The 57,671-nt window shown below is 61.4% G+C and carries 45 protein-coding genes, 3 tRNA genes and 4 pseudogenes (2 of these 52 only partly in view); 38 read left to right on the top strand and 14 right to left on the bottom strand.

Annotation, left to right across the window (positions count from 1 at the left end):
- From ACT2FV_RS16460 to ACT2FV_RS16495, 8 genes are all read left to right on the top strand, one after another.
- On the top strand, window positions 1-225 hold the final stretch of the coding sequence (locus ACT2FV_RS16460; RefSeq protein ID WP_444504393.1) for a metallophosphoesterase family protein. It extends 1,143 nt beyond the left edge of the window; only the last 225 of its 1,368 coding nucleotides appear in the window; the start codon falls outside the window, past its left edge; its stop codon occupies window positions 223-225.
- A 66-nt stretch (window positions 226-291) separates the two neighbouring features.
- Complete coding sequence (locus ACT2FV_RS16465; protein WP_444504394.1) at window positions 292-948, top strand: hypothetical protein; 657 nt, start codon at window positions 292-294, stop codon at window positions 946-948.
- Window positions 936-3,257, top strand: a complete 2,322-nt coding sequence (locus tag ACT2FV_RS16470) for an AAA family ATPase (RefSeq protein WP_444504395.1) — start codon at window positions 936-938, stop codon at window positions 3,255-3,257. Before ACT2FV_RS16465 ends, ACT2FV_RS16470 begins: the two co-directional genes overlap by 13 nt.
- Window positions 3,258-3,336: 79 nt before the next feature.
- Window positions 3,337-3,519, top strand: coding sequence for a hypothetical protein (locus ACT2FV_RS16475; RefSeq protein WP_226117899.1), 183 nt, complete (start codon window positions 3,337-3,339; stop codon window positions 3,517-3,519).
- A 15-nt stretch (window positions 3,520-3,534) separates the two neighbouring features.
- Window positions 3,535-3,732 carry a hypothetical protein gene (locus tag ACT2FV_RS16480; RefSeq protein WP_325090335.1) on the top strand — a complete coding sequence of 66 codons (198 nt, stop codon included), beginning with the start codon at window positions 3,535-3,537 and terminating at the stop codon, window positions 3,730-3,732.
- A gap of 72 nt (window positions 3,733-3,804) precedes the next feature.
- Window positions 3,805-4,365, top strand: a complete 561-nt coding sequence (locus tag ACT2FV_RS16485) for a phospholipase D family nuclease (protein WP_419762502.1) — start codon at window positions 3,805-3,807, stop codon at window positions 4,363-4,365.
- Window positions 4,366-4,437: 72 nt separating this feature from the next.
- Window positions 4,438-6,240, top strand: coding sequence for a phosphoadenosine phosphosulfate reductase domain-containing protein (locus tag ACT2FV_RS16490; RefSeq protein ID WP_444504396.1), 1,803 nt, complete (start codon window positions 4,438-4,440; stop codon window positions 6,238-6,240).
- 281 nt (window positions 6,241-6,521) lie between these two features.
- Window positions 6,522-7,463 (top strand): DMT family transporter, encoded by a 942-nt coding sequence (locus tag ACT2FV_RS16495; RefSeq protein WP_444504397.1) that lies wholly within the window; start codon window positions 6,522-6,524, stop codon window positions 7,461-7,463.
- A 410-nt stretch (window positions 7,464-7,873) separates the two neighbouring features.
- Here the strand turns inward: ACT2FV_RS16495 and ACT2FV_RS16500 are convergent, their stop codons facing one another.
- Window positions 7,874-8,920 (bottom strand): LacI family DNA-binding transcriptional regulator, encoded by a 1,047-nt coding sequence (locus tag ACT2FV_RS16500; RefSeq protein ID WP_444504502.1) that lies wholly within the window; start codon window positions 8,918-8,920, stop codon window positions 7,874-7,876.
- Between the two features lie 151 nt (window positions 8,921-9,071).
- Here ACT2FV_RS16500 and ACT2FV_RS16505 point away from each other — a divergent pair, with 151 nt between their 5' ends.
- Both ACT2FV_RS16505 and ACT2FV_RS16510 read left to right on the top strand, forming a co-directional pair.
- Window positions 9,072-9,611 carry a gluconokinase gene (locus ACT2FV_RS16505; RefSeq protein WP_444504398.1) on the top strand — a complete coding sequence of 180 codons (540 nt, stop codon included), beginning with the start codon at window positions 9,072-9,074 and terminating at the stop codon, window positions 9,609-9,611.
- A gap of 156 nt (window positions 9,612-9,767) precedes the next feature.
- On the top strand, window positions 9,768-11,090 hold the full coding sequence (locus ACT2FV_RS16510; RefSeq protein WP_444504399.1) for an MFS transporter: 1,323 nt from the start codon (window positions 9,768-9,770) through the stop codon (window positions 11,088-11,090).
- Between the two features lie 482 nt (window positions 11,091-11,572).
- On the opposite strand, the gene ACT2FV_RS16515 is transcribed toward ACT2FV_RS16510, so the two are convergent.
- From ACT2FV_RS16515 to ACT2FV_RS16545, 7 genes are all read right to left on the bottom strand, one after another.
- Window positions 11,573-12,577 (bottom strand): hypothetical protein, encoded by a 1,005-nt coding sequence (locus ACT2FV_RS16515; protein ID WP_444504400.1) that lies wholly within the window; start codon window positions 12,575-12,577, stop codon window positions 11,573-11,575.
- A gap of 499 nt (window positions 12,578-13,076) precedes the next feature.
- On the bottom strand, window positions 13,077-13,925 hold the full coding sequence (locus tag ACT2FV_RS16520; protein ID WP_444504401.1) for a hypothetical protein: 849 nt from the start codon (window positions 13,923-13,925) through the stop codon (window positions 13,077-13,079).
- A 580-nt stretch (window positions 13,926-14,505) separates the two neighbouring features.
- Window positions 14,506-14,670, bottom strand: coding sequence for a hypothetical protein (locus ACT2FV_RS16525; protein WP_325090321.1), 165 nt, complete (start codon window positions 14,668-14,670; stop codon window positions 14,506-14,508).
- Between the two features lie 217 nt (window positions 14,671-14,887).
- The gene (locus ACT2FV_RS16530; RefSeq protein WP_444504402.1) at window positions 14,888-15,367 is read right to left on the bottom strand and encodes a hypothetical protein; all 480 of its coding nucleotides are present in this window, start codon (window positions 15,365-15,367) and stop codon (window positions 14,888-14,890) included.
- A gap of 71 nt (window positions 15,368-15,438) precedes the next feature.
- Window positions 15,439-16,368 carry a tyrosine-type recombinase/integrase gene (locus ACT2FV_RS16535; RefSeq protein WP_325090319.1) on the bottom strand — a complete coding sequence of 310 codons (930 nt, stop codon included), beginning with the start codon at window positions 16,366-16,368 and terminating at the stop codon, window positions 15,439-15,441.
- Between the two features lie 173 nt (window positions 16,369-16,541).
- A complete protein-coding gene (locus tag ACT2FV_RS16540) occupies window positions 16,542-16,934 on the bottom strand; it encodes a DUF2471 family protein (RefSeq protein ID WP_325090318.1) in 393 nt (130 codons plus the stop codon).
- Between the two features lie 91 nt (window positions 16,935-17,025).
- Complete coding sequence (locus tag ACT2FV_RS16545) at window positions 17,026-17,325, bottom strand: H-NS histone family protein (protein WP_444504403.1); 300 nt, start codon at window positions 17,323-17,325, stop codon at window positions 17,026-17,028.
- A 511-nt stretch (window positions 17,326-17,836) separates the two neighbouring features.
- On the opposite strand from ACT2FV_RS16545, the gene ACT2FV_RS16550 reads away from it, so the two are divergent.
- The 14 genes and pseudogenes from ACT2FV_RS16550 to ACT2FV_RS16615 form a co-directional block, all read left to right on the top strand.
- On the top strand, window positions 17,837-26,260 hold the full coding sequence (locus tag ACT2FV_RS16550; protein ID WP_444504404.1) for a two-partner secretion domain-containing protein: 8,424 nt from the start codon (window positions 17,837-17,839) through the stop codon (window positions 26,258-26,260).
- 8 nt (window positions 26,261-26,268) lie between these two features.
- Window positions 26,269-27,087: a hypothetical protein gene (locus ACT2FV_RS16555; protein ID WP_444504405.1), complete on the top strand. Its 819-nt coding sequence runs from the start codon at window positions 26,269-26,271 to the stop codon at window positions 27,085-27,087.
- 5 nt (window positions 27,088-27,092) lie between these two features.
- Window positions 27,093-29,120 carry a two-partner secretion domain-containing protein gene (locus tag ACT2FV_RS16560; protein WP_444504406.1) on the top strand — a complete coding sequence of 676 codons (2,028 nt, stop codon included), beginning with the start codon at window positions 27,093-27,095 and terminating at the stop codon, window positions 29,118-29,120.
- Window positions 29,121-29,123: 3 nt separating this feature from the next.
- Window positions 29,124-29,264: a hypothetical protein gene (locus ACT2FV_RS16565; RefSeq protein ID WP_444504407.1), complete on the top strand. Its 141-nt coding sequence runs from the start codon at window positions 29,124-29,126 to the stop codon at window positions 29,262-29,264.
- A complete protein-coding gene (locus tag ACT2FV_RS16570; RefSeq protein WP_444504408.1) occupies window positions 29,261-31,060 on the top strand; it encodes a ShlB/FhaC/HecB family hemolysin secretion/activation protein in 1,800 nt (599 codons plus the stop codon). The genes ACT2FV_RS16565 and ACT2FV_RS16570 overlap by 4 nt, the downstream gene beginning before the upstream one ends.
- A gap of 91 nt (window positions 31,061-31,151) precedes the next feature.
- On the top strand, window positions 31,152-32,006 hold the full coding sequence (locus tag ACT2FV_RS16575) for a peptidyl-prolyl cis-trans isomerase (protein WP_444504409.1): 855 nt from the start codon (window positions 31,152-31,154) through the stop codon (window positions 32,004-32,006).
- 43 nt (window positions 32,007-32,049) lie between these two features.
- Window positions 32,050-33,267 (top strand): hypothetical protein, encoded by a 1,218-nt coding sequence (locus ACT2FV_RS16580; RefSeq protein WP_444504410.1) that lies wholly within the window; start codon window positions 32,050-32,052, stop codon window positions 33,265-33,267.
- The gene (locus ACT2FV_RS16585) at window positions 33,264-33,731 is read left to right on the top strand and encodes a hypothetical protein (RefSeq protein ID WP_444504411.1); all 468 of its coding nucleotides are present in this window, start codon (window positions 33,264-33,266) and stop codon (window positions 33,729-33,731) included. The genes ACT2FV_RS16580 and ACT2FV_RS16585 overlap by 4 nt, the downstream gene beginning before the upstream one ends.
- Before the next feature lie 44 nt (window positions 33,732-33,775).
- A complete protein-coding gene (locus tag ACT2FV_RS16590) occupies window positions 33,776-34,036 on the top strand; it encodes an energy transducer TonB (RefSeq protein ID WP_444504412.1) in 261 nt (86 codons plus the stop codon).
- A gap of 12 nt (window positions 34,037-34,048) precedes the next feature.
- On the top strand, window positions 34,049-34,270 hold the full coding sequence (locus ACT2FV_RS16595) for a hypothetical protein (RefSeq protein ID WP_444504413.1): 222 nt from the start codon (window positions 34,049-34,051) through the stop codon (window positions 34,268-34,270).
- Between the two features lie 191 nt (window positions 34,271-34,461).
- A tRNA-Gly gene (locus ACT2FV_RS16600) sits at window positions 34,462-34,535 on the top strand.
- Between the two features lie 4 nt (window positions 34,536-34,539).
- Window positions 34,540-34,627: transfer RNA gene (locus ACT2FV_RS16605), tRNA-Ser, on the top strand.
- 13 nt (window positions 34,628-34,640) lie between these two features.
- Window positions 34,641-34,717 (top strand) — tRNA-Ile (locus ACT2FV_RS16610).
- Between the two features lie 335 nt (window positions 34,718-35,052).
- Window positions 35,053-35,142, top strand: a pseudogene (locus ACT2FV_RS16615) (integrase core domain-containing protein); the annotation flags it as partial.
- Window positions 35,143-35,376: 234 nt separating this feature from the next.
- On the opposite strand, the gene ACT2FV_RS16620 reads toward ACT2FV_RS16615, so the two are convergent.
- Window positions 35,377-36,291 carry a LysR family transcriptional regulator gene (locus ACT2FV_RS16620; protein ID WP_444504503.1) on the bottom strand — a complete coding sequence of 305 codons (915 nt, stop codon included), beginning with the start codon at window positions 36,289-36,291 and terminating at the stop codon, window positions 35,377-35,379.
- 84 nt (window positions 36,292-36,375) lie between these two features.
- Between ACT2FV_RS16620 and ACT2FV_RS16625 the strand changes: the two genes are divergently transcribed.
- From ACT2FV_RS16625 to ACT2FV_RS16635, 3 genes are read left to right on the top strand one after another with little or no spacing between them, the layout of a single operon-like run.
- On the top strand, window positions 36,376-37,383 hold the full coding sequence (locus ACT2FV_RS16625) for a quinone oxidoreductase family protein (protein ID WP_444504414.1): 1,008 nt from the start codon (window positions 36,376-36,378) through the stop codon (window positions 37,381-37,383).
- 21 nt (window positions 37,384-37,404) lie between these two features.
- Complete coding sequence (locus ACT2FV_RS16630) at window positions 37,405-37,689, top strand: YciI family protein (protein WP_444504415.1); 285 nt, start codon at window positions 37,405-37,407, stop codon at window positions 37,687-37,689.
- Window positions 37,590-37,877, top strand: a complete 288-nt coding sequence (locus tag ACT2FV_RS16635) for an SDR family oxidoreductase (protein WP_444504416.1) — start codon at window positions 37,590-37,592, stop codon at window positions 37,875-37,877. The genes ACT2FV_RS16630 and ACT2FV_RS16635 overlap by 100 nt, the downstream gene beginning before the upstream one ends.
- A 208-nt stretch (window positions 37,878-38,085) precedes the next feature.
- Here ACT2FV_RS16635 and ACT2FV_RS16640 read toward each other — a convergent pair whose 3' ends face one another.
- Window positions 38,086-39,066 (bottom strand): FitA-like ribbon-helix-helix domain-containing protein, encoded by a 981-nt coding sequence (locus ACT2FV_RS16640; protein ID WP_444504417.1) that lies wholly within the window; start codon window positions 39,064-39,066, stop codon window positions 38,086-38,088.
- A gap of 167 nt (window positions 39,067-39,233) precedes the next feature.
- Here ACT2FV_RS16640 and ACT2FV_RS16645 point away from each other — a divergent pair, with 167 nt between their 5' ends.
- From ACT2FV_RS16645 to ACT2FV_RS16660, 4 genes are all read left to right on the top strand, one after another.
- Window positions 39,234-39,662 carry an antitoxin Xre/MbcA/ParS toxin-binding domain-containing protein gene (locus ACT2FV_RS16645; RefSeq protein WP_444504418.1) on the top strand — a complete coding sequence of 143 codons (429 nt, stop codon included), beginning with the start codon at window positions 39,234-39,236 and terminating at the stop codon, window positions 39,660-39,662.
- The gene (locus ACT2FV_RS16650) at window positions 39,659-40,132 is read left to right on the top strand and encodes an RES family NAD+ phosphorylase (protein WP_444504419.1); all 474 of its coding nucleotides are present in this window, start codon (window positions 39,659-39,661) and stop codon (window positions 40,130-40,132) included. The genes ACT2FV_RS16645 and ACT2FV_RS16650 overlap by 4 nt, the downstream gene beginning before the upstream one ends.
- Before the next feature lie 55 nt (window positions 40,133-40,187).
- Window positions 40,188-40,514 carry a hypothetical protein gene (locus ACT2FV_RS16655; RefSeq protein ID WP_444504420.1) on the top strand — a complete coding sequence of 109 codons (327 nt, stop codon included), beginning with the start codon at window positions 40,188-40,190 and terminating at the stop codon, window positions 40,512-40,514.
- A 256-nt stretch (window positions 40,515-40,770) separates the two neighbouring features.
- Window positions 40,771-41,508, top strand: a complete 738-nt coding sequence (locus ACT2FV_RS16660; protein WP_444504421.1) for a hypothetical protein — start codon at window positions 40,771-40,773, stop codon at window positions 41,506-41,508.
- Between the two features lie 20 nt (window positions 41,509-41,528).
- Here ACT2FV_RS16660 and ACT2FV_RS16665 read toward each other — a convergent pair.
- Window positions 41,529-43,493 (bottom strand): annotated as a pseudogene (locus ACT2FV_RS16665) (error-prone DNA polymerase); the annotation flags it as partial.
- Between the two features lie 575 nt (window positions 43,494-44,068).
- On the opposite strand from ACT2FV_RS16665, the gene ACT2FV_RS16670 reads away from it, so the two are divergent.
- The 5 genes from ACT2FV_RS16670 to ACT2FV_RS16690 all read left to right on the top strand — a co-directional run bounded on the left by ACT2FV_RS16670 (window position 44,069) and on the right by ACT2FV_RS16690 (window position 50,334).
- Window positions 44,069-44,746, top strand: coding sequence for a LuxR C-terminal-related transcriptional regulator (locus tag ACT2FV_RS16670; protein ID WP_444504422.1), 678 nt, complete (start codon window positions 44,069-44,071; stop codon window positions 44,744-44,746).
- A 263-nt stretch (window positions 44,747-45,009) separates the two neighbouring features.
- On the top strand, window positions 45,010-45,822 hold the full coding sequence (gene cblB / locus ACT2FV_RS16675) for a cable pilus chaperone CblB (RefSeq protein ID WP_444504423.1): 813 nt from the start codon (window positions 45,010-45,012) through the stop codon (window positions 45,820-45,822).
- 3 nt (window positions 45,823-45,825) lie between these two features.
- Window positions 45,826-46,326, top strand: coding sequence for a cable pilus major pilin CblA (gene cblA, locus ACT2FV_RS16680; protein WP_444504424.1), 501 nt, complete (start codon window positions 45,826-45,828; stop codon window positions 46,324-46,326).
- Between the two features lie 85 nt (window positions 46,327-46,411).
- Complete coding sequence (gene cblC, locus ACT2FV_RS16685) at window positions 46,412-49,096, top strand: cable pilus usher protein CblC (RefSeq protein WP_444504425.1); 2,685 nt, start codon at window positions 46,412-46,414, stop codon at window positions 49,094-49,096.
- 74 nt (window positions 49,097-49,170) lie between these two features.
- Window positions 49,171-50,334, top strand: coding sequence for a CfaE/CblD family pilus tip adhesin (locus ACT2FV_RS16690; protein WP_444504426.1), 1,164 nt, complete (start codon window positions 49,171-49,173; stop codon window positions 50,332-50,334).
- A gap of 47 nt (window positions 50,335-50,381) precedes the next feature.
- Here ACT2FV_RS16690 and ACT2FV_RS16695 read toward each other — a convergent pair.
- Window positions 50,382-50,642: pseudogene (locus ACT2FV_RS16695) on the bottom strand (IS3 family transposase); the annotation flags it as partial.
- A gap of 298 nt (window positions 50,643-50,940) precedes the next feature.
- Here ACT2FV_RS16695 and ACT2FV_RS16700 point away from each other — a divergent pair.
- Both ACT2FV_RS16700 and ACT2FV_RS16705 read left to right on the top strand, forming a co-directional pair.
- Window positions 50,941-51,603: a response regulator gene (locus tag ACT2FV_RS16700; protein WP_444504504.1), complete on the top strand. Its 663-nt coding sequence runs from the start codon at window positions 50,941-50,943 to the stop codon at window positions 51,601-51,603.
- Between the two features lie 56 nt (window positions 51,604-51,659).
- The gene (locus tag ACT2FV_RS16705) at window positions 51,660-54,629 is read left to right on the top strand and encodes an ATP-binding protein (protein ID WP_444504427.1); all 2,970 of its coding nucleotides are present in this window, start codon (window positions 51,660-51,662) and stop codon (window positions 54,627-54,629) included.
- On the opposite strand, the pseudogene ACT2FV_RS16710 reads toward ACT2FV_RS16705, so the two are convergent.
- A pseudogene (locus ACT2FV_RS16710) lies at window positions 54,580-55,097 on the bottom strand (DUF2345 domain-containing protein). The gene ACT2FV_RS16705 and the pseudogene ACT2FV_RS16710 overlap by 50 nt on opposite strands.
- 156 nt (window positions 55,098-55,253) lie before the next feature.
- A protein-coding gene (locus tag ACT2FV_RS16715) for an error-prone DNA polymerase (protein WP_444504428.1) crosses the window boundary here: on the bottom strand, window positions 55,254-57,671 show its 3' portion. 732 nt of this gene lie beyond the right edge of the window; the window shows 2,418 of its 3,150 coding nt (coding positions 733-3,150); the start codon falls outside the window, past its right edge; its stop codon occupies window positions 55,254-55,256.

Genomic DNA, 57,671 nt, shown 5'->3' on the forward strand with positions numbered 1-57,671 from the left:
CCGCTTCTCGAGCGGCTTCAGCTGCTCGAGGCGGGCGACGCAGAAGCGATCGCGGCGTCGGTGCTTGATCGAATTGCGCAGGTTGGCGATTCGATCGAGGTACCGGAGATTCCTGGCGGCACGGAGAACGTCGTTCCGCTGGTCGCCGCCAGTCTCGACGCTGCGCCGGGGCCTGAATCGAAGCCGTCTCTGTCATGGCTCAACGATGATCTGTTCGCAGCCTGAGCGCTGCCTGTCTCGACGGTCAGCACGACGCCGAGCATTGAACACAGCCGTGTTCCGATAGCCCACGTGGCTATCGAAATGAGGTTCACCCCGCGCCGTCAGGCGCATCGAACGCAGCACCGCTGCATCCATTTTCTTATCTACCCTGGCGGGGAGCGATCCCTACTGGGCGCACTCCGTCTATTTCACAGGAGTGTGTCTATGTTTGGCCTTTATCCCGCCGGTGCCCGTTGGGTCCAGCAGTTCTCCGCGTCGAACGACGCAAAGACGTTGCAGAAGAGTCTCGTTGACCACGGCGGATGCACGGCCGCGCTGTTTCATCAGCCCTTCGGCTCCGGTCGCGGCGTCACGATTGCGCAGCGCGACGGTTTCATCGTGCTCGTGCATGCGACCGACGTCGATTCCCCGGAAGTCGCTGTCGTGCCCGACGTCCAGATGCAGAACCTGCTGTGGTCGGTCAATTCGGGATACGCCAGTCAGTGGTCGGGGCGCGAGCTCCAGGTCCTGACCGGCTGTACCGACTGGGACGCGCTGATCAAGCAGGCGTCCGCGTCGTTCGCGCAACTTTGCGACACGGTTCGGCAAGCCGTGGCAGGCACGCTTGGCACCAAGGTCATCCGGCCGGAGCCAATGCTGCCGATCGACGACGAGGACATTCCGTTCCTGCCGTCGGAATACCTGCAGGAGATCTCTCTTTTGGAGGCGGAATCATGCGTCCGTTGAGATTGCTCCTCGAGGGGTTCTATGGGGTACGAGACGGGATGAAGCGCGACTGCGTCGAACTCGATCTCGAGTCCTTGCCTCGCGGGCTGATTGCGTTGACCGGCCCGAACGGTGCCGGGAAGACGACGATCATGGACAACCTACATCCGTTCCGGATCATGCCGTCGCGCGCATCGAAGCTGTCCGTCGATGCGTTTTCCTATTGGGATCACATCTGCGGTGTCCAGGCGCGCAAGGAGTTCGAGTGGGAGCAAGACGGTATCCGCTATCGCTCGACCTTCGCGTTTCGCAAACCGGGTAAAGCCGGTAAGGCGGACTACTTCCTGTTCTATCGCTCGATGGACGGGGAGTGGCGCCCGGTGACGTTGCCGGAGGGCACGGTGTCGGACGGCAAGGGCGAGACCTACGACCGTTGTGTCGAAGCGATCTGCGGCTCGCTGGAATCGTTCTTTACCAGCGTGTTTTCCGCGCAGAACCGGCGACCGCTCGCGTCCTACGGCGCGAACGAGATCAAGACGCTGCTCGCTGAGTTACTCAAGATCGACCATCTGCGTGCGTTGGCCGCGAAGGCGGCCGACGTCGCCAAAGTGCTGGCCAGGCGTCTGGATGCCGTGCAGCAAGACGTTGTGGCGTTTGCCGGCAAGCGTGAGCGCGCCGACGAGACGCGCAAGTCGATCGAAGCGGATGCCGTGGCAATTGTCTCGGCGCGCGCTGAACGGGAGTCGGTGCAAACCGTGCTCGCCGGCCTGATGCAGCAGCGGGCGACGCTCATGGCAAAGCAGGGCGAGAACGCGGGAGTCGAAGCACGACTGCGCGAACTCAACGTGCGGCGCAATGAAGTGGCCACGTCCCTGCAAGGCATCGAACGGGATACGGCGGCGGATCAGCAACGTTTCATGCAACGCCGCGCCGCGATCCGCACGACGATGACGGGCCACGAAGCGGTGGTGAAGCAACGCGACGCCATTCTTGGTGCGGCTGCCGCGAGGGACGAAGCACAGCTTCGCGTCTCACAACTGGAAGCGCAATTCGGGCCATTGCAGCAGGCCATCGCCGACATGGATGCGAAGCAGCTTCGGCTGGCGACGGTCCAGTCTGCGATGACCGGTCTCGAATCGGAAGGCGCGACCAAAGCCGAGTTGCTGAAGAACCTGCAGGGGCAAGCCGCTGTCGTTGAGTCGGTGCCGTGCGCCGGGATGGAGATTCACGCGACGTGCCCGTTGCTCGTGCAAGCGCGCAATGCAGCACAACAGGCGCACGTTCAGACCGTTTCCCTCAAGGATCTCCGCACCCGCTACAAGGCGCAGAGGGACGAGCGGGATGTTCTCGCGCCGGCAATCGCATCGCTGTCCGCGAAACGCGCTGACCTTCAGCAGGTGAGCGCCAGTATCACGGCGGCACGACAGGCATTGCAGCGTGCGACGGACCTGGCGGCTCGCAAGCCGTTGCTGGAAGCGGCAGATGCGGGGCTGGCGACGGCGCGCGCTGAGCTTGCCGCGCTCGACGTCGAAGACAGTGAAGCCCAGAAACGTCGTGAGACGGAAATGGGCCGGTTGGCTGCACTGTCGCGTGAGATCGAGACGGAAATTGCCCGTCTCGTCGCAGTCGACGTCACGCAGGCAATCGCAGATGTGGACCGGCAGATTGGATCGCACCGCGACGCAGGCACGGCGCTCGACGCGCGGATCGAAGCGCTGATCCGCAGTCAGGCAACGCGCGAAACCGAGCTTGGTTCGCTGGAACGTGAACTAGGCGGCCTGGCGGCAACGCAGTCGCTGGCGGCGCGCATCTCGGACGAGATCGCGCACTGGAAGCTGGTGGCGAAAGCCCTCGGCAACGACGGCGTAATTGCGTTGACGATCGACGATGCCGGTCCCGCCCTGACGAGGACGGTGAACGACCTGCTGTTTGCGTGCTACGGCATGCGATTCACGGTCGAGATCCAGACACAGCGTGCGCTCGCGAACGGCGAACTGCGTGAGGGCTTCGAAATCCTCGTGCACGACGCCGATAGCGATAGCAGCAAGTCGGTCGGGGTCATGTCCGGTGGGCAGAAAGTTTGGATCAACGAGTGCCTGACGCGCGGTATTGCGTTGTATATCGCTGGGAATGCGAGCCAGCCGTACCAGTCGCTGTTCAGCGACGAGTCGGACGGCCCGCTGGATCCACAGCGCAAGGTGCAGTTCATGCGTATGAAGCGGGAGGTGTTGAAGCAGGGCGGTTACGAGCGGGAGTTCTTCATCTCGCAGACGCCCGAGTTGATCGCCGAAGCTGATGCAGTGATCGATGTAGCAGCGCTTGCCCAGTAGGGCGGCGTCCATTTCTTTGAACCCTGGCGGGGAATGTCCCCGCAGGGGCGTTCCTCGCCTTTCTTTTTTGAGGAACGCAATGCAACTGAAATCGGTTCAATCGAACGTCGCAAACGGGATCACGGTGGCAATTCGCCCGGCGCGTCCGCGCGTGGGTGTCGAGCACGTCTACACGCTGAACGGCTCGGAGCTGCGCGACGTGCTGATCGATGGTCGCTGGGTCACGTTGTCGGCGACGGCGACCCCGTCGCAAGCGGTCTGAGCGAGGAGAGCGGAAATGTCGAATCTCGTCATGCTTCTGATCGCGGCCCATGGTCCGATTCCGGCGAGCCAGCCGGAGATTCAGCGGTCGGTCTGGCGGCCGACCATCACAGTGCAGCGCCGGATCGAGGAGGAAACGGACTTCGTCATCTGCAAGGATGGTCGAGTTCTTACCTTCCCGATCGGGCAGCCGAAGCGCTGCGATAACCCATAACCCTTGCATCGGCGGGCCCCCCTTTCGAAAGAGAGCGGGGCCTTTGCCCGTATACCTCCCTTGGAGGCCCGTATGAAGAAGCAGATCCTGTTTGCCACGACAGTGGCGTCGCTGTTTTGTTGCGCCGCGGTTGCATTCGCGGGGCGTGCACACGCGGAACCTGCGCCCGCGATCGATGTGGCGTTCTCGCCGAACGGCGGTGCCGAACAGTTGGTCATTCGGACGATCGATTCGGCGCAGCGTTCGATCCGCGTGATGGCGTATTCCTTTACCTCGCCGGCCATCGTCCGTGCGCTGATCGCGGCACAACGCCGCGGCGTCGCCGTCGCCGTGACGGTCGACTATCGTAACAATCTCGAGGAGGACCGCAGCGGCCGCGCACGTGCCGCACTCGGGAGTCTCGCGTATGCGGGCATCCCAGTGCGCGTCGTGAGCGTCTATCCCATCCAGCATTCGAAATATCTTGTCGTCGACGGGGCGACGGTCGAAACTGGGAGCTTTAATTATTCGCAACAGGCACGGTATAACGTCGAGAACGTCGTCGTGGTGCGTGGCGACACACGCGTCGCAGATACGTACCTGAAGAACTGGGATTCGGTGTCCGCGCACGGTGAAATCTTCCGAGCCCCTTGATTGTTCCTCCTGTCTCAACCCACACGGGAATAGCTCCCGGGTGGGGCTGTTCCCGCGTTTCTGGAGCAGCACATGTTTTCTGAAATTCTAGTAATGATGGAGTCGGCAATCGACGCGCTTGTCGCGTTGATTCGACAGGGGTACACCCTTTCGAACGCGATGAGCGGCGGCAAGGACTCGACCTGCACGGCGATCCTCATGCTGGAGGCGGTGCGCCGCGCCGGCGCAGACGTGTCGCGCGAGCACTTCGTGACGAGCGCGGACACGACGATCGAAAATCCGAGCATGCACTGGCACCTCCAGGCCATGCTCGACGAGATTCGGGACGCTTATGCGGATGCCGGCACGCCGGTATCGGTGCACGTCGCGAAGCCGTCCCTGTCGTCTCAGTTTGTTGTTGCGACGATTGGGCGCGGCACGCTTCCCCGCACCCCGGAGAACGGGGTGAAGAACGGAAAGCGGATACGTGCCTGTGCCGCGGACTGGAAGGTCGACCCTCAAAATCGCTTGCGAGTCGCGCTCGAACGTTCGGCGGCCGTAGGCGGACGCAACGAAGTCGTGACCGTACTCGGCAACAGGTTCGGGGAAAGCGGCAGTCGCGCAACGGCCATGGCCGCTCGCAACGAGAATGCGCTGAAACCCGTCCGAAACGCGGATGGATTTCTGACCTTCTCGCCGATTGCCGAATGGTCGACCGACTGCGTGTGGTCGATGCTTTCGCTCTTCGCGGAGAACTCTGCCAGGCCTTTCCCGTCGCCGGTGTCCTGCGAGTCGGTACGGCGCCTATCGGAGCTGTACCGCGCCGGAAACGAGGGGACGTGCGGTGTGATTCTCGGAGAAGGCGGCACGCGTGCAGCGTGCGGCAGTCGATTCGGTTGCGCATTTTGTTGCGTCACTGGCGAGCGCGATCGGTCGATGGAGTCGATGGTGAAGGAACCTGGCCACCAGCATCTTGAGGGCCTGAATCGCTTCAGGAACTACCTGGTCGCGGTGCAGTGGGATCTCGGCCGTCGAGAGCTCGTCGGTCGGAAGCTGAGCGACGCCGGGTACCTGGCAGTTAAGCCTGACGTCCTGTCGTATCCCGAACGGGTCCGATTGCTGCAGTACCTGCTGACGCTCGACGTGCTGGAGGTCGAACGGGCCGAGCGGCATGAGGGAATGTTGGCGGCGGGTGAGCTACCGGACACGCCAGAGAACCGCGCGCTTTGCGACGTGCAGTTCGAGATGATCACGCCGGCGCAGCTGGTGGCGATCGATTTCTACCTCTCGATGCACCATTATGCGCCGCACGCCTTTCCAGCGCTTTCGGTTTGGTTCGACGTGCGTCGGCTCGGGCGGCGATATCACGTTCCAGTCCTCGATCCACTGCCGAAGATCGACGTTCCGCACCACGGTTGGTTCTTCGTCGGCGCGTACGATGCAGAGGTGCCTGCGGATGGGCTTCGCGACTACACTGCGGAGCAGTGGAACCGCTATCGTCATCCGGATCGTGCAAGTCGGTACGCACGCACGAAGTCTGGCGAGCAGATTGTCTATTTCGAAGAGAGTGATCAATTCGAAGTCGACGTTGAGGCGGCCTGCGCTTTCGTAACCTGCAGCTTTGACGCGGCCTGGTCCGTGAAGGCTCAGCAACACACCGGGATGGACTCGGCCAGGTTCTGGCTGAACGAGGGCTACTTGCGGTTGCCAGATGGCATGGCCGGCCGGTATCAGGAGATGGCGAAGAGAGGCCAGTATTTCGCCAATCTCGCCGAAAGGTTGAACCTGACTCCGGCCGAGCTCGATCGGCATCTCATCGATCATGCGATCTCGAACACGGAACATCTCACGATGCTGAATTTTGCGCCTGTCGACCTGTTCTCGCAGGCGGCGTGACGTGAATCTTTCTGAACCAAGCCCGGCATCATGCCGGGCTTTTTTTTGGTTCATCGCGGAATTCCGGGGAACGCCGGGGAGGAACGTCGGTGTTCGGCCATCAAGAGTCGCTGACGTTTTCCGGTGAGCGGCCGCACCGCGGGCCGCTTATTACCGGGTTGGCGTCACAAAACTTGTCGTTCCGGGGTAAGAACAGGGCTGTTTTCGGAAGGTCGACGGCGCTGCACCCGCTAACCTGATTGCGTCGACTCCGGGAGCTGAGAATGCAGGCGCGGTCTCTGATGGGTGTGTTTGCTGCCGTTTTCGCGGCATTCTCCTGGTCGCTCAATTTTGTTGCGCCTTACGTGATCGGTCCGTACTCCATCTACGACCTGGCTGTTACGCGATTTCTGCTTTCGGGAATATTGGGCGCTGTTCTGTTCATCGCCGTGAAGGATCGCGGGTCGCACGCGACCTTAGTCGACTGGCTTGTCGCGGCATGGCTGGGCTTCGTCGGGTATGTAGGCTATTTCGTGACGATCATGTCAGCCGTACGCTTGGCCGGGCCGATTGTCCCGCCAGCGATTGTCGCGACTGTACCCGTGGTGCTTGCCATTGTTGGGAATCAGGGCGCACAGGCCACATCATGGAGAGTTCTGAGTATCCCTCTGGGCTTCATCACGTTGGGCTTGATGATGGTCAACTCGTCCGGGCTGATCGAGGCGCTTGATGGCCTGTCGACTCAAGTCATCGCTGGCATCGCAATCTCGTTTGGCGCAGTATCGCTGTGGACCGCCTTCGCCCTTTCCAATCGAAACGCGCTAAGAAAGCGCCCGGGGATGGACCCGAGGAAGTGGACGGCGATGATGATGATCGGTGGCGCGCTCGAGATTGCGCTCTTTATTCCAATCGCTGCACCACTGTCGCTGCTGAATATCACCAGACTCGGCATCCAGTGGTCGTCATTCGGACTTGTTCTGGCGAGTTCACTTGTTCTGGCCGCAGTAGGGTCGATTGGTGGTTCGTGGGCGTGGACGATAGCATCGAAGAAGCTGCCAATCGGGCTTGCAGGTCAGCTGATCGTGACCGAGACGGTATTCGCGACGTCGTTCGGGCTCGTGGCAAGTCATCGGTGGCCTACGTTCGACGAGGCATTCGGCATCGGCGCCATCGTTTGCGGAGTCGTTATAGCGTTAAAAGTCCTGCATTCACCGGCAGCACAGTCGAACCGGATTTCCGGGTAAGTCGCGCTGGCGAGCAGCATTGTTGAACGGCCGCTTCCGATCCGGAACCGGCCGCTCAAGGGCACATCGCTTGGCTGATCGCTTCGGGTCGTCCTGAGCCAGCCGCCGTCTGGCTCGGTGCGGCCAACTGCCGCAATTCATGGATCTTTCCGAGTTGTCATTCAAGCGGCCGCTTGACTCTGGAACCTTCCGTCCACGCTGCTCGTGCACGCCAGCCTGGCCTGTCGTGGCGTCATTTCGGGGAGGCCAGTCGGGGCGACGCGCTGTCAAGTTTCCCGATAGGGCTGCGCGTCAGTCCACAATGACAGGCAGATACCCATAGTCCAGCCGAGTGCCGCGTCGTCACCGAAAAGACTGCTCCTGAAGTCGCTCCGGTCTGACAAGGGCGGAGATTCGCGCGCGTGTCCCAATCACGATGTCCGGCTGCGCCGCGTGCTCTCCCTGACCACCAGTTCGAAACCGAGGTCGATCATCGGCGATGTCACGGGTTCATGGTTGACGATCGACAGCAGCAATTCGGCCGCCACGCGTCCCATTTCGGCCCGGGGAGTGCGCACAGTCGTGAGCCGCGGCACGCAATCCGCAGCACCGGCCAGATCGTTGAATCCGACGATCGCGACCTGCTCCGGCACGCGAATGCCGAGCCGGTGCGCCTCGAACAGTGCGCCCTGGGCCAGGTCGTCGTTGCCGAGGAAGATGCCGTCGACATCCGGCCGGCGCGTCATCAACTGACGGAACAGCTCGCAGCCGAGACCGATTGACGATGGGGCGCGCGTCAGGACATCCAGGTCGGCCTCGTGCAGTCCCGAGCGCTGCAGAACCCGACGAAAGCCCTCTCCGCGCTGCATCATCCGCTGGTCGAGTTGCGCGGCGACGAACGCATTGCGACGGCATCCCTGCGCGATCAGGTGCTCGGCGACGGCCATGCCCGCTTGCACCTGCGAAAATCCGACGCAGTGGATACCCGGTGCTTCGGCAAGTTCCATGATGTAGACGCACGGCACGCCGCTCGAATCGATGAGACGCCGCGCCGCTTCGGTGCGCTCGAATCCGGTGACGATCATGCCCGTCGGCGGCGACGCAAGGTAATGACGGATCAGATCCTCTTCCGCGTCGCGCGAGTAGTGCGAATTGCCGATCAGAATCTCGATGCCGCGCGGCCTGAGGACCGTGTGGATCGATTCGATGACGTCGGTGAACACGTTGTTTGACAGCGACGGGACGAGCACCGCGACCGAGTTGCTTTGCGCACTGGCGAGCGCCCGCGCGGCTGGATTGGCGACGTAGTTCAGTGCCCTGGCCGCTTCCTCGACTTTCTGCACGTACTCCGCCCCCACGGAGCTGAGGCCGCGCAGCGCGCGCGACGCAGTAATGGTACTCACGCCTGCACGGCGGGCGACTTGTTCGAGCGTCGGGCGGCCGGTGCCGCGGGTTTTCCTGAGTATTCGGGTTGTCATGGCGAAATTAAGATAGCGCTGTCTCATCGCGGTGGCAAGCACGGGTCCATATTATTCGAGCCGGATGGGAAAAAATCGCGAGGCGGCCGAGCGCCGCCTTTTTTAGACTTTTAGAGATAGCGCTATCTTTCGCGTGAGAGAAGGGGCGATGATGAACGATACAGCTTGGGCGATCGTGGTGATGGGTGTCGCAGGCTGCGGCAAGTCGACCGTGGCAAGCGGCATCGCGGCGCGGATCGGCGCCCGCTTTATCGAAGGCGACGCATTCCATCCGGTCGCGAACGTCGACAAGATGCGGCGCGGCGTCGGACTCGTCGATGCCGACCGCTGGGGCTGGCTGGACAATCTGGCGGCCGAGTTGCGCGGGGCTCGCTCGCGCGGCGAGCCGGTGGTACTCGCGTGTTCAGCGCTCAAGCGCCGCTATCGAGACCGTCTGCGCCATGGCGGCGCAATGGTGCATTTCGTCTATTTGGCATTGCCGGAAGACGAGGCGCTGAAGCGTGTAGGTGCCCGTCCCGGCCATTTCATGCCGACGACGCTGGTTGCCAGCCAGTTCGCCGATCTGGAGGCGCCGCTCGCCGAACTGTCGACGCTGACCGTCGACGCGACCCGCCCGCTCGACGCCGTCGTCGACGAGGCTGTCACGTGGCACCTGTGTGCGTGTGCCGACAACAGCAAGTTGGTCGCTTGAGATAGCGCTATCTCAAGCGACCGGCATGAAATCGGGATCAGCGAGTCCATTGGGACGCACGGCCCGTTCGACGGGCGAGCAGGCTTGAAGGCCGAGCCGGCCTCCATCCGTTTCACCGACGCTTGAAATCCGTCCAACAATCTTGCGGAGACGACCATGACATCAACGGCAGTGCAGAAGGTTCCGAACCGGCGGTGGGCGATTGGGCTACTGCTGGGCATCGGGGTGCTCATCAACTATTTCGATCGTATCAACCTGTCGGTTGCTGCACCTCAACTCAAGGAGGCGTTCAATCTGACGCCCGCCGAAATGGGGTTGCTGTTCAGCGCGTTTTTTTGGCCGTACGCGCTGCTTCAGGTGCCTGCCGGCATCCTTCTCGACCGCTTCGGTGTGACCCGCATCGGGCGCCTGGGCGCATTGCTCTGGGGGCTCGCGTCTGCCGTCACCGCCTTCGCGGGCGGATTCGGCGGCATCTTCGCAGCGCGCGCGATGCTGGGCATCGCCGAGGCACCGGGCTTTCCCGTCAGTGCCAAGGCGACCGGCTACTGGTTTCCGCGCGGGGAGCGGGCGCTCGCCACGGCGATCTTCGACGCGGCGGCGAAGTTCTCCAACGTCATCGGCGTGCCGCTGGTTGCCGTCGTCGTCGTCGGATTGGGCTGGCGGTGGGGATTTGGCGTGACCGCGCTGCTGAGCCTTGCCTATTTCGTCGCGTTCTATGTCGTGTATCGCGATCCCAGCAAGGATCCGAAGCTCAGCGAGGCCGAGCGTCACTACATCCAGGCGGGCGGCGCGACGCCCGAGGGCACGTCTGGCGGGAGCGTCTTCGCTATGCTCGGCTATCTGATGAGGAAGCCCAAAGTCTGGGGCCTCACGATCGGCTTCGCCGCGTACGGGTATTCCTTTTACCTGTTCCTCACCTGGCTGCCCGGCTATCTGGTGCAGACGATGCACATGAGCATTCTCAAGTCCGCCGGCTTTTCCGCGATTCCGTGGGCCGTTGCGACGCTGACGGACCTCGTGGTCGGCGGTTGGCTGATCGATCACCTGATCGCCCGCGGCAAGGATGAAACCCGCGTGCGCAAGGCGGTCCTCGTGATCGGCATGATGTTCGGACTGGCGGTCTTCGGTGCGACCCAGACGACCAATCCGGTGTGGGCGATCTTCTGGATTTCGGTCGCGCTGGGCGGGCTCGCCGCAGCGGCGCCCGTCGGCTGGTCGCTGCCGTCACTGATCGCGCCGAAGGGCGGTGTCGGGACGATCGGCGGCATCATGAATTTCGCCAACAACCTGATGGGTGTGGCGGCGCCCGTGGTGACCGGCTTCATCGTCGGCGCGACGAACTCCTTCACCAATGCGTTCCTGATCGCAGGCGTCATCCTCGTGGTCGGCATCGTGTCGTTCGTCTTCGTCATGGGCCGGATCGAGCCGATTGCCGAGCCGGACGAAACCATCCCGCAAGGCCACGCATCGGCGTCGTAAGCAAGGAGGGGCCGGCCGCGACGCGTCCGCCCGCCGTCCGCGGGCTTTGATTGCGTTCGCGCGCTTCGGTCCAACGTTGCCGCCGCGCTTTCGCTCATGCATGTCACCAACACGGCGCAATTCACTCGTTGCGCCGTCGTCGGAGCCTTGGCCATGATATCGAGCGTGCCGGTTTGCCATGATCGGATGACCGCATTGCCCTGCAAGTCGCCATTTGGACAACGGTCCGACAAACGGCAGTTCAGGGTCGATCTGCGTCGGTCGCGCGTTGCAGGGCGGCGGCCGGCCGCGTTCGGCCGAGGCTGTGTGAAAACTCGAAAGTATCCGGTTTTGGGGTGTCGCTTTACCCCTCCGGAACCGCTTCGAAGCCCGTACGCGGCGATCTGGCGAGCCGAGTTTGTCAGGCGGTGCGTTCGGCGGGAGTTTTCACACAGCCTCGGCCACAAGCGGTCGCTCGGAGCGCCCACTCCAATCATCTATAATCAATCCGGCAAGTGATAGGCCATGATAGCCAATTGAACACTCTGCCCCAGATCATCCAAGATCTTGAATTGATATATCAACCAGCCGCGATCCCGCTTCTCGACAAGCCGCAAGAAATTGGAATGTTTTGGTGTGTACTCTTCAATCTTCTCAAGTACATCAGAAAAATTCTTATTCTTAACAAACAATACGACTGCTGCATTTTTATCTCGACCGGTTAGATAACCGAAAAGTTGATCTATTGTTGACAGATAGGCAACCTCTCCACCCCAAAATTTGCACTCGCCAATAAATTCATTGACTCCTGCAATATTCACGAGAATGTCGGTCTTTCCCTTCCCATTGACCGCTTCACCGGGCACATAGCTACGCAACGTACCGTTGAGCCCTACCAAAATGAGGTCTCTTAAGCTTTCTTCATCTTTACCGCGACGAGTGGATGGCAACCGCTCAAATGTTCTTCCACTGTGATGAATGGAGGAAAGGATCTGTTCGTTCAGGTCAGTCTTATGTAAAAAAATACCACTTTCCTCGAGATATAAATTAGATTTCCTCAGTCTATCGAGCGTTGCCTCCACATCCTCGATAAATCTAATCTGCCGATCCATTAGAGGAATCATCTGCCCGATGGACCAGGGCGTATCCTTTCCCAACGCTGCCGCCACTTTCTTTGCCATCCCTGCAACTTCGATAAGCTTTCTTTTGCTAAAAACCGATTCATCTCCGAATGAAAATGAGTCAACGTAGGATTTTAATGTCGGATACCGCCCTATATCATTGAATGAATTTAATTTTTCTGCCAATCCACCAGCAAATTGACGACCTTCGGCATACAAGTCATCAAAGGGGCCTCGAATCTGCCAATTAAATTGCGCGATGGTCATGAAATCTTCTTCATGCTTATAATGTGACCAGTCACGAGAAAATTCATCAAAAGCCCTTGAGTAGCCAAGAAGGCGATGTAGTGGCTGACTGACTGATACGAAATCTTGGCGAATCGGCATGTTCGTTTTATCCCACTGGCTCTAATGTTCCCGGGTTCCACTTCCCCACTTTCATGTAAGTTTAGCGCCTTTTCTCGCTTGAAGGCACGACGCCAGTAGATCCGCCCGGTGAGGCAAAGATTCTTTGTCCGGCAAATCACCGTTCCCCTACCCGGGCGCCCCGGGTTGTGAAGCAGTCGCGCATGCCTAGCATCACCAAAGTACGTGCCCGGATCGTACGCAGACCCGAGATAACGTAGTTTCGCATTTCCCACTGACTCAGCGGATTACATTGAGCGGTGAGTTTGCCACTCAGATATGGTTTGGGGCTCATCGTTCTGCGCCAAGTAGAGTCGTATCTTCGGTCGCAAAGTAAGCGGCGCCGAAATACAGGGCAACCAGTCATCTGCTGAAGCTGAGCGGTTGCGCTTTCGAGATTCGAACGACCGCAAAAGCTACCGGAGGCTGCCTCACAGGACCGTGGTCGGCCAGAGACAGCCGATCGGGTTCGTCGTCCCAATTAAGCTCGCCGGAGGAATAGGAATCCAGTGGCGTCCCGAGCGACTACCTTGAAACGAGTTTCGGCGAATTTTTCAACATCGGTTTCTGGGTTGTCAGAAGCCTTGGTTATGTTTCGCAAAGCACTTACTGCTTTGAGCAAATCTTCCACGCTTTTTTCAAGATCTTCCGCCCCTCTGATACTACGAAGCACATCGCCAATTTTTTTGAAGACTGTTCTCGCTTCGATGTCGATTGCAACTCCGGACGAGCCGTCCCGAGAAATGATCCATAGTCGCTCGCCTACCAGAGTTTTGGTCCCTGTCCGTCTCGATTTCCACATGATTCGAACATACTGGTCTTTCGCTGCGCTGAGTAGAAGGAACGCCTGACGCGCCCGATCGGACTTCTTCGGCATCTGCCTCGCCGGGGCGTTGAACCATTGAGCGACGAGAGGAGCCCCAGTTGCCGGCAAATAAACGTAGGACAGAATGGGCTGTACCACGCAAGCAAACAGCAACTCGGCATTCAGCGATTGAGTTTTGAATATGAAAAAATCGCGGGGCTTGGCGTTCGAAAATTCGCTTGCATTGCCTTTTGCTTCGAGAAACCGGAAAGTCGCTACTTGGCCGTTAGCGGGACTTCCAAATTGGGCTACTAGGTGGTCCGGACCATTGCCCTTCCAGCGACGGGACACCATGCCGGGATATTTTCTGGTATACCGCTGGACGTCACACAAAAATCGATAACCGTCGGCCGCAGCTAAGGCGATAGTGACGGCACTTGCGATTTGTTCATCAACACCGGCACGAGCGCGAGACGTCAGATTGCCAATCTTGGACGAGGCACGAACCCCTCCTGGGGTATCCATCAAGTTCTCCTCGCAGTAACGCAGGCAAAAATCGAAGCTCCAGCCGTTTGTGAGTTCCAGATGCAGTGCGTGCGCAATTGAACGGATGCCAAGTGGGTAACTCCCGACCGCAGCTTTGTATCCTGGTGAGACATCGGCCCACCATGGGTCCCAGGCAGCAGTCACCTGAGCCAGAACAAGTGCATGGTTATTGAGTCCCTGTGGCCAAGTTGAAGGGACTGGAATATTAGTTCTCGTATCTGCAAGCGTCGGCAGCGGCCTAAAATTGATCAATGAATTTCTCCCAATTGTCGCTCGTTGTGAGCTTGTCTGTATTGTCGTGTGTGGGCCGGTAAAGAAATCGTTATCCGCGTGCTGCGGTAGAACCGCCGAACAGCATAGCAAATTGGTTCATGGCTGATTGCTTGACGTCTGCGGCGCGCACAGATCTGGCCAGGCGGGCGGCGATTTAGCCGGTAACGAACGGCGACCTTTGGGAAGCTAGACCGTCCGCTCCGGGTCGGCAAGCGACGCCCACGGAAATCCACGAAGAACCTTTTTTTTCTTCGACGCGGCGCAATGGCGGCGCCTGTCACTTCAATCAATGCATCTGCGCATACGCGAGTGCAATCGCGCAGATATGGCTCGCGGCGCCCATAGCGATACCCAATTTGCGTCGTCCATCGCTGGAACAGGGAACCGGCACATCGGTGTTGAATTTCATTGCGTTCAACACGACGCCTACAAATGTGAACAGAGACAACACGGACTTCTCCTTTCGGTACTATGGCGTCTCCCGGTACCGGCCTACCCGTGTATCGACGCGCCATAGTATGCGTATACGTCGCGACGGCTCAATGTTTCACCCCCTACGAAGAAACATTCTTTGAGCCGTCACGCGGACCGCGCTGACGCGGCCATGCGGTCCGATACGCGCTACACGTCCGTAATGCCCCGCCTTCAACTGTGGCGGGGCCGCCGCTTTATCCTGCGACAGGGTGGTCGAGTACGGACGTGAGATCCGCGGCCGCCGGCGTCGGTGTTGCGTGCGCGGTCTGGATGCGCGCGCGACCGATTACCAGGTTGCGCGAGTCAATCGAGATTCGCTCGATACGGCGGCCGCGTGCTGCACGTTCAGGCGAGCTCTCGTAGGGAAAGCCACGGTGCACGTAGTCTTCGAGATCGGGCTCGACGAAGAGGATGTGGTGTGTGCCCTCGTTGGTCAGTGCCACGCACAGCATATCGAACGGAATCCCCATGAGTTCGCGATCGGCGATCCGATTGAGGATCGTGTCGCGGGCTCGATAATCGGTGACCAGGACGTCTTTCGGGCCGTGGTGGTTGTCGATTTGGACGATCACCCGCTTGGGATCGGTGTTGACCAGGAACAACCTATATCGGCAGACCGCGAGGTCCCCGTTCACGAGGTAGACGAGGTCAGTGTAGTGCGTTGCGTAGTCCATATTGAATGCTCCAACAGCGAGAAAGCCAGCGCACGTGCTGGCTTTCTCAGGCTATCGGGGCGACCGGGAAGTCAAGTTTGGGGCGCGGCTTGGGGCCCGGGCGGGAGCGTCGCCCGAATGCGTATCACGGTCCGTTGACTTGTGAGGCCCAACAGTTGCATGACGTCGTCGTTGCTTCGGCCGGCAAGCAGCAGGCGCCTGGCGAACGTATTCCGCAGGGTGCGCGGGCTCATATCGGGGAGCCGAACGTCGATCGCGAGGAGCTCGTCCCGAACGATGCGGCCGAGCATCTCGTCGGTCATCGGCCCGCCCGCCCGGGGCGACGGGAACAGCAACGGGCTGCCGGCGGCGGCTGCGCAGTTCCGCCACCGCGCGAGTGCCGGTTGTGCGAACTCGTCTACGTTGACTCGGCGTGCCTCGCGCGGGCCGCGCTTCGGAATAAGGAGGTGCGGCCGCGCCGGCGACAGGTCGAGGTTATCGGCCAGCGCCTGTCGGATCTCCTGCGCGGTGATGCCTGTGGAAAGCAATAGGGCGACGATTGCTCGATTGCGGATCGCGCGTTCGTCGAGTCCATCGAGCGTGGCGACCGACTCCTGCAGGCGGCGATCGTCGGCCTCGAGCAAGTACACCGGGACGGGCTCATCCTCCGGCCACGTCTGCGTCAGCGTATAGGCGGCCGCTGGATTGGTCTTGCGCACGCCGACGTCGACGAGGTGTCGGCCGAGCCGGTCGAGGAGCTTCTGGTAGCGAAGCCGCGTCGTGGTGCCTGGTTTGCACCGGCGGTCCAGGTCAGCAAAGAACGATTCGAGGTGATCCGGGCCGAAGGTGGCCAGCGACCGCTGCGCGTCCGCGAGATGGCGCATGAAGCGCTCGAACATGGCTTCGTGCTGGACGATCGAACGGGGCGAGAACGCGCGCCGATCGGCGCCGGCGGCTTCGGTGCGCTGCCACTGCTGATAGGCCTCGGTGGGTGCCGACAGCCAGAGAGTCGGTTCATCCATTCGATCTTATATACTGGATATTGCTTACCTCAAGCATAACGCGAATCTACGATTCGCGCCTTTTGCCAGCAGAAGGGAGGGGCGTATCGCTCCCATCACTCGGGCGACGCTCGCGTGCACAACCTGGACTTCGGCCAGGTTTCCGCCCACCAACCAATGTGCCGACGGGCCGCTCATGCCGCTGCTTGGGCCCGGTCGAACTGATCGGCCCCCGACAACCGTTCTCGAACGCTCAGATAGACGATCGGAAGTGATGCGTCCGCCAACGTCCAGTCGATCAGGCCGCTCAGATCGACACCGGGAAAGGTCGCTGGGCCGATCCGCGGAAGGGCATCGACGACTGCCGCTTCGTTCCGGCTCTGGAACGCGAGATCCGAAAAGGCTTGCTCTTCGATTTCGAGCAGGACGGGCCAGCTCCAGTCGTGCGCCAGTCCTGTCTTCAGATAGCGCACCGCGAGTGACGTGGCGATGCGGCGCAAGTCTTCCGTGGCGCGCGCGAGCGCGTGCTCGAAGCGCGCTGGGTCGGGTTGTGGGCCGGGCGTCGTAACGGTTTCTGGGCGTTCCATAGGGGCGTCGAGGTGATGCGGCGGCCGGTTGTGTCGAAGCCGGCCGCCGTGTTGCGCTGCACTGTAAATATATCCAGTGTTGGGGTTCAATTCAAGAACGGGAGGGCGGCGGCGCGATCTCGAATTGTGCGCGGTCCTTGCCGTCGATCCAGGCCGGCGGACGGCCACGGCCGCTCCACGTCGCACCGGTTTCGGGATCGCGATACCGTGCTCGAGCGGATTGGTGTTTGCGCGCTTTGCTGCCACCGAAAATCTCGCGGGCGGAAAGATCAAATTCCACCACCATGCGCTTCACTTCGGCCAGCACGGTCTCACGAGCTGCGGCCTTGGCATTCTCGATCTCGGTCTCGAGGACGGCGCGTTGTGCAAGCAGCGTTTGGTAAGTCGACATCATTTCTCCTGTCGGGGTTAGGGAATCGATATCAACCAGCGTACCGGCTCATGTGGAAAGTCAAGCTTCACTCGTTGCAGCATCAACCGGATCTACTCTATCGGCGTTCGCTGCGTGGGCGCTTGACCACTCAATCGCTTTCAATCGAAACGAAGCGGCGTCGATTATTTTCGGTCAGTTTCTGATCGGAAAATCACCGACGGCTCTATCAGTCACACCCTTTAACGTTTAGTACATCGTCGACGCGACGCGGCCATAGCTATACCGCGTATGGCCTCATCGGCAAAGACGTTGCATGACAATCAGCCCAAACACTCGATAACCTGATTTTAAAGATTGGTGTTTGATTGAGCGGTCTATTGGTATAGATAAGCGAATAACTTATTAAAAGATTTCTCGTATGATATTTGTAAGAAAATGCCGTGAGATTATTGGCAGGCCTGACAATTGTTGACCATCTTTCAGTTTTGGCTGTGCGACTATCTGCGGAAAATTCAGAGCGAGACCAACTATGCGCCGCATCATGCGCGATATTGAGATTCGGCACGTTCAACGGGAAACGGCCAAACAGGCGATTATCCTCGACCATGCTCCGCTGAAAAGCGAAGGGCACGCGCTATGGGTCAAGGCGACTGCGTGGGTCATGACGGCGGTGATGTATTTCGCGCCGGCTGTGTTTCTCGCGGATCAAACGGCGCACGCCGCACCGATTGTCGATCCGCGGGCGCCGATTCCCTTCCAGCCGACGGTCACGCAGACGAGCACGGGCGTGCCGGCAATCAATATCCCCGCGGCCAATGCGAATGGGATCAGCGTTGGACAGTATCAGTCGTTTAACGTGGGACCCGAAGGTCTCGTGCTGAACAACAGTACGGTGGCGGGGACTCCGCTGCTCGGCGGTACGCTGGGCGCGAATCCGAATCTGAATGGCCGGCCGGCGACGACGATCGTCAACCAGGTCAGCTCGACCGGGCCAGCGGCCTCATTGTTCGGTCCCCTCGAGGTATTCGGCTCGCCGGCAGCAGTCGTCGTGGCGTCTCCGAATGGCGTCAGCGTCAATGGTTTGAGCGTGACGAACGTCACGAATTTGACGCTCACGACCGGCACGCCGCAGTTTCTCACGGGTGTCGGCGGCACGGCCACTGATTTTACGCACGCGGGTGCCGTGGCGTACGACGTTCGCTCCGGCAGTATTTCGATCAGCGGGCCGGCAGGTAACGACGGCACGCCGGGCGCTGGGGTGGAAGGCACTGTCGGGAATCTGGACCTCATCGGCCAAAGCGTCACCGTCAACGCACCGCTGCGCGCCGATCAGCGCGTGAACATCGTCACGGGCAACCAGCTCGTGACGCCGGCTTCGTCGAATGCGACCGGCATCACGTACGGAACGGCTGCAAACGGCACGGCCAACACCGCCGCGGCGCTTGGCAAGAACGTCGCGGTCGACGCGAGCCAATATGGTTCGGTCACATCGGGCACCGTCTATATCGTGTCCACAGCGGCCGGTATCGGCGTGAACACCCAAGGCCCGCTGTCGGCAACGGCGGGCAACGTAGTCGTCAATGCAAACGGCGACGTGTCGGTCGGTCAAACGTTTGCCAATCAGAACGTCAATCTGACCAGCGCAGGCAACACGACGATTGCCAGTACGGGCCTGGCAAACCAGAACTACACGGTCGCGGCGAACGGCGACATCAACGCGACGGGCTCGGTGTCGGCCGGGCAGAACGTCACGATGACGGCGGGCGGCAATCTGAATGCCGCGTCCGTTGCCGCGAACGGTGCGGCCAGCCTGACGGCAGGCCAGTCGATGACGATCGGTTCGCTGTCGGCGCATGACATCGCGCTGCAGACGACGAACGGCGATCTCACGGTCGGGGGCTTGAGCGCACCCGGCACGGTGTCGGCCAAGGCCGGGCGGGATCTGACGGTCAATGGCGCGGTGCAGGGCGGTAGCACCGTCGCGCTCGCGGGTGCGCGCAACGCGACCGTCAACGGGCAAGTGTCGGGCGTCGGCGATACGACGATCGCGGCGCAAACCGGCTCGGCCGCGGTGAACGGCAATGCGCAATCGAATGGTGCGTTGTCGGTGACGGCGGGCCAGAACGCTGCAGTCGGTGGCACGGTACAGGCGCAGGGGCCGGTAACGATCGCTGCGCAAGGCGGCTCGATCACGGGGCAAGGCAACGTCGCGTCGTCGCAAGGCGCGGTGAATCTGAATGCGGGACAGGCCATTGCGTTGAATGGCGCCGTGCAGAGCGGCAGCACGATCAATGCGACGGCCGGTACGAGCGCAGGCTTCGGCGGCACGGTTTCCGCGCAGGGCGCGGTGACGGTTCAGGCGGGGCAGGACACGACGCTCGGCGGGAACGTCACCAGTGGCGGTGCCCTGAATGTGACCTCCGGTGGCAACACCAGCGTGCAGGGAACGGCCGCGTCGGTCGGCGACATGACGCTCGCGGCCAGCGGCGGCACGTTAACGACCACCGGCAACGTGGTGTCGCTCGGCACATTGAACGCGAGTGGATCGCAGGGCGTGAGCCTGGGCGGTCTCGTCTACAGCGGCGGCAACGCATCGATCGGATCGAGCGCCGGTAGCGTCGCGATCGCGGGTGCCGTGTCGACGCCGGGCACGGTGAAGATCAACGCCGGGCAGGACGCGACGGTCGCCGGAACGATCCAGAGCGGCCAGACCACGACGATTGCAGCCGCGCGCGATGCGAACCTGAACGGCGGCCTCGCAGTCAGCAACACGGGCAACGCAAGCGTGACGGCGGGCCGCGACATCAACGGCACGGGGGCGATCAGCGTCGCGAACGACACGACGCTTAATGCCGGCAACAACGTCGCAATCTCAGGCGCGATCCAGACTGGCAACAATCTGAGTGCAGCCGCTGGCCAGAACCTGTCGGTCGGCGCGACGACGGCGGTGGGCAGCAGCACGCTGACGGCGACCAACGGTAGTGCGACGCTCGCAGGCGATGCGCTGTCGGGCGGGGCCACGACGATCACGGCCGGCACGGACTTGAACGCACAAGGCAGCCTGAAGAGCATCGGCGATCTGAACGCCAATGCGAAGACAGGGGATCTGACGGCAGCCGGTCCAGTTTCGACGGCGGGCAATGCGACCCTGAATGCCGGCCAGAATCTGACGCTGAATGGCCAGACGACTGCATCGAAGGATGCGAGCCTCACGGCGACCAACATCACAACGCAGGGCGTGGCCGTCGGCGGCAATCTGACCGCCACTGCGACGAATAACCTCGACACGTCGGCAGGCCAGCTCAATCAGCCCTTCAGCGCCACCGCGCCGGCCTTGTCGGTCGGCGGCAATGCGACCTTGTCGGGTGCGAACGTGACGACCGCGAACGCGGTTGTCGGCGGCACGACGCAGATCACCGGTTCGCAAAGCCTGACGACGGGTGGCACGGCGGCCTTCAAGGGCGACGCGACGCTCGCCGGCGGCACGGTCAGCAACGTCGGTACGCAGATGGCGGCCGGCAACCTGAACGTGTCCGGCTCGACCGTCTCGAATTCGGGCAGCCTGTCGTCGCTGCAGACCGCGAACGTCACCGCGACGAACCTCAATAACTCGGGGACGATCTACGGGCCGGCGGCGAATTTCAACGTGTCGGGTGCGACGACCAACTCGGGCGGCTTGCTCGCGACGAACGCGCTCAACCTGACGACGGGCAGCGTGAGCAATGCGAACGGGCTCATTTTCTCGGGCGACGTCAACAACCCGACTACGGCGATCGGCAATACGACCGTGACGGTCACGGGCGGCAATGGTTCATTCGACAATACCAACGGCCGGATACTTGCGCAAAACGTGGCGACGCTGAATTTGCCGAACCAGATGCTCGACCCTTCGGCTGCCAGTTATGGGACCGTCAACGGCGGAAACGGCCTGAATTTGTCCGGGCAGTCGGTGAACAATTCCGGGACGTGGACGCTGCCCGGGACGGCGGTCACGGTCTCGGCCACGCAAGGCATCAACAACGCCGGCACGATCAATCAGGGTACCGGATCGCTGACACTGAATGGCGCGGTCGGTAACACGGGAACCGTCAATGGCAACGACCTGACGATCAACGGCTCGCTGGCGAACCAGGCCAATGCCACGGTGACGGCGAATGACGCATTCACGTTGAACGGCTCGGGCACCAATGCCGGCACCGTGCAAGCGGCGAATACGCTGGCGATCGCCGGCGCGAGCTACGACAACTCAAACGGCACCACGAAGGCGGGCAATAGCAACAGCCCGGCCGGCAGCGGCAATGCCTCGATCCAGTTGAGTGGTGACCTGACGAATTCTGGCGGCACGCTGACGGCGACCAACGATCTGGCGATCACGGCCAACAACGTCATCAATTCCGGCGCGACGGGCTCGGGTACGACAACCACCACTTCCACGACAGTCAACAATACCGCGCTGACAATGGCGTTGGGTGTGGGCAATGACACCCTCGACTTTTACTATCTGTACGCCGCCGAGAACGGTTTTTGCTGTCAGGTCGACCAGACGCCACAAACCGTATCGCTGGCCGATGCGCTCGCGCCGACCGGCTCGACTAGCTCGCAGTATCTGCAAACCAGTCAGCCCGTTGCGACCTCGGGGACGGTGACCTACGTGCTGGTGCCGACTGTTACGGGCACCAGCAATTCCGGCAACAGCGTCGTCCAGAATCTCTGGTTCGTCGAGACGCCGCAGAACGCAGGCCTGGCGCTCCAGAAGAAGGTCGTGGCGCTGCCGACCGTCACGGAGACTACGACGACGACAGGTGGGCAGCCGGGCGCGACGTCCGTGATCGCGGCAGGCCACAACCTCAGTGTGACCGCGAACAGCCTGAACAATCAGGGCGGAACCGTCAGCGCGGGCAACGACGCCAACCTGAATCTCCAGTCACTGTCGAACGTCGGGTCCACCTACAGCTCGACGGTCACGGACACCGTCGACCTCGCGTCGATCAACAACTTTTTGTCGCAAGCGCCATCGACGATTTCGATCTGGAATTACTACAACGGTGCGAATCCATTCGGCCCGTACAGCACCGGGTATTACATCGATGGCGGCAGCATCAAGCTGAACGCACCGGGTACGGTGGCGCCCCTGACGACCTCCTCGAGCACGAGCGTTCAAGGCGCCGTGGGCCAAGTTGTGGCCGGGCATGATTTGAACCTGTCGGGCGGGAATCTCACCAACGGTGGTTCGCTGGTCGCCGGCAATAACGTCACGATTCAGACGGCCAGCTTCACGAATCAAGGTACGAACATCGGTTCGAAAACGGTTACCGCCGGATGCGCGTCTGGTGTCTCGAACTGGGGCTGCACGAACCTGAAGACGACGAACCCGAATTCCGAGACGTACAGCTATCAGCAAACCAACAGCAACGTAACGGCGGGGAACAACCTCGTCATCGCATCGAACCAGGTCGCGAATACGTACGGCAATCTCGTCGCGCAAAACAAGGTCGTGATCGGGGGCGCCGGCACGACGGCGACGTCACCGACGCAAGCCGGGAGCGTGGCGAATACGTCGGGCGCGATCGAAGCCGGGAACGACGTCCAGATCAACGCGGCCACGCTGACGAACACGATCGCCGCGCCGGTGCAGGTCCACCAGAACTACGGCAGCGCCACACCCTTCACAGGCTGCACGAGTAACTGCGAGGCCTATGTCGACGTGCAGTCGGCGAGCCCGGCCATGATCACCGCCAATCACAACGTCAACCTGACCGCAGGCACGTTCAGCAATACGGGTAGTCTCGTGACGGCGCTGAACAATGTCACGATCAACGCATCGAATTCGGCCACCTCGAACAGCCAATACCTGAATGCGTACTGGGCGAGCAACCTGACCCACTATACGTCGTCGTATCCGGCCTGGGGCTGCGCCAACAATCCGACTTTGTGCGCGTCGCTATACGGCAGCGCATATAGCAGTGGCGCGACGCAGGATCCGGCTGGGCTGCCGTCGTCGGTGGGCATGTCAGACTTCGTGCCGGCGACGATCCAGGCTGGGAACACTTTGTCGGTGAATTCGCCGACGTTGACGAATACCGGCAATGTGATTGGCCAGACCGTGAGCCTGACGGGGGCGCAGCTCGTCAACGGCCTGAACAATCCGAACGTCTATACGCCTCCGCCGGCGGTATCGGGCCAGGTGGTATCGCTCGGGCCGCCGTCGGTGCCGTCGGGTGCGACGACGACCGTGAACAGTGCGGGCCGCGTGACGACGCTGTCGGGGCAGCCAACCTCGGTGACGGGTGCCGCAGGCATACCGCCCAATACGCCGATCGGTGTGCAGACCGTCGGTAAGCCGGTGGCGCCGACTGTCCCGACCGCCGGGACACCGTCGTCGCCGTCTGTGCAGACCATTGCCGGCGCTACAAAGAACGCGACATACCTGATCAATAACCCAGCGTCTCAAGTGATCGGTGCGCTGAGTCCGCAGGCACTGCTCAATGCGTTGCCGGCCAACCTGCAGCCGGGTAGCACGCCGTTCTACTACGACCCGTACACGGAAAACCAGCAGATCGAGCAGGCAGCGCTGCAGGCGACCGGCAAGAGCAGCTTCTATAGCACGACGAGCGCGACGGACAGCACGAGCCAGGCGTCGATCGAGAATCAGGACAAGGCGGCGCTCTACGGCGCGGCCCTCGAGTACGCGAAGCAGAACAACATCGCGCTTGGCACGCAGCTGAGCCAGGCGCAACTCGCGTTGATCGATCATCCGATGCTCTGGTACGTCGAGGAGACGGTACCGCAGCCCGGATGCACCGCAATCGGCAACGGCGCGTGCCCGACCGTGCAGGCGCTGATGCCCGAGGTGCTGCTGCCGCAGAACTATGCGGTAGTGAAGGCGGATGGTGAGATCACGGGGACGAATGTCGCACTGGACTTCGCGAACAGCATCCTCAACACAGGTTCGATCTCGGCGCAGACCCTGACGGTCAATACGGCGAGCCTCACGAACGAGCAGCGTTCGACCAATATCGGCACGATCTATAACAACGTCGATGGCGGTGTTGCAGTAACGACCGGTACGGTGGTGCAGCAAGGCGGCTTCATGTCGGCGATGAACTACGACATGACCGCGCAGGCGATCAATCAGATCGGCGGAGCACTGCAGCAGCTCAGCGCGGACGGCACCGTGAACGCCGGCGCTACGCAGGCGATGCTGGCAAATCTGAAGAACCAGCTCGGCGGCCAGTTCACGCAATCGAGCGTGAGCAACAACATCCATACCGACGTCATCTCGGACGGCGGGATGGGTCCGATCATGATCGTGCAGGCGGTCATCAGCGTCGCCGCATCGATCGCGTTCTCACCGATCCTCGGTGCGGCGCTCAGTTCGTTGATGAACCAGGCCGATACCGGCCAATTCAGTCTCGCGAATCTAGGCAAGGCCGTCGCGGTTGCTTACCTGACGCAGGGGATCGACGAAGGCCTCGGGCTGAATGACTTCCAGTCGGTCGGTGCGAACCTGGTGTCTTCCGATTCCGCCGTGACACTCGCGAATCTCGGTAATACCGCGTTGCAGATCGGCGAGCAAAGCGTTGTCAACGCCGGAATCTCGACGGCGATCCAGGGCGGCAGCTTCATGACCGCGCTGAAGAACAATGTACTGACCGATCTCGCAGCAGTCGGTGCGAACGCCATCGGGACTTACCTGCCGTCTGGCACGGTCGGCAATGTGCTCGCCCACGCTGCATTGGGATGTGCGAGTTCGGCGGCGCTTGGCACGGGATGCGCAGGCGGTGCCGTGGGTGGTGCTGCCAGCGCAGCATTGAACCCGGTGATCGATTCAAACGGCAATATGCCGCCTGCGGTACTGGCCGCCGTTGAAACCTTGGTGAGCGGTAGTCTCGCGGACGCGCTCGGCTTCAATCTGCAAGGCGCGATGACCGCTGCGCAGAACGAGACGCTGAACAATTGGTTGAATCACCGGCCGACGAGCCCGATGGCACTGTCAGAGCAGCAGCAGCTCGACAAGGCCGTCGCGGCCTGTAACGCTGGGAATTCGGACGCGTGCAAGACCAAGAACGCGTTGCTCGCACTCTCACAACAACGTGACGCGGCGCTTGCCAGTGCGTGCGCGGGTGGATCAGGGACACCGGCCTGTAAGGCTGCCGTCACCGCTGCCCTTGCGGGCGGAAATAACGTGCAGTTTGTCAACGGCACGGCTTACGCGTTCGATCCGAATGCGCCGGCCTTCAAAGCAATCGGCAACCCGTATCAGACGCTTTACGCGAGCTCGTTCGATGGGCAGATGGCCAGCAATCTGCTTGACGGTTTGCAAAATGCGCCAATCGATTTGCCTCTCATTGGTGCGCTTAAGGGTGCAGCAAAGTGGTTTGGTATTGGCTCGGACGCGGTAGAAACGACCGCGCAGGCTGCAGCAACGACTACGACGTCGACCGGCGGCAGAGTATTCAATGGCGTCGAGTTAAACCCGAATCTTCCGCCCCCAATCGCCGGGTGGGACTACTCGCCGAACATGTTGAAGGGACCGTCGGAGAACCAGATTTGGTCACACTGGACGGGCTACCAGGGGGAGATTAATCTGGCGAACACCGTGGCCGGCTTGCCGAACGAGACGGTGGTGCGCTGGGGTGATGCGATCGGAACGAACGGCAACGACATCATCTCGGTCAACCAAGCGACCGGACAGGTGACGTTGTGGGATAGCAAGTATCTCACGGCGAATAAACCACTACCTCCGTCAACGACATTTGCTACGGATTCAAACGCACTGGAAAATGCGATCGGACAAGCTCAACGTGCGATCTTCGATTCGAACCTTCCAGCATCTGTTAAGCAACAGGCCTTGGGCAATTTGACCGACCGAAATTTTGTAACCAACACAGTGGGATCGGGTGGATTGAAAAATTCAGTACATATCCGATACTGCGGCGGGCAACCCTGCTAGGAGAATCTATGTTGTTTGATCCGATTGTTTCGCGAGAGCGAGGCTTTGAACCCGAGATGCTTAGGTGGCTTCTCGGCACACAATATGATGCCTCGCGCCCGATGGGGAATGTCGCGAAATTCGAACTCGAGACCGCGATCAATGCGTGGTTGGTTGGACTTCATCAAGAAATCGCGCCCCTCATCCCACGCTGTGTCGACTGGCTCGGGAAGGCCATCGAGGTGGACGAGCGTCTCGGCGTTGACCCAAATTTTCATCGCTGCACCTTGTATTGGGCCAAAGCGGTCGCTGACTGGATGGATTCCGGCTTGGACAGCGCCGAGTGGGAAAACGCGCGAATTTTCGAGGAAGCGGCCTGGCGCTTTGAAAAGCGTCCGTGGCCGATGAACGAGATCATCCGGGGCGGCCTCGACGACTACATGGCGTTCGCCTACCAGACCGGCGACGATGCGACGCCCGATGGCATGGAAGGCTTCGAGAACGGTATCCAGATGTACGAGCACTGGGTGAACGACAAGCCGCCTTCGCTTTCGAAAACCCTCAAGCCGCGAGAGTACGCGTATGCGTTGTGTCTCTATGGCTGTCGCCCGGAGATCTCGCATGCCAACGGCTATACGCCGGATGCTCTATTCGATGCGGGTCGACGCATGTTGAAGGCCAACCTCGAATCGAAATGGTTCGGCGCGGGGCAATTCATTCGTGGCGCAACGTGGCTCAAGATCGTCTACTGGAACCGCGGGGAAGAACTGACACCGCTGCAGACGATTCTGAAGGCCTACGACAACATGCCGAACGTGCCGCTTCCTGACTTCGTTAAGGAAGGTTGAGCGTCATGCGTCTCAGGCTGATCGTATCGGTATTGGCATCAGCGTTGCCGGCCTATGTGCTGGCAGGCGGAATCGTTGCGGATGGTGGTACAGCGACGACGGTTTCGACAGCCGGAAACGGCCGTCAAACGGTGAACATTGCGCCCGCTATCGGCGGCGTCTCAAACAACACCTACTCGTCCTTCAACGTGTCGAAGGCCGGCGCTGACCTCAACAACGTTGGCATCAACGCGCGCACGATCGTCAATCAGGTCACGAGCACAAACCCGTCGCTGATCCAGGGCAACATCAACGTGCTCGGCCCGCGCGCGAACGTGATCCTGGCGAACCCGAACGGCGTCACGGTCGACGGCGGGAGCTTCACCAACACCGGGCACGTCGTGCTCTCGACCGGGCAGGTGAGCTTCAACGATCTCACGCTCGCGCCGGGCGTCGTACAACGCAACGTCGTGCTGACGACCAACCGAGGCGGAATCGCGATCGGCCCCGGCGGCCTGTCCAGCACGCTGGTCAACCTCGATCTGATTGCCAAGCAGTTGAGCATCAACGGCCCGGTGACCAACGATTTCACCAGTTCGACGAGCGGCATTCGCGCGATCGTCGGCGACAGCACGACCACCTACGACACCAGCTTCTCTCCGTCCGACAACAGCCACGACTGGCTGATCGGCACGACGCCTCCCGGCACAAAAAGCAATGCCGTCGCGGTCGACATCACGGCGGCCGGCGGCCTCACGGCCGGCCGCGTGCAGCTGATCGTCACCGACCAAGGTGCGGGCGTGCACAGCCTTGGCAAGGTCTACGCGAACGCCGGCGACGTCGTTGTCACCGCGAATGGCGATATCGCAATTGCGGACGGCTCCCTGAAGGCCGAGCGCGACGTTGCGCTGGCGACGCCTGGTACCGTGTTGCTGCAGGGCTCGCAGGTGACTGCCGCGAACAACGTGAACGTCCAGGCCGGCAATATCGCGCTGTCCGACGACGCTACCGGCCCCACGACGCTGAGCGCAGGCAACACGGTGAACCTGACGAGTAATGGCGCGATCAGCAACACCGGCAGCCTGATTCAGGCAGGCGCGACGGCGAGCGACGGCACGACTACCGGCGGCGACGTGATCCTGACCGCCGCCGGCGACATCACGAACCGTTCGAGCGCGAACAACCTCGGGATCGTCTTTGCCGCCAACGGCCAGACGAAGCTGACGGCCGGCGGCAACATCATCAACGACAACGCCCGCATCCTGTCGAACGACGCGGTGAACCTCACCGCAGTCGGCGACGTTCAGAACATCATCGACCATACCGGCGGCACGAACGGCGGCCAGCCGACCGCGTATTCCGATCGCGGCGGCAGCTTCCTGTTCTTCTCGCACACGACGAGCGGCTTCAACGTCGACTACGGCACCGTCAGCAATCCCGACCAGCTCGCGTATATCGCCGCGGTCCACGGTCCGGTGACGATCAACGCGCGCAATTTCAGCAATTCGGGCGGGATCGTTCAATCGAACGATAGCGACGTCAACATCACCGCCCAGAACGCCTTCACCAACGCCGCCGTCTTCACGGGCCAGGCGAGCTATACGCGCAGTTGCTGGATCTTCTGCCACGCCGACGCGTCGAGCAACGTCACGCCATACGGCGGCACGATCCAGGCGGGCGGCAACATCAGCATCAAGGCGGGTACGGTCGCCCGCAACGTCGGCGGCAACGTGTTCGCGACGGGCGACATCAAGGTCGATTCCCCCGTCACGTACGCGCAAGGCGTCACGGGCTATTCAGCGATCAACCAGCACCGCGGCTTCAAGGCGTTCTTCGGCAGCACGTGGGCACAGATCATCGCAATGGACGTCGGTGGCGGCTTCACCGCGAACGGCAGCGTGACGCTGACCGGCGACGGCGTGATCGACGGCGGTTCGTTCAGCGGCGGTAAAGGCGTGACGGCGGCCGGCGGCATCACGACCGTGCGCGCGCCGTCGCGCACGCCGGTGCAGATCGACCAGCACCTGGGCCTGACGTCGTGGTGGTGGCGCTAACCCATGAACTATCAAAGCAAAAATCGTCTCGGGCTGGCAGTCGTCGCTTTCCTCGCAATGGTGATCTTCATTGCCGCCTCGCAAAGCGGTGTTTTCGGCAAGGCCACATTGACGCTCGGGTATCCGCACGCACAACAACGATGAAACCACGCGTTTTCCCTCGACTGAAGCTGCCGCTGCTGGTCGCGAGCCTGGCTGCGCTGCATGTACCGGCGCATGCGCAAACCCCGCCTCCCGCGGCCCGCCCTGTGCAGGACCCGGCGCAGTTGATCATCGAACAGCAGCGCGAGCAGGCGCGCCAGCGCCAGCTTGAGCAGCCACCCGCGTCGATCACGATCGCGCCGACGTCCGAGACGACGCTCGACATTCCGCCCGGCACGCCGGTCGATTCCATCGTCGAAACCGGCCCGACCTTTCCGGTGCAACGGATCGTGCTGCAAAGCGCCGACGACAAGCCGTTCGAGCCGCCTGGCGGCATCACGGCCCAGCAGCTCGACGCGGTCGTGGCGCCGTTCATCGGCCACGATCTCGGTTCGCACCGTATCAACGTGATGCTGAAGCGGATCACGGACGTATTCGTCGAACGCGGCCTCGTGACGACGCGCGCGCTGCTCGGCCCGCAGAATCTCGCAAGCGGAACGCTCAAGATCACGATTCAGGTCGGCGTGATCGAAGCGTTCACGATCAACGGCAAACCGGTTCACCGGCTCAAGCCGGGCGAGTCATCGTCGGGCGGCGGCTGGTTCACGGACGTCGGCTACGAGAACGCATTCCCGACGGCGCCTGGCGATCCGCTTCGCCTGTCCGATATCGATCAGGGCGTGGCGCAGATCAATCGCCTGCGCCGCAATCAGGCGACGGTCCAGATCCTGCCGGGTCAGAATCCGGGCGAATCGATCGTCGATATCGGCAACAAGCCGGGCGATCGCCTGTACTACACGTTGGGCGTCGACAACTACGGCAGTTCGGCCACGGGCGTGACGCGCTACCGTGCGGGCGTCGAGGCCGACAACCTGCTCGGCCTGCAGGAATCGCTGAGCGTCAATTTCCTCGACAGCCTCGACAGCAACGCGATCGTCGGCTCGTTCGCCGTGCCGTTCGGCCGCCATACGTTCAGCTACACGATCTCCGATTCGGAGTATCAGCAGCTGATCGGCACGACCGCGCTCGAATATGGCCGGACGCTGTCGCACATCTTCGGCTGGAACTATCTGGTCAGCCGCAGCGTGAGCGACATCACCAGCGTCGACGCCACGGTGTCCTGGCGCCGCACCGACCGCGAGGTCAACGGCATCGATCTCGATCCGCAGCGCGTCGCCGTGTTGCGTCTGGCCGGCAACTGGCTGCACAAGTTCGTGATGAACGATGCGCAGGGCAACTTCACGATCAACGGTGGACTGTCGCAGGGGCTGCCGTGGTTCGGCGCGAACCACGATCCGCATGGGATCTCGCGCGATGAAGCGCACAGCCAGTTCACCAAGGTGGATGCGACGGCCGCGTTCACGCTGCCGCTGCCGAAGATCGGTCGCGCATTGCTCGCCTATCGGGGCGTGTTGAGCGGGCAATATACGAACATGGCGCTGTTCGGTTCGGAGCAACTGTACCTCGGCGGGATGGATACCGTCCGCGGCTTCCGCTCGGGCGAAATCGCCGGCGATCGCGGTTTCTATTCGCGCAACGAGCTCGCGTGGGTGAACGCGCCGGCCTGGAAAGACGGTCGAATCGAACCGTACGTGTTCGTCGACGCTGGCAAGGCCAGCCTCGTCGCGGTGCCGGGTTTCCCGACGCTGGCAGGGGCGGGCGCGGGACTGCGCGCGCAATGGCAGTGGCGCAAGCAATCGTTGTCGGGCGAGGTATTGGTCGGGCGTGCGTTGACTCAACCGGCCGCACTCGGTCCGAAGGCAACGCTGGTGCTCGGCACCTTGAACTGGTTTTACTAGGGTGAGTGGTGTCTGGCCGCCCCCGTGGCCGGACATTTTGCGCGGCGGTTGCGATTGCCGCGCACTTTTTATTCAAGCAGGAGCATCAAGCATGCAAACGACCTTTAACCAAATTCTGATCGCGGCGGCAATCGCCTGGCAACTGGCACTGCCGGTACAGGCGCAAGCACAATCCTCGTCGCTGCCGACGGGCGAGATCGCGACGGTCAACGGTACACCGATCACGAAGGCGGAAGTCGACGCCGTGTTGAACGCATCTCGCCAGCCTGATACGCCGCAGGTGCGCCAGGCGATCAAGAATCAGTTGATCGCGCAAGTGGTGATTCGACAAGCAGCGGAAAAGGCTGGCTATGGCAACAAGCCAGAAGTGCAGACGGCGATGCAGGTGGCAAAGTCGAACGCTGAGACGCAACTTTTTGTGCGCGATAACGTCAAGCCGGAATCCGTGACGGATACGCAGGTGAAGGCGCGATACGATGAGATCGTCGCGTCGCTCGGGAAAGAGGAATACAAGCCGCGCATTATCGTGGCGAAGGATGCGGCGACCGCGGCGACGGTGCTTGCTGGCTTGAAGTCGGGCCAGTCGTTCGATGCGCTGGCGCGACAGTACAGCCAGGCGCCGAGCGCGGCAACAGGCGGTGAGTTGCCGTGGGTGAGTTTCAAGACGCCGGTGATGGAAGGCAAGACGCAGGGATTGCCGCTCGCGGTTGCGCAAGCGATCACGCAGTTGCCAGTTGGGGGTGTGACACCGGAGTCCATCTTGCTGGGCAATGACACTAACGGCCCGCGAGCGATCGTGAAGGTCGATGCGAAGCGTCCGACGCAAGTGCCGACGTTCGATGCGGCCAAGGCGACGATCCGGCAGCAGTTGCAGGCACTGGCAATCGAGAAGGCGTCGGCGAATTTTGTCGGTGGACTGATGAAGGGCGCGACAATTCAGCAATGATGTCGAGTCACGAGCCAATCCACACGACAAGCCGATAGTCGATATGGCACGCACGACTGAGGAAGCATTCGCTCATACGAAAGAGGTGGCGAAGGCGGCCGGACTCACGCTTCTGACGCAGACGTGGACCAATGCGAGAGCCTACTACCGATTTCGGTGTGCAAACGGTCACGAGTTTGAACGGCAGGCGTACGTTCTCACGCGCGGATCGATGAGCTGTGCTGCATGTGACGAGGCGGCGGTCCAGCAACAGTTTCTCGATCGATTGGCACGGCGCAATCTGATTTGCCTCGAGGGCAAGTATCTCGGTGGAAAGGTTCGTCATCACTTCGAATGCGCTCAAGGGCACCGGTGGGATGTCGAGGCGCGCAAGGTTCTCGAAGGAAGTGGATGTCCACGATGTGCCAAAGAGCGCACGGCCGAACTGAATCGGCACGCGGACGGATTGGCCCTGCTGCGTAAGGCTGCCGCTGCTTTCGGGGGGCGTTGCCTGTCCGATGTTTATTTGGGAGTCGCGTTCCGTTATGAATGGGAATGCGCGGATGGACATCGGTGGCATGCGTTTGGGTATAGCGTCATCAAGGGACGTTGGTGTCGAAAGTGTTTCGCACGTCGACATAGCATGCATATGCGCGATCCGATGGGATGGGAGCGTCTGAATGCCGCAGTGGAATTGCATGGAGGTCGATGCCTTGATGATCGATATGTTGGGTCCAACGAGAAATATCGGTTTCGATGTGTAGAAGGGCATGAGTGGCGTGCCGCGGCAAGCGCGGTGATGGGAGGCACGTGGTGCGCGCGGTGTGCGAAAAAGAAAACCGGGGAAGCGCTGCGTCTTGATGACGGACTGAATCAATTGAAAACGGCCGCTGCCGCGCACGGCGGTGAAGTGCTGGATTCGACTTACATGGGCCTGAACGCGCGTTATACCTTTCGATGTGCGCGCGGCCACGAGTGGCAGACGAAGGGCGGACACGTCTTGAACGACGGAAGTTGGTGCAGACAGTGCGCGGGGCTGCGCCGTCGACATACGATCGAAACGATGCAGCAGATCGCGTGCGAGCGCGGCGGACGTTGTATAAGTCCGGAATATCTCGGGGTCAAGGTCCGACTACAGTGGGAGTGTCATCGCCGGCATGTATGGTCTACATCACCGGACAGCATTATCAACAATGGATCGTGGTGCCCGAATTGCGCGATCCTTGAGAAGACGAAGAAGCCGAGCTTGCGTCTGCGTTACGACACTGGGCACAAGACATGAAGCGCAAACGTCAGATGCACAAGCCGAGAACGAAGGCGATGCTCTTGCCATTACCTTTCGCGTTGGTGCGAAGTATCTCGCTCGAAAACCATATGTCGCTTGCGGCGATGCGCAGCGGACATGGTACGCACGATACGATGTGCGCGTTGTTGCGCATCCTGTATATGTTGTTCTATATGCTCGAAGGCAATGGCTGCGACGCCGATCTTCCCCGATTTCTGGAGGTGGAGGCGGCGCTCGATAGATCCATTCAAGCCGCTACGTCAGGGCAGGACTGGCAACTCGATAAAGAAAGCATACCTGCGATCGAATCAATGCTGTTGCGCTTCGATGAGGTCGTCGCGAGTGTGCCCGCGTTTCGCTATCAGGAGTCCTGGGAGAAGATGGCTGTGTTCGCGAAGTCCGCCTCGCAGTCGCCACTACCGGGCAGCCGGATCGGCGAGATATGGCGGCCACCCGAATGACGGACGACGAAATCGATTGGTCAAATGAGAGAACGGAGGGGCGAATGGGACTGTTCGACCGATTACTCGATCAGGCGGTGGGGACGAGTGCGGCGTCTCGAAAGGCGATCTTTCGGGTCTTGCTTGACGATCAGGGCCGTGTAAAGGACGTGGTACTCAAGCGGAGCAGTGGAGACCCTGCAGTTGACATGCGCGGCCACGAGAAATTCCTCAATATGAAGTTTCCGCCGGGCCGGCTAAACGGGAGCACCAAGAAGGCGCAGCGTTGGCACGAATTTCCCTATACGGATGACGCGAGCAAGTAACGGACGATTTCGATGAGAACGATTCAGGAGAGCGACACGGGGCTCGGCGACTTGAAGGCGTTGACCTACGTGCGACCGGACGCGACTGTTGCGCCTCGATCTGAGGTCGATCGTGGTCGTCGTCGCAAGATCATGGGAATTATGGTGGCGGTGCTATTGATCGCGATTGCGCAATTTGTGGCGTTAAAGATCATCTACGCGACTCAGCCTGCTCATGTAGCGAGGGGAAAGTGAACTATCGACGGATGACAGCTATGTTGCTGCTCACAACGACGATGTCGTTGTTGAGTGGATGCGGAATGTTTGGTTGCGGAGGTGCAGCGAGCAACGGAGGCGGTTGGGGTGGGTGTAGTGTCGGAAGACGCTTCTGACCAGCGCCCGGTTCGATTATTCAGATCTCAAATCATATTGAATTGAGCGGTACTGCGGGTGTAGCTCAATGGTAGAGCAGAAGCCTTCCAAGCTTACGACGAGGGTTCGATTCCCTTCACCCGCTCCAACCTGGAAACGTGGCCGAGCGGTTTAAGGCACCGGTCTTGAAAACCGACGACGGGAAACCGTCCGTGAGTTCGAATCTCACCGTTTCCGCCACCCGATTTCTGATGGGCTCGTAGCTGAGTCGGTCAGAGCAGCCGACTCATAATCGGCCGGTCGCCGGTTCAAGTCCGGCCGGACCCACCACATATTCCTGGTTTTGCTCAACGGAGAAAGGCACGATGAAGCGCGTGCTGCTGCTTTGGAATACGGCTCGACGTGATCTGCGCGTGCTGTACAGAGCGCTCCCTCATCAGAATCGTCCGGGCTGGCTGATTCCCGCGATCGCTTTAGTTACGTTAAGAGCAATCGATTTTTCTTTTCGCATCACTGTTCAAGGAACGCGAACCGGCGCTACCGACGTCCACAGACACGAACGACGATGAGCCGGCGGTCGGCCCTCAACACCGGACGATCTGGTAGACGGTTGCCGCGCACAGCCGCAAGATCCACTGGTGCCGCGTCGGCTTTTCGTTGTCGACGGCAAGCCAACGCAGTATGCGTACATCGAATCGTTCAACGGCAAGTTCCGCGACGAATGCCTTAACGAGCACTGGTTCACGACGCTCGCGCAACGGGTCAGCTTCTGCCGGATGCAGTCCGTTCGACGCCGGCATCCGACAAGGGCTCGCCGTCGCGCTGTAGTCGGCCAGGAATGGACATTTGACTACGATGCAACGATCGTCCCCAATATATGCAGGCTCGTGGCTGCCATCCATGGGTCGCGTTTGCACTCTCGCGAGGAGAGATGTTGGTTGTGGTGACGTTAGCCCGGCGGCAGCCGGAGGGAAAAAACCCCCGTTGAATCAGACTAGGGCCTTGCCCAAGAGCAGCGCTTGAGCTTCGACGACCAGTTCTACCAGGAGATCGGCAAGGGTCCGCACACGTGGCGAACGTTTGACATCCGGGTGCATCACCAGCCATAGCTTACGTACCGTAGGGCATGCGGGATCGGGTACAGCCGCTAGTGCATCGTCGTTCGCAGCTAAAAAGTGGGGCAGTATTGCGATTCCTAGCCCCGCGCGGGCGGCATTAAGCAATGCAGCGAGATCGTTGCTCCTGAAGACAAAACGCCGATTGCCGGCAACATGAGTAAGCCAGCGCTGCTGCGGTACCTGCTCGAGACTGTCGTCGTAACCAAGAAATTCCCAAGCATCAGCTGCTCGGCGGGTATAACCATGGGCGGCGTAAAGTCCATAGCCCACATCCCCAATGCAACGCGTCGCCAGGCCCGGTGCAGTGGGCCGCGACATTCTGATCGCTAGGTCGGCCTCGCCCCTTGCCAGATTGGCATCCCGCGATTCGCCTATAACTTCCAGATCGATGTTTTGCCATCTGGAGCGCATGGCGGCTAACCGAGGCACGACGAAATGACCGGCCAAGACCGGTGGTGCCGAAACCCGGACCGTTCCCTGCAAGGATGAAACGCCGAGTGCTACCCGCGAAAATGCCTGCGCTTCGTCATCAAGTCGGCCGGCTTGGGCGACGAGCTTCTCACCTTCCGACGTCAATGACCAGGCTTTGGGTAAGCGGTCGAACAGCCTGATCCCGAGCGACCGTTCCAGTGCCTCGACGCGCCTTGCTACGGTCGAGTGTTCGACCCTGAGCCGCCGTGCCGCGCCCGACAGGCTGCCGGTGCGCGCGAGTTCGAGGAAATAACGGATGTCATCCCACTGTAGGCCACGCTTGTCACCGCCAGCGATGGGTGTGTTTTTTTGCACAATTAGTGTGTAGCTTTTGAGAATTGTTGAGCTATTTTGCTCAACGTAACCTGCGCTTGCAAGTTCATCCAACAGGACAACATCATGACCAAGCGCGAATCTTTTCTCGACTCAACAGCTGCTTCCCAGATCGTCATCAGGCAATATGGCGACGCATCGGAACTCACCGCCGTAGACGCAACACTACCTCCGCCTGCGGCGGGCGAAATTCGAGTTCGGCACACCGCGATCGGTGTGAACTATGTCGATACCTATCACCGCACCGGTCTCTACCAGTTGCCCTCGCTTCCCGCAGTTCTTGGGGTCGAGGCCGCCGGGATCGTTGAAGCGCTCGGGCCGGATGTCGACACGGTGCAACAGGGCCAGCGTATCGCCTACGCCGGTCCACCCGTCGGCAGCTATGCCAGCGCCCGCAACCTGCCGGCCGCGCGGGCCATCCCCTTGCCAGATGACGTAACCGACGACGCAGTGGCGAGCCTACTGCTGCGCGGCATCACCACTCACATGCTGCTGGCCTACGTCCGTCCCCTGAAGGCTAGCGATACTGTGCTCGTGCACGCGGCGGCCGGCGGTCTCGGGTTGGTCCTCGTGCAGTGGGCGAAGGCCATGGGCGCTCGCGTCATCGGCACGGTCAGTTCGCCGGCCAAGGCGGCACTGGCCATCGAACACGGACTGGACCACGCTATCAATTATCGAGACGACGACTTCGTGGCGGAGGTCATGCGGCTGACCGATGGCCAAGGCGTCGATTACGCTATCGACGGGATCGGCGGAAAGACCCTGCTTGATACCCTCGGCTGTGTACGCCCCTACGGCATGGTCGCTAGTGTCGGCCAAGTGGCTGGCGACCCGGGGCCGCTCGATCTTTCGGTGCTCGGCCCGACGCGTTCCGTGGCCCTCTCCCGGCCTGGCGTCTTCCGCTTCATGATGGATCCGGCGCGTTACCGCGAAGGTGCACTGGCAACCATCCGGCAACTGCAGGCCGGGCTGAAGCCGACAATTGGCGCTATCCAACCTTTGAGCGAAGCGGCCGAGGCACATTGCCGACTAGAATCCGGGCAAACCGTGGGCGCAATTCTCCTGCGCCCCTGAGCAAAAGAGACGAGGATCATCATGCTATTTCTAGTGCTTCTCGACTATCTGCGTCCCCTGTCCGAAGTGGACTTCCACATGGATGACCATCGTGCCTTTCTGAGTCGACATTACGCCGCGGGACACTTCCTGCTTTCGGGTAGGAAGGTGCCGCGGACCGGTGGAGTGATTCTCGCCAGGGCCGACGCCCTTGATGAGGTCACGCAATGGGTTTCCGAAGATCCATTTCATCAGGCAGGCGTCGCCCGCTACCAAATCATTGCTTGGGAACCGACTATGGCGGCCCAGGGTATGCCCAACATCTGAGGTTGGCTTTGCAAAGTGCTAAAAAACACTGTCATCGCCGAGCAAGTTATGCCGTGTCTAAGGCGGCCCTGCCCGGCATGACGAAATCCCTGGCACGGGCGCTGGCGCCGGGAATTCGCGTCAATTGCGTCGCGCCCGGTGCTGTCGAAACCCGCTGGTGGTCCGGAAATGAAGCCCGGATGCGCTAACTCTCGGGCAACCTTCCGCCACGGCGCTTCTCTACACCAGAAGACATCGCTCAGACTATTTGGCTTGTGCTTACAACCCGTTGGTTGTCCGGTTGCGCTGGTATCGATAGTCCGGAATGGGTCGATTACGGCCCTTGGTGTGTGACGGCCAAGCAATCTCAGACCTGATCTGACGCTAAATGAGAGTTCAGGTCTTGACTCGCGTAGGTCAGGTAGCCGCGCCGGCCCACACGCCCGGTTCGCCGCAAAGCAGCGGGTGCTCCCTGCGCGTGATCTGTTCGCGTGCTTCGTTCAGATATTTTTCGCTAGAGACGACTCGGTAGATCCGCTCGCACATTGATCGGTAGCCAGGCCAGTACTCATGGCCCTTGCGGAATTGCTCCGCATCCCACAAATCTTCCCACCACGGACGTTCATACGTTCCACCTTCGAGCGGCAAGAGCGGATGTGTGTTTCCGCCTAAGATTGCGTTACATGCTTCGCTCGGTAGCTGATAGCTCTTCACAATGACGTGCAGACCGCGCCCGGAAGCCTGGTACTTGTAGAGCAAGTTCAATGTTACGGTCAGGCATGCAAGCGCCTTCTCTCCGCCGGCGCCGATGCGGTCCGATACGTGGATCGGCGTGCTCCAGGTCGAGCACCGCCAGTCGTTGAACTGCTGAATGACGAACAGCCTGCCGGTCTCGTCCTCTTCGCGCACTAAATGCAGCAACACTGGCCGGTGCTCGCGATCGAGGTTGAGGAGCTGCGTGACCGCCTCGCCAGCGTTCTCGGAGAGTCGCCGCGTGTCGACGTCGAACATCCGGCCGTCACCATGTTGCAGCCACGCCTGCGAACCGCCCAGGTGCTCGGCGATCGCGGCCAGTTGCGTGAACGTCGGCTCTTGTTTGCCGATGAACCAGTCCTCCACATCGGACCCACGTTCTTCGCCGATCGCCTGTGCAACGTGCGATGGTCGAATCGTACGGACTGCGCGCACTTGATTGACCTGGTCGAGTAAGCTGGTCAATCGCTTCCCGACTTCGACGAGACGCGTGTTACGAATTTCGTCTTGGATTACCGGCTGGACATGGGATCGCAACGCAAAGCGTCCCTCCGCCTCAACCGAACGTTCGTTCCGGGTGGCCAGCGCGCTCAGCGCCGCGAGAATCTCTTCAGGGATGTTGCGAATCGACAATTTTCCGAACATAAGGCCCTCGACTCAAAATGACGGCATTTTGATTATTAATATGATTCACGTTGCAGTCAATCTGTTTAATTGAGTAATGTGCGACACCCTCGCGGCTTGATCCGCGCTGCACTTGGTATCACATGGTGTATTATATGGTATCACTTGATACTTGATGGGGAGTTGCCATGTCACTCGTTACCCCTGAAGCCGTGGCTGCGGTCATGGAACTGATGCCTGTTCCGCATACCCTGGCAGAGCTTGAAACGCTGGTGCGCGACGGTCTGCCGAAGTCCGCCTTGCGAGCCGGCGTCGAGCATGCAACCCAAGGCGCGGATGCTCGGCGTGCGCTGCTGGCGCGCATCATTCCCGAGGCAACCTACAAGCGCCGTCGCGATCGCCTGACGTTGGACGAATCCGAAAAGACGGAGCGTCTCGCGCGGATCGTTGCGACGACCACCTACGTCTGGAACGACGAAGCGGACGCGCGGGAATTCCTGTCGACGCCGCACCCCGAGTTGGAGGGAAGGGCGCCTCTCGATGTCGCGCTCACGGAGCTCGGCGCGCGCCGTGTCGAAGAATTGCTCTGGAAGCTGTTCTACGGGTTGCCGGCATGAGGTTGTATCGCATCGCCGACACACGACACACGATCTGGAGCGGCACCGGCGCGATGCTAGTTGGCGGCCGCTTCAACAGTCCGGGCCGGCCGGTCATCTATGCGGCGCTGACCTTTGCCGGCGCGATGCTCGAGGTGCTCGTGCATGCACGAATCGGCAAGGTACCGAAAACGCACGGTTGGGTCGAGGCAACGGTTCCCGACGATGTTCTCGTCGAACGCCAGTCCGCCGACACACTACCGGCGGGATGGGATTCGGCCGCGCAGCACCCGGCACGTCAGTTTGGTGACGCATGGCTCACGGAATCGCGGACCGCTATTTTGATCGTGCCGTCCGTAGTCGCTCGAGCGGAGTGCAACGTGTTGGTGAATCCTGCGCATCCTGACGCCGCACGGATCGTCGTGACGGATCCACAACCGGTCGTGTGGGACGAGCGACTTTTTGTGGCGCCGCCTGCTGGACGATCATAGATTCTCGCCGGTGGTCTGCTAACCTTGCCTCGACGCATTTCTCCTGGAGACAGGAATGACTACGACGTTGCTTTTGGTTTCATTCGCACTCCCACCTAGCTTTCCACCCGAAGCGGTACCGGAGCCGCTCGCACGGTTCGTCGCGAACTGTGTTCCGGGACTGACGAAGCGTCAGCTTATCGCCCGCACGGGCAGACTAGGCTGGTTTCCGACATGGAAGCCGCTTCCGCATCTGAAGCGCGGCGAGATCGAGGCGTTTGGGTTTGGGCTGACCGTCGACGGGATGGGTATTCCGCTGATTGCCCGCATGCGACACGCGAAAAGAGACGTCATGCCCGCAAGACTCCCGGAGCGCGACCCGCGGCAGATAAGCTTGTTCTAGCGGGTAGCGCAATGACGCCTTTTTGCAAGGCTGTTCATTCAGTGGATGCGCTTGTCGCAGACATTGCAGGCGTGCACGAGGGAATCGTTGCACTCGACGGGTGTCCGCTGGCCGGTAATTCGACGGTCCGCGTCCGGATCTGCGAACGACTCAGTGCGATTGGATTGGAACTCGATCGCTTTCTGACGCGCGAGCAGGGCAAGTATGTCGATGCGTTGAGAGCCGATGACGTCTCGATTGCGGTTCAGGATGCTCTGTGTCGCTCGTCGTGCTCGATGGTGTTTGCATGCGGGCGATTCTCGCTGCCCTTGGACTTGCTGCGCGTCTACACGTCTATGTGCAGCCGATCTCCCCAAGTGGGGTCCTCAGAAATATCGAGACGCTTGACGCGGAGAATCGCACTATGTCGATCATATCTTCGGTCATTAAGTGTTGCATCTTTGCTATTGCCGTGGCTGGTGCGACGAACGCATTCGCGGACGAACAGGCACCCTCCTCGGTTCATCTGTCGAATGGACTTCAGTTCCGACCGACTGAAGATGGAAAGCGGCTGATCGAAGTAGACGCCACCCATCACCGCACAATCACGGTGAAGTTACCCACGGCATTTCGTCGGGCAGTCGCTTCTTCGTCGGGCATCGGATTCCCGTCTGCGATATCGAAGGTTGTCGACGGAAAAGAGTTCGTGCTGGTGGTCGTGAGCCAATCGTCGAGCAACAAGCCGATGGGCTTTTGCGGAGCCGGCGACGAGGGCACGTTGTATGCGCTGCAGGTCAACGGCAACGCTGCGGCCCCGGTCTATTCGATGTCGGTACAAAGCTGTTTGCACAGCGTGTCTCTCGATGACAACGGGGGCTATCGGTCGCCGTGGCTCGCGATCGAGTGGGTCGAGAACCCATTCGGATTTAAGATCACCTGGACCAATATCGACGACGCTGGGAATGCGACGCGCGAGTACCGGTACAACGGAAGCACATTTACACGTAGCAAGTAGTCCGCGCTCGAGCCGGAGAATCAGCAAAACTCCCGCGACGTCGTCGGCAGCGCACCGAGCAACTCGGTCCTGTCGACGAGCTTGCTCGCAATCAGATGCCGCACCTTGCCTTCGGCCTGCCATACCCCGTAGACGGCGAGCAGCGCGGCGCCGAGCGCCTCCTTCCGAAACTTCTCCAACAGACCGGGCCACAGGATCACGTTGACCTGGCCCGTCTCGTCCTCGAGCGTCATGAACAGCACGCCGTTCGCCGTACCTGGCCGTTGGCGTACCGTGACCAGTCCGCACGCGCGCGCCAGTTGCCCGCTGCGCAACGTCTGGAGATGCTCGGCCGACTGCAGTCGATCGAGCGCCAGGCGTTCGCGCAGCAACGCCAGCGGATGCCGGCCGAGCGTGAAGCCCATCGCGCGATAGTCCGTCACAATCTCGTTGCCTTCCGATGCTTGTGGCAACGCCGGCACCGCGTCGTCGCGCTCGGTGCCGCGCAGCAGATCCCGATCAGGCACGGCCGCGGCCGCGAGCCAAAGCGCTGCGCGTCGGTTGCCTCCGGCGAGTGAGCGAAGGGCGTTCGCTCGCGCGAGCACCTGCAGGTCGTGCCGATCGAGCTGCGCGCGGCGCGCGAGGTCCGCGACGTCGACGAAAGGCCGCGCCGCGCGTGCGAGCTCGATGCGGCCGGCGACATCCTCGCGCATACCGCGCAGCAGCGAGAATCCGAGGCGCACGGGCGCCGACGTCGTCGGCCCTTCGATCGCGGAATCCCATGTGCTCACGTTGACGTCGACGGGCAGCACATCAACGCCGCGACGCCGAGCGTCCTGCAGCAGTTGCGAGGGTGTGTAGAAGCCCATGGGCTGGCTGTTGAGCAGCGCCGCCAGGAACACGGCTGGTTCGTGCCGACGCAGCCACGCGCTCGAGTAGACGAGCAGGGCGAAGCTGGCCGCGTGGCTCTCCGGGAAGCCGTATTCGCCGAAGCCCTTGATCTGCGCGAAGATCGACTCGGCAAACTCACGATCGTAGCCGCGCGCGAGCATGCCGCTCACCAGACGGTCGTGGTATGGCTCCAGTCCGCCCTTGCGCTTCCATGCGGCCATCGCTCGGCGCAACTGGTCGGCCTCGCCGGCGGAGAAGCCGGCTGCCAGCATCGCGACCTGCATCACCTGCTCCTGGAAGATCGGCACGCCGAGCGTGCGCTTCAGCGCCTTCTCCATACCTTCGGATGGGAATGTGACAGGTTCAAGTCCCTGCCGGCGGCGCAGAAACGGATGGACCATCCCGCCTTGCACCGGGCCCGGCCGCACGATCGCGACTTCGATCACCAGGTCGTAGAAGCATTGCGGCCGCAGGCGCGGCAGCATCGACATCTGCGCGCGCGATTCGACCTGGAAAACGCCCATGCTGTCGCCGTCGCACAGCACGTCGTAGGTCGCATTGTCCTCAGGCGGAATGTCCTGCAGCTCGAACGTCTCGCCGAGTTTCTCCGAGATCATGTCGAGCGCGCGCCGCACCATCGACAGCATGCCCAGCGCGAGCACGTCGATCTTCAGGATCCCGAGCGCTTCGATGTCGTCCTTGTCCCACTGGATGATCGTGCGGTCTTCCATCGCGGCGTTTTCAACTGGCACGAGCCGTGTGAGTTTGCCGCGGCTGATCACGAAGCCGCCCGAGTGCTGCGATAGGTGTCGCGGGTAGCCGAGCAGCTGCGCGTCGAATGCGGCCCACTGCTGGTTGAGCGGCGCTTCCGGATCAAGGCCGGCCTCCGCGAAGCGCTGTAGTAGATCCGCACGCGAATCGAACCAGTGGTGCTGCTTGGCGACGCGATCGACGATCGCCGGATCGACGCCGAGCGCCTTCCCGGCTTCCCGCAACGCGCTGCGCGGCCGGTACGTCGTGACGGCGGCCGTCAGCGCTGCGCGATCGCGGCCGTACTTGCGGTAGATGTACTGCATGACCTCTTCGCGACGCTGATGCTCGAAATCGACGTCGATATGGTACCCGTTCCCCTTCTACCGATTTTCGCTCCGACAGTCCGCTGGTACCCAGGAGGTTACGCCATCGGTGATACCTAGCGGCAAGTGGGTCGGCGTTCGACACACGAAATGCTGCAGCCACGACCAGCCAAGTCTCCTCCACGATTACCAGTACGGCCAGCGCGCTTTTTCAAGCGTGTGTCGCAAAGATCCCGGTCAAAAAATACGGTTCCGTCCACGACGGGCTCCCGGACCAAGGCGGTCACCCAAGAAAGCCGAGCCTAACGCGGCGCCCCGAAAGCTTACAAGCTCCGCCGACCAAATTGCACCACAACGGTTTGTTCTCGCCTACGCGGGAGATGGGGCTGTTGTACATGTTGATGGGATGACCCAGGTCGGACTGTCAGATTCTGTCAGATCTAAGACCTTTCCTATTCGGAGCCTTCGAGATTAAGCGTTCGTCCCATATTCGGATCCGGAAGCAATTTGTAAAATACGCTTCAGGTAATCTATTTTTTCGTTCGCGGCCGTGAAATCTAGATTTTAGTGTTCGTGGTAAATCGCGGTACTTCGAGAGTAGGTGTCCATTTGTAATGAAAGAATTCGGAGTGAGGACAATCTTTGCCAACGATAGGCCATTGACTCTGGCGGGCATGGAGTATCTCGCTAAAAATACAAACGCTATCGAACTCGTCAAAGTATGCAGAACCCCCGATTGTTTGATCGAGTCATTGTCTCGTATGCAGTGTGATGTTGCACTGGTGGATTATGCGATGCGCGGCGAGGGGAAAATGGAAGGGCTTGCATTACTCGGATATTTACGGCGCAATTTTTCGAAGGTTGGGATTGTTGCACTGGTATCCCATGAGAATCCGGTGATAATCCGATCGATTGTCGATCGCGGTGTCGCGTGCATCGTCAGCAAGTTCGACGACGTTGGCCATATTGTCACTGCTATTCATTCTTGCTTCGGCTGCGGGAACTATTTTTCGCCTTTGATCAAGCGTTCGCTTGAATCTGTCGAAAGCGAAGGAAACAATCGTGCGTCGAAATTATCGCCACGCGAGATCGAGGTTATCCGGCTATATCTGTCCGGGTTGACAATCACGCAGATGGCGCGGAAATTGCAGAAAAGCAAGAAGACGATCAGTGCGCAGAGGATCAACGCGATGAAGAAGTTGGGTGTGGAAAGCAACGTCGAGCTGATCCGGTGTGCGACGTGTCTTGATCTGATCGATGACGGAAGCGCGAACCGATTCAAACTTCAGTGATTCAGATTTTGACCCGGGGGAGGTCCATTTTCAATATTCAAATCCCTAGAACCAATGACCGGGCGGAATTTTAATCGGGAAATGCGTTGCGATAGCCGGTCGTCCTGAAGCGGCGGCGCTCGCCTCGAGCCAGTGAAAACGCTCCGTCGAACAGTCTTCGTGTTCCGTACGCCGTGCCGGATTCGCCGCGCTGGAGATGCCGGCGCGCCGCGAAAGCCTGTGAATACACCTGATAAACCTTGAATTAATACGGAATGCGAAAGATGGATGAATGGAAACGCCGAACGTATGCGAAATGTCTGATTGCTGCCTCTATATCGGTCGCCGCGTCGGTGGCCAACGCAAACATGCAGGTCTATCCGATGGCGGCGTCGATCGGGGCGGGCAACGGCTCGGCTGCGGAGCTACGTATCTATTCGAAAGCCGATGCGACGCAATATGTGAAGGCGATCGCGAAGCGCGTGATCGATCCTGCGACGGATCACGAGCGCGAGGAGGGCAGCATGAACTCTGGTGACGACGCGATCGTGATCTCGCCGGCCAAGTTCGCGTTGCCGGCCGGCGGGACGCGGCTCGTGCGGGTAATCGCGCTGGGCGTACCGCAGAAGGAGGTGCTGTATCGCGTCTACCTGCAGCCGGTGGCGGCGCCGTCCGACGACGACTTCGCGGCTAAGGGTGATGTGTCAGGGAAGGTCGACTTCAGCCTCGTCTGGGCACCGCTCATCCGTGTGTTGCCGAAGACGCCCGTGCCAGATTTCGACGTGTCGAATGGCACGCTGACGAATACCGGCAACGTGCGCATCGGTCTGCTCGAAGCCGGCGCATGCGAGTCCGAGCAGGACGACGCTGCTTGCCAGTGGACGAAGTTCGACCGCAGTGTCTACCCGGATCAGCAGTATAGGCTGGAGGGGATGCATTCCGCACCTTATGTGCGAATCCGATATCGAGTGGGGGGAGTGACGGATGTACAGCAGAAGGTTGTGCGCACGCATTCCGTCGACGCGATGAACGCGCCGAGCGCGAAAAACGAGACCCGGACGGGTCATACCATTGTTTCAACCAATCAAAAGGACTAACCCATGCTGAAATACGTTCCGATCGCTGCCGCGGCGCTGATGTCGATGTCGGCCCACGCCGTCCAGAAGGACATCACGGTCACCGCCAACATCGACACGACGCTCGAAATGCTGTCGGCGGACGGCTCGGCGCTGCCGACCACCATGCAGATGCAATATCTGCCGGGAACGGGTCTTCAGGCCGCTGTAGTGAATACGAAGATCTTCACGAACGACAAGGCGAAGGATCTGCAGATCCGTCTCGCGACCGCTCCGTCGCTGAAGAACCAGACGAGCCCGGGTGCGGCCGAAATTCCGCTGGCTGTCAAACTGGGCGACACCGAGTTGAGCACGACGTCGGCGACCCTGAAGGTCGCGGAACTCTTCCCCGGCGAACTGGCACAGGGCTCAAACGTGCTGCCGCTGTCGATCGGCCAGAAAACTGTCGCTGCCGTCACGGCGTCCGGCAGCTATCAGGGCCTGGTCAGCGTGATCCTCACGCAGAGCGCGGCGTCGGGTAGCTAAGCCCCTCCGTTGTATCGACGGGCGCGCCTGACCGGCGCGCCCTGTTTTTTGATAGTAGTCCTTCAGAAGGCATCCCTATTCCCGCATGATTCCATTCGACCTTAAGAAGACCGTTGTCGCATGCCTGAGCGCTCTGTGTGTGATGGACATCGCTTCCGTCGCACAGGCCGCTTCCGCCGTGCCGCCGGGATTCGAGGACATCATGATGGGACATGACGAACGCATCAACGTCAGTTTTCTCGGCAAGCAGCTAGGCCTGTTTCGCGTGTTCGTGACGCCGGACACGGTGCGTTTCGAAGATCCCGCGCGCCTCTTGCAGGCGCTCGGCTCGCAGGTGAATCCGGCTGCGGACATATCGACGATCGGCGATGCGCTGTCGAAGTCGATGACGCGCAACGGCAACCTTGCATGCGCGGGGCAGGCCGTCGCGAACGGCTGCGGGTATGTCGACACGGACAGCGCGGCCCTGATCTACGACGAAAGCGACGGCACCATCGAGCTGTTCCTGTCGCGGGAGTGGGTGAGCACCGAACAGCGCGATCAGCGCTTTCGCGAGCTGTCGCCGATGACTGAAAACGCGCTGATCCATCAGCAGACAATCAACCTATCGGGCGGGCGAGGCTACGAGAGCTTGTCCGTGTCCGGCACGGGTGCGCTCGGCATCACGCCGAAGAGTTTCATCGGCGGGAACTGGAACTTTACCCATACAGGCTATTCGGGGCGATCGGACAGCTACGTCCAGCTTCAGGATCTCTACTACCGCCACGATCTCGGCACCGAGCACTATGCGCAAGCCGGTCGGATGGACAATCGCAACCTCGCGAGCGCGCTCGGCGGCAACTTTGGGTTCACGATGCTGCCGGTCGGCACGCTCGACGGTGTGCGCGTGGGCACCACCCTGGCCTATGTCAACCCGGAAGTCGCAGAGCAGGGCACGCCGGTGACGCTGCTGCTGCCGCGCGATTCGCGCATCGACGCGTATCGCGGGCAGGAGCTGCTGGGTACGGTCTACATGAAGGCCGGCGTCAATGCGCTGGATACGTCTCGCTTTCCGGAGGGCACGTATCCGTTGACGCTGCGCGTGTTCGAGAACGGCGTGCAGGTGCGCACGCAGACGACGCCGTTCACGAAGACGGGCGGGGGCGTCAATTCGCGCACATCGCAATGGTTCGCGCAGGCTGGCCGCCCCTCCGACCGGGACGCACCGGACGGCATGGCCGCGGCAGCCGGCCTGCGGATTCCGCTGTTGCGGGAATTCGCGCTAACGAGCGGCGTCGCGGGCGTCGGCCGGCACGTGTACAACGAGACGGCGCTGGAGTGGCGCCATGCGTTTCCGCTGGGCGTGCTCTCCGCCGGCGGTTCGTTCTTCGTCGGGAACGACGGTTCGCGGGGCAATACGCAACAGATTTCGTTCGCCGACGGGGTTTCTTGGAGCGTGTACCGCTACCAGATGCGCGGTGCCGCGTGCAATGGCCCGGCCGTGTCGTATCGCGACATTGGTTGCTACGACATGCTGAACGCGACCGTGTCGTTTCCGCTCGGAAGCTGGTCGGCAATGCTGGGCTACACGTACAACAAGAGCGTCGGGCGCGCGCGGGACTGGCAGCCCGACACACCGGACCGTCCGTGGGCAACGCCCGTGTTCCGTCAGGGAGACCAGGTGTCGCGCGCGCTGCAGGCATCGCTGTCGCGATCCGTCACGTGGCGCAAGATCAGCGCGAACCTGCGCATCGGCGCGTACGCGAACCGCAACACCGGTGCCCGTAGCGAGTACGGCGGCTACGTCGGCGTGACGCTGTCGATGGCGGAGCCCGCGATCCAGCCTGGGAGCGCGTCCGCGTATACGTCGGCGGGCGTCGACGTGCGCACGGATCGCAACAGCACGACGACGAACTATACGCTCGACCGCAACTGGAACTGGGAGGGCGACACCTACCGGGAACTCGCGCTCGGCCTGTCGGGATATGGAACCGACAGCCTGACGGGCACCATGCAGGGCCGCTGGAAGGGGCGCTACGGCGACGTCGCCGGGTCGGTCGCGAACAGCTACAGCCGCGACAGCGGCGGCAACAATCCGTCGGTGACAGCGAGCTATTCGTCGTCGTTCGCGGTGGCGCGACAGGGCGCGTTCCTCGGCGCATCCGCGTCGCAGTCGGATCCGCTCGCGGGTTTCGCCGTGCGGGTCGGCAAGCGCGACGATGCGAGCGGCATGGCGGCCGAGGTGCACAGCGATTCGAGTGCGCGGATCAAGGTCGGGTTCGGTCAGCGCGCGCTGCTGCCGGTGTCCGCCTTCACGCCGGTGACGACCGAAGTGAACGACGCGGGCGCGACGAGCGTGACCGAGGGACTCGGCAAGCGCACGCTGTTCATGGTGCCGGGGCAGCTCGCGCTGCGAGACGTCGACGCGAAGGTGACTTACACCTATGTCGGCCAGGCATTCTCGAAAGGCGGCATGCCGCTGTCGGACGGCGTGATTCTCAACGGCGCGATGCCGTTGATCGACAGTCAGGGCGGTTTTATTGCGGAACTGGACCATAAGGAAAGCGAACTGTTCGTCGTGGATGGTCCGACGCTGATGCGGTGCCCACTGCACGTGAAGCGTCAGCAGGACGTGCTGATGATGGTGGGCAAAGTGCGCTGCGAAGTGGCCGGGCCGGATGCGTTGCCGGAGTCGCTGCGCAAGCAGGCCCGCGTGCGCAAGCTGCTGGAGCAGCGATACGTGATGTCGATGCGGGAGCGGGCCTCGGGCATGGCCGACTCGTCGCAGTGACGCGCAGGGCGGGCACCGGAAGGCGCAGTGCGTTGTCGCCCGCAACTCCGAAACCATAAGGAACAGCCATTCAAATGCTTGATGTCAATCGAATTCGCCGCCGGGCAATCGTTCTGGCGGCCATGCTGGGGGTGCTGTCGGTCGATGCGTCGGCAGTCATGCAGCAGCCGACGGGGCGTGACGATACGGCACAAGCCGTTCGCGACCGTGGTATGCCGGTGGGCGATGTCGTGATCTTCGACGCGGCATCCGGGGGTTACGATTCGAGCGACGCCCCAAAATGGGGGCGAAATACGTGGACGTGCCAATCGTCCACTGATACGGCGACCGGCGCATGTCCGACTGTTCCGGTATGGGAGAAGGCGGGCGCGTCGACCGACATCAAGCTTTCGTTCAAGGAAGAGAAGACCGGGGCGACAGCTGTGCTGACTCTGCAGGGCGAAAGCGCATACTTGCGTCACCGGGATTGCAGCGGCAATATCGTCTCTACGGTTGTGTCTAATGCCCGAAAGCCGATTGAAACGGCGCAACTCGCCACCGTCGGCGGTTGCGCAGACATCAATTGGGACGGGCGTGCACTCTTCGTCAGGATTCCCGCCGCCGAGCTGAAGAAACTCCCGTCCGGCGGAACCTGGAAGGCGAACCTGCAGCTGAACCTGAAACTGTGGTCCGCCAGCGCGGCTACGACGCTCGGCGTCTTCAAGGCGGCGATCACGCTGGATACCACCGACAAGAACAACATCCAGGTCTATCTGCCGGAGTTCACGAGCACGACGCCCACCGTCGACCTCAAGCTGCGCAAGCTGCCGAACGGCAGCCGGATGTCGGGCACGTCGAACGTCGACATGTGCCTGTACGACGGGTACAACTCGCAGAGCACGTGGTTCGACGTATCGGCGAGCGACGGTCTCACGATTGACCGCCGCGACAACGGCCAGTATTCAGTCCTGCTAGCATCGGACAAGAGCGGCGCGTACGAATCGCGCCTCGACTATACCGTGAGCCTGACGTACGCAGGGAAGAAGATCGCGCTACCGAACAACGAGACGGTGCGGCTCCAGGGGGTGAACAACAGCGCCGGCCGCTCGGTATCGTTGCCGGGCATTTCGGTGCCGGTCGTCTGCACCCCAACGCCGCTGACACTCGAGACGCCGGCATTCCAGTCAGTGTGGAAGCGTCCGGGCACATATAGCAACAAGCTGACGATCACCTTCACGCCGTCGTCGGCGAGTCTCTAAGTTTGCCCTGAGCTTCCCTCGGTTTTTCGCCTTCCAACGGTCCCGAGTTATGCAGCGGAGTCCTTGGTCTGCTGAGCGTTGATCCAGTCCCGAAGGAACCGCTCCGGAGAAACAAAGCCGAGCGACGAATGACGCCGACTGCGGTTGTAAAACACTTCGATGTATTCGAACGGATCGGCCTTCGCGTCCTGGTGCGTCCGGTAGCGCGTGGCGTGAACCCGTTCGTTCTTCAAGCTGTTGAAGAAGCTTTCCGTAGGGGCATTGTCCCAACTATTTCCCTTGCGGCTCATCGAGCAGCGCATACCGTAGGCGGCGCAGCTTGCGCTGGAACTCGTGGCTCGCAGGGGAAGCTCAAGGCTCCGATGCCGGGCCCACTTCCTCTCCAGCCTTGACCGCCAACAGACTCCCGTCCTGGTACAGCTTGGGCGAATGGAACAACTGCTTCGGGTTCACGCCGTGCTGTCGCTCGACCTCTCTGGAGCGGACTCTACACCGTCACCGTTCCGGGGTAAGCAAATTTATTGAGCTATACTGCTTCAGTGATACGTCTCGAATCAATACAAATATGGCGTGAACGCGCGCCTCATTCCTGAACGCGGCTGCAAGATGGACGAATTTTTGGTTCGAGTAATTGTCGCGGACGACCATCCGGTGTCGGGGTATGGCATCGCACAGGGATTGACAGGCATGCCGACGATCGAAGTCGTCGCTGTCGTGTCGGACACAACCGCACTGATCGACCGGCTGGACGCGACGTCGTGTGACGTGCTCGTGCTCGACTACGTGATGCCGGTCGGGGAATTTGGCGACGGCCAGTCGCTGATCGCTTTCCTGATGCGACGCCACCCGCAATTGCGAATCGTGACGGTGACTATGCTCAATTCTGCCGCGGTCTTTCGCGCGCTGCAGCAACTCGGCGTCCACTGCATCGCAAGCAAATCCGACGCGATCTCGCACATGGTCGCCGCCGTGCACGCTGCTTACTCGAACGGCCACTATATGTCGCCGACGATCGCGTCGCTTCTCGAACACACGGATACCGGCGCCGTAGCCACACTAACGAAGCGGGAGTCGGAGATCGTCCGGCTGTTCCGCGAAGGCTATAAGGTTAGCGAAATCGCTGACAGGCTCCATCGAAGCAAGAAGACCATCAGCGCACAGAAACTAGCCGCGATGCGCAAGCTCGGCATCAAGCGAGATGCCGACCTGATCAAGTACGAGGGCACGCTCGAGTCGTCGGAAAGCGACGACCGTCGGTCGACCGACTGAGCGACACCGGAATGCGCGGGCTCCGCGAATGGTTATACCGTCCGAATCGTCTTGCGATGCGCAGACAATTCGACCCGCACTGGATGCGCGCGTATCAGCGCCGGCTGCTGTACGGCGGTGGGGCGGTGCTCGGCATTTTCATGCTGGCGTGCGCAGTCGCGGTTGCGCGTAGCGAATTCGGCGATTATCAGGCCGCGCTGCGCGCGCACTTCCTCACTGTCAAGTCGCAACTGTTGGTGCGCATGTCGGAAAACAGCGCGCTGCTGAAGCAACAAGTGGCAACGGTGCAAGGTGGCTGGAACGAGCGCGCGCGCCCGACCCCACAGATCGAGCGAGCGTTTGCCGAGCAACGCGGCTTGCTGATGCACGATGCGTCCGAATTGAACCGTGCTTATGCATTGAAGGCCATCGTCGATCCCGCGCATCACGCGAGCGATTATGGGCCGTTGCTCGCGTTGAGCGAACGGGTGTTCGAGAGCAGCAGGTGGATGATGAGAACGCAACCGCTGACGAACGCCGTGTACATGATCGGTGCCGACGGTCGCTTCGTCACATTGTCGTTGTACGTCACGTCCCGTTCGGCGCTGCCGCCGGCGCAGGCCGCGCAACTGCCGTTACAGCTGCCGCAGGCGTGGCCAGACGTTGCGGCAATGGTGCGCGCAGCGGCAGCTTACCCGGCGCGTGTGCCCGATGGCGTACTCTGGATGCCACCGCGCGCGGGTGTCATCACGGGGGAGCAGCGGCTGCGCATTGCATCCTGGGCATTCGATGGCCGTGGCAGGCCAATCGTGCTGATCGTCCAGACGCTACCTCCCGAACGCCTTATGAACGAGCTTGGCGACGATTCGCATGGTGGTGCATTCGCGATCGTCGATCGCGCCGGGAATATCATGCTGTCGGCGGCAGGGCACGCCGACGTGACGCGCCTCGCGCAGGCACCTTCCGGCGATTACGTGAAAGACATCGAGCACCTGTTTCGCGACGGGCGTTTCGTGATCCGCGATGCTATTCCGGGGACGCACTGGGCGCTGGTCTACGTCTATTCGATACAGACCATATTGAGTGGCATCGAGGCCCGCCTGTTCAAAATTGCCGGTGTGGCGCTGCTTGGTCTGGCGTTGCTGTGGTGCGGGATCGTGCTGGTCAACCGGCGCATTCTCGCGCCGGCCTACCGCAGCGCCGCGCGCCTAAAGGAAAGCGAGCAGCTCAACCGCACGCTGATCCGCGCGGCACCGATCGGTCTTGCGCTACTCAGCGAGGGGGATGGCGCGGTTCTGCTGAGTAACCAAGCGATGGCTCGCTACGAGACCGGCGTGGCTGGCGAGCCGCTGTCGCTGCGGATCTGGCGAACGTTCATGCAATCGCACGATGCGCAGTCGTCGGCGCGGCGGCGAGCGATTGCGGGCTACGAGGTCACCCTCACCGATGTGACTGGCGGCGCAGATGAGACGCATCTGCTCGTCAACGTCGCGCGCGTCAGATATCGCGGAGCGAATGTATTGCTTGCGACCGTCAACGACATCACCGCGCGCAAGCTGGCCGAGCAGTCGCTCGTCGAAGCCCAACAAGCGGCTGACCAGGCGAACCGGGCAAAGTCGGTTTTCCTCGCGACAATGAGCCACGAAATCCGCACGCCGCTCAATGCGGTGATAGGTAATCTTGAACTGATGAAGCGCGGCCCGCTTGCCGATACGCAGCGCAGACGCCTGCAGATTGTGGATTCGTCCTCGTCTGCGCTGCTGCATATCCTCAACGACGTGCTGGACCTTTCGAAAGTCGAGGCCGGGCAACTGCGCATCGATGCGGTGCCGTTCGATTGCGCGACACTGCTGGGCGAAGTCGCAGAATCGTTCCGGCCCCTAGCAACAGCGAGGGGGCTGCGCCTCGGTTGTGATATCGCCCCGGACATGGAGCGTTACCGGACCGGCGATCCGATCCGGATCCGCCAGGTCGTCGCGAATCTGATCGGCAATGCGATCAAGTTTACGGAGATGGGCAGCGTGACGCTTTGCGCGGGCGGCCGCGATGTCGTCGAAATACGAGTAATCGATACGGGGATCGGTATCCCATTGTCGGCGCAGTCGGCGATCTTCGAACTTTACCAGCAGGCCGACGACTCGATCCGTCGGCAATATGGCGGCACGGGCATTGGTCTTGCACTTTGCCGGAGGCTCGTCGCGGCGATGGGGGGCGAAATTGCGGTGCGCAGTACGCCGGGCGAGGGTAGCGAGTTCTGCGTTCGCATCCCGTTGCCGATGACCGACGACGTGGCGGCCTGCGATCTCCATGGCGATGCGGACCACGATCCGCTCGACCCGGCCCCGCTCACGGGGGACGGCGACGCGCCGTTGCGCGTGCTTGCCGTCGAAGATCATTCGGCAAGCCAACTTCTGCTCGCAGACCAGCTCCGCGAGCTGGGCACTGATGCGACGATCGTCGAGAGCGGCGGGCAGGCGTTGGCATCGCTCGCTGGAGGCCGCTTCGACGTGGTGCTGACCGATCTCGGTTTGCCCGACACGGATGGCTGGAGACTCGCGGCCGCGATTCGTGAACGCGACGCGCAATTGCCCATCATAGCGATGACGGCGCATGCGGGGCCGGGCGACGAAAAGCGCTGCTTGGATGTCGGAATACGTGCGCTGCTGCTGAAGCCCGTGTTGATGCGGGCACTGGCGCGCGCGCTTCGCGTACAAGTTCGCGGCAGATCTGAGAGTGCTGCTGGCGATCGCTTCACGATGCCGAAAACCGTGGTGGCTGCGATGCGTAGGGTTACGCTAGCGTCATTAGAGTCGATCGATCGCGCGCTGGCCGGACGCGATACGGAGACGGTCGCGCGTGAGCTGCATGCGCTGAGTGGTGGCTTCCTGGCGGTCGGGCACGGCGTTCTCGCGGAGCTGTCCAACGGGTTGCAACAGGTTGTGCGCGACGAGGGCCTCGACGTGTTCGCCGAATTGTGGCCCGCGCTGCATGTCGAGTTTACCGATACGCTCGACGCACTGCGGGCGGACGACGTGCCGGCCCCCTGAGGACACTACTTGGCGCGCCTCTGCACCTAACGAGTGTGGCAGGGTAGCGCATCATGGAGGAAAGCTTGCTATATGCACTGCGGATAACGGAGCTGGTGCCCTCCCGGCTAAATGCCGCAGGCTTGATGGTCCGCGCACCTCGCGTCCCGTCTTCGATTCCATCAGCATTCAGGCGAATATAGGAGCCGCCGCACTTCAAGATGATCTCGACCGTCGCTTCGATTGTCACTCGACTTTGATTGCTCGTGACGGGATATCGCGGTCCGCGAATAACGACAGTGCATCCGACTGCGCTACAATTTCGACCTTGCTTTTGGCCGCGAACAGCTTCATGCCTGCTTTTTGGACGAACAGGCTGCATTTCTCGACGGCAGCTGCGACAAGCGATTTGCCGGCGGCAATGCTTGTTGAGGATCGGCCTGGTTTAGCGGTCTGTCGTCGGACGAGCGGAGCGAATTTGTGCGCCAATATGCAGCGTCCGGGGGCGCCGTCGGGTCGTATGTCGAAGCAGAAGGGACGTTTGAGAACGTTCTTGCGAAAACTGCGTTCACCGCATGGCTTGCGGGTAGGATCGGCGAAACACTCGCGTAATTCTTCGGTTTGCTCGGCTTCGATGGTGTCGCCCTAGCAAAACTCCCGCGCCGTCGTTGGTAGCGCACCGAGCAACTCGGTCCTGTCGACGAGCTTGCTCGCGATCAGGTGCCGTACCTTTCCTTCGGCCTGCCACACGCCGTATACCGCGAGCAACGCGGCGCCGAGCGCCTCCTTTCGAAACTTCTCCAGCAGTCCGGGCCAGAGGATCACGTTGACCTGGCCCGTCTCGTCTTCGAGCGTCATGAAGAGCACGCCGTTCGCCGTGCCCGGCCGCTGCCGTACCGTGACCAGTCCGCACGCGCGCGCGAGCTGGCCGCTGCGCAACGTCGCCAGCTGCTCGGCCGACTGCAGGCGATCGAGCGCGAGGCGATCGCGCAGCAGCGCGAGCGGATGCCGGCCGAGCGTGAAGCCCATCGCGCGATAGTCAGTCACGATCTCTTTGCCTTCGGACGCTTGAGGCAGCGCCGGGACGGCATCGTCGCGCTCGGTGCCGCGCAGCAGATCTCGATCCGGGACCGCGGCGGCCGCGAGCCAAAGCGCCGCGCGTCGGTTGCCGCCGGCGAGGGAGCGAAGTGCGTTCGCGCGCGCGAGCACCTGCAGGTCGTGCCGATCGAGCTGCGCACGGCGCGCGAGGTCCGCGACGTCGACGAAAGGCCGCGCTGCGCGAGCGAGTTCGATGCGGCCCGCGACATCCTCGCGCATGCCGCGCAACAGCGAGAAGCCGAGACGCACGGGCGCCGACGTCGTCGGCCCTTCGATTGCTGAATCCCATGTGCTCACGTTTACGTCGACGGGCAGCACTTCAACGCCGCGACGCCGCGCGTCCTGCAGCAGCTGCGACGGCGTGTAAAACCCCATCGGCTGGCTGTTGAGCAGGGCGGTCAGAAACACGGCCGGTTCGTGTCGACGCAGCCACGCGCTGGAGTAGACGAGCAGCGCGAAGCTGGCCGCGTGGCTCTCCGGGAAGCCGTACTCGCCGAAGCCCTTGATCTGCGCGAAGATCGACTCGGCGAACTCGCGATCGTAGCCGCGCTCAAGCATGCCGCTCACCAGACGCTCGTGGTACGGCTCCAGTCCACCCTTGCGCTTCCATGCCGCCATTGCGCGGCGCAGCTGGTCGGCCTCGCCGGCGGAGAAGCCGGCCGCCTGCATCGCGACCTGCATCACCTGCTCCTGGAAGATCGGCACGCCGAGCGTGCGCGCCAGTGCTTTCTCCATCCCTTCCGACGGAAACGTGACGGGCTCGAGCCCTTGGCGCCGGCGGAGAAACGGATGCACCATCCCGCCTTGCACCGGGCCCGGCCGCACGATCGCGACCTCGATCACCAGGTCGTAGAAGCACTGCGGCCGCAGGCGCGGCAGCATCGACATTTGCGCGCGCGATTCCACCTGGAACACGCCCATGCTATCGCCGTCGCAAAGCATGTCGTAGGTCGCCTTGTCTTCGGCCGGAATGTCCTGCAGTTCGAACGTCTCGCCGCGCTTCTCCGAGATCATGTCGAGCGCGCGCCGCACCATCGACAACATGCCGAGCGCCAGGACGTCGATCTTCAGGATGCCGAGCGCCTCGATGTCGTCCTTGTCCCATTGGATGATCGAGCGATCCTCCATCGCTGCGTTCTCGACCGGTACGAGGCGCGTGAGCTTGCCGCGGCTGATCACGAAGCCGCCCGAGTGCTGTGACAGGTGCCGTGGGTAGCCGAGCAGCCGCGCGGCAAACGCGGCCCACTGCTGGTTGAGTGGCGCTTCGGGATCGAGGCCGGCCTCGGCAAACCGCTGCAACAGATCCGCGCGCGAATCGAACCAGTGATGCTGCTTCGCGACGCGATCGACGATCGCCGGATCCACGCCGAGCGCCTTGCCGGCTTCCCGCAACGCGCTGCGCGGCCGGTACGTCGTGACGGCGGCCGTCAGCGCTGCGCGATCGCGGCCGTACTTGCGGTAGATGTACTGCATGACCTCTTCGCGACGCTGATGCTCGAAATCGACGTCGATGTCCGGCGGCTCATTGCGTTCCTTGCTGATGAACCGTTCGAACAGCATCGACTGCCGCGACGGGTCGACCTCGGTCACCCCGAGGCAGTAGCAGACCGACGAGTTCGCGGCGGAGCCGCGGCCCTGGCACAGGATGCCTTGCTCGCGTGCGAACTGGACGATGTCGTACACCGTGAGGAAATACGCCTCGTAGTTCAGATCCGCGATCAGCTGCAATTCGTGTTCGATCTGCGCCTGCACGTCGACCGGGATGCCAGCAGGAAAACGCTGGCGCGCGCCGATATAGGTCTGTTCGCGCAGATAGGTCGCCGGGTCGGTACCAGCCGGCACCAGTTCGTCCGGATACTCGTACTTGAGGTCGTCGAGCGAGAACGTGCAGCGCCGCGCGACGCGCACGGTTTCCTCGAGCGCGCCGGCCGGATAGAGGTTGGCGAGCCGCAGCCGCGATCGGAG

Origin of the sequence: Burkholderia sp. PR2 (assembly GCF_052372875.1) — a bacterium.
GTDB lineage: Bacteria > Pseudomonadota > Gammaproteobacteria > Burkholderiales > Burkholderiaceae > Burkholderia > Burkholderia diffusa.

Coding starts and splice junctions, on each gene's coding strand:
- ACT2FV_RS16590 (WP_444504412.1), top strand. CDS start 33,776: ATGGGACTGTTCGACCGATTACTCGATCAGGCGGTGGGGACGAGTGCG.
- ACT2FV_RS16550 (WP_444504404.1), top strand. CDS start 17,837: ATGCGCCGCATCATGCGCGATATTGAGATTCGGCACGTTCAACGGGAA.
- ACT2FV_RS16625 (WP_444504414.1), top strand. CDS start 36,376: ATGACCAAGCGCGAATCTTTTCTCGACTCAACAGCTGCTTCCCAGATC.
- ACT2FV_RS16705 (WP_444504427.1), top strand. CDS start 51,660: ATGCGCAGACAATTCGACCCGCACTGGATGCGCGCGTATCAGCGCCGG.
- ACT2FV_RS16530 (WP_444504402.1), bottom strand. CDS start 15,367: ATGGACTACGCAACGCACTACACTGACCTCGTCTACCTCGTGAACGGG.
- ACT2FV_RS16655 (WP_444504420.1), top strand. CDS start 40,188: ATGACTACGACGTTGCTTTTGGTTTCATTCGCACTCCCACCTAGCTTT.
- ACT2FV_RS16515 (WP_444504400.1), bottom strand. CDS start 12,577: ATGCCGATTCGCCAAGATTTCGTATCAGTCAGTCAGCCACTACATCGC.
- ACT2FV_RS16565 (WP_444504407.1), top strand. CDS start 29,124: ATGAACTATCAAAGCAAAAATCGTCTCGGGCTGGCAGTCGTCGCTTTC.
- ACT2FV_RS16580 (WP_444504410.1), top strand. CDS start 32,050: ATGGCACGCACGACTGAGGAAGCATTCGCTCATACGAAAGAGGTGGCG.
- ACT2FV_RS16670 (WP_444504422.1), top strand. CDS start 44,069: ATGAAAGAATTCGGAGTGAGGACAATCTTTGCCAACGATAGGCCATTG.
- ACT2FV_RS16650 (WP_444504419.1), top strand. CDS start 39,659: ATGAGGTTGTATCGCATCGCCGACACACGACACACGATCTGGAGCGGC.
- ACT2FV_RS16690 (WP_444504426.1), top strand. CDS start 49,171: ATGCTTGATGTCAATCGAATTCGCCGCCGGGCAATCGTTCTGGCGGCC.
- ACT2FV_RS16480 (WP_325090335.1), top strand. CDS start 3,535: ATGTCGAATCTCGTCATGCTTCTGATCGCGGCCCATGGTCCGATTCCG.
- ACT2FV_RS16490 (WP_444504396.1), top strand. CDS start 4,438: ATGTTTTCTGAAATTCTAGTAATGATGGAGTCGGCAATCGACGCGCTT.
- ACT2FV_RS16645 (WP_444504418.1), top strand. CDS start 39,234: ATGTCACTCGTTACCCCTGAAGCCGTGGCTGCGGTCATGGAACTGATG.
- ACT2FV_RS16535 (WP_325090319.1), bottom strand. CDS start 16,368: ATGGATGAACCGACTCTCTGGCTGTCGGCACCCACCGAGGCCTATCAG.
- ACT2FV_RS16575 (WP_444504409.1), top strand. CDS start 31,152: ATGCAAACGACCTTTAACCAAATTCTGATCGCGGCGGCAATCGCCTGG.
- ACT2FV_RS16555 (WP_444504405.1), top strand. CDS start 26,269: ATGTTGTTTGATCCGATTGTTTCGCGAGAGCGAGGCTTTGAACCCGAG.
- ACT2FV_RS16635 (WP_444504416.1), top strand. CDS start 37,590: ATGGGTTTCCGAAGATCCATTTCATCAGGCAGGCGTCGCCCGCTACCA.
- ACT2FV_RS16505 (WP_444504398.1), top strand. CDS start 9,072: ATGAACGATACAGCTTGGGCGATCGTGGTGATGGGTGTCGCAGGCTGC.
- ACT2FV_RS16640 (WP_444504417.1), bottom strand. CDS start 39,066: ATGTTCGGAAAATTGTCGATTCGCAACATCCCTGAAGAGATTCTCGCG.
- ACT2FV_RS16475 (WP_226117899.1), top strand. CDS start 3,337: ATGCAACTGAAATCGGTTCAATCGAACGTCGCAAACGGGATCACGGTG.
- ACT2FV_RS16570 (WP_444504408.1), top strand. CDS start 29,261: ATGAAACCACGCGTTTTCCCTCGACTGAAGCTGCCGCTGCTGGTCGCG.
- ACT2FV_RS16495 (WP_444504397.1), top strand. CDS start 6,522: ATGGGTGTGTTTGCTGCCGTTTTCGCGGCATTCTCCTGGTCGCTCAAT.
- ACT2FV_RS16560 (WP_444504406.1), top strand. CDS start 27,093: ATGCGTCTCAGGCTGATCGTATCGGTATTGGCATCAGCGTTGCCGGCC.
- ACT2FV_RS16630 (WP_444504415.1), top strand. CDS start 37,405: ATGCTATTTCTAGTGCTTCTCGACTATCTGCGTCCCCTGTCCGAAGTG.
- cblC (WP_444504425.1), top strand. CDS start 46,412: ATGATTCCATTCGACCTTAAGAAGACCGTTGTCGCATGCCTGAGCGCT.
- ACT2FV_RS16500 (WP_444504502.1), bottom strand. CDS start 8,920: ATGACAACCCGAATACTCAGGAAAACCCGCGGCACCGGCCGCCCGACG.
- cblA (WP_444504424.1), top strand. CDS start 45,826: ATGCTGAAATACGTTCCGATCGCTGCCGCGGCGCTGATGTCGATGTCG.
- ACT2FV_RS16700 (WP_444504504.1), top strand. CDS start 50,941: ATGGACGAATTTTTGGTTCGAGTAATTGTCGCGGACGACCATCCGGTG.
- ACT2FV_RS16485 (WP_419762502.1), top strand. CDS start 3,805: ATGAAGAAGCAGATCCTGTTTGCCACGACAGTGGCGTCGCTGTTTTGT.
- ACT2FV_RS16520 (WP_444504401.1), bottom strand. CDS start 13,925: ATGGATACCCCAGGAGGGGTTCGTGCCTCGTCCAAGATTGGCAATCTG.
- ACT2FV_RS16595 (WP_444504413.1), top strand. CDS start 34,049: ATGAGAACGATTCAGGAGAGCGACACGGGGCTCGGCGACTTGAAGGCG.
- ACT2FV_RS16540 (WP_325090318.1), bottom strand. CDS start 16,934: ATGGAACGCCCAGAAACCGTTACGACGCCCGGCCCACAACCCGACCCA.
- cblB (WP_444504423.1), top strand. CDS start 45,010: ATGGATGAATGGAAACGCCGAACGTATGCGAAATGTCTGATTGCTGCC.
- ACT2FV_RS16470 (WP_444504395.1), top strand. CDS start 936: ATGCGTCCGTTGAGATTGCTCCTCGAGGGGTTCTATGGGGTACGAGAC.
- ACT2FV_RS16585 (WP_444504411.1), top strand. CDS start 33,264: ATGAAGCGCAAACGTCAGATGCACAAGCCGAGAACGAAGGCGATGCTC.
- ACT2FV_RS16545 (WP_444504403.1), bottom strand. CDS start 17,325: ATGTCGACTTACCAAACGCTGCTTGCACAACGCGCCGTCCTCGAGACC.
- ACT2FV_RS16510 (WP_444504399.1), top strand. CDS start 9,768: ATGACATCAACGGCAGTGCAGAAGGTTCCGAACCGGCGGTGGGCGATT.